The organism is Paenibacillus barcinonensis (assembly GCF_003217495.1).
GTDB classification, from domain to species: Bacteria; Bacillota; Bacilli; order Paenibacillales; family Paenibacillaceae; genus Paenibacillus; species Paenibacillus barcinonensis.
On record NZ_QJSW01000003.1, the window covers coordinates 346,029 to 403,699 of the forward strand.

The 57,671-nt window shown below is 50.3% G+C and carries 53 protein-coding genes (2 of these 53 cut by a window edge); 17 read left to right on the plus strand and 36 right to left on the minus strand.

From position 1 onward, the window contains the following. On the plus strand, positions 1-134 hold the 3' portion of the coding sequence (locus DFQ00_RS07265; protein ID WP_110895802.1) for a hypothetical protein. 115 nt of this gene lie to the left of the window's left edge; 134 of the gene's 249 nt are visible here — the last part of the coding sequence; the start codon falls outside the window, past its left edge; it ends in the stop codon at positions 132-134. Positions 135-851: 717 nt separating this feature from the next. Here DFQ00_RS07265 and DFQ00_RS07270 read toward each other — a convergent pair. The 4 genes from DFQ00_RS07270 to cidR all read right to left on the minus strand — a co-directional run bounded on the left by DFQ00_RS07270 (position 852) and on the right by cidR (position 4,286). Beyond that, complete coding sequence (locus tag DFQ00_RS07270; protein WP_110895803.1) at positions 852-1,523, minus strand: GNAT family N-acetyltransferase; 672 nt, start codon at positions 1,521-1,523, stop codon at positions 852-854. Positions 1,524-1,737: 214 nt separating this feature from the next. Then, complete coding sequence (locus DFQ00_RS07275) at positions 1,738-2,418, minus strand: GNAT family N-acetyltransferase (RefSeq protein WP_110895804.1); 681 nt, start codon at positions 2,416-2,418, stop codon at positions 1,738-1,740. A gap of 51 nt (positions 2,419-2,469) precedes the next feature. Beyond that, positions 2,470-3,327: a carbon-nitrogen hydrolase family protein gene (locus DFQ00_RS07280; protein ID WP_110895805.1), complete on the minus strand. Its 858-nt coding sequence runs from the start codon at positions 3,325-3,327 to the stop codon at positions 2,470-2,472. Between the two features lie 65 nt (positions 3,328-3,392). Next, on the minus strand, positions 3,393-4,286 hold the full coding sequence (gene cidR, locus DFQ00_RS07285; RefSeq protein WP_110895806.1) for a cidABC operon transcriptional activator CidR: 894 nt from the start codon (positions 4,284-4,286) through the stop codon (positions 3,393-3,395). A 204-nt stretch (positions 4,287-4,490) separates the two neighbouring features. On the opposite strand from cidR, the gene DFQ00_RS07290 reads away from it, so the two are divergent. The 5 genes from DFQ00_RS07290 to DFQ00_RS07310 all read left to right on the plus strand — a co-directional run bounded on the left by DFQ00_RS07290 (position 4,491) and on the right by DFQ00_RS07310 (position 7,918). Continuing rightward, a complete protein-coding gene (locus DFQ00_RS07290; RefSeq protein ID WP_110895807.1) occupies positions 4,491-4,862 on the plus strand; it encodes a CidA/LrgA family protein in 372 nt (123 codons plus the stop codon). Next, entirely contained in the window at positions 4,859-5,539 is a 681-nt protein-coding gene (locus tag DFQ00_RS07295; RefSeq protein WP_110895808.1) for a CidB/LrgB family autolysis modulator, read from the plus strand. Before DFQ00_RS07290 ends, DFQ00_RS07295 begins: the two co-directional genes overlap by 4 nt. A 126-nt stretch (positions 5,540-5,665) precedes the next feature. Beyond that, on the plus strand, positions 5,666-6,172 hold the full coding sequence (locus DFQ00_RS07300) for an AbrB/MazE/SpoVT family DNA-binding domain-containing protein (protein ID WP_110895809.1): 507 nt from the start codon (positions 5,666-5,668) through the stop codon (positions 6,170-6,172). A gap of 128 nt (positions 6,173-6,300) precedes the next feature. Further along, a complete protein-coding gene (locus DFQ00_RS07305; RefSeq protein WP_110895810.1) occupies positions 6,301-7,005 on the plus strand; it encodes a Crp/Fnr family transcriptional regulator in 705 nt (234 codons plus the stop codon). A gap of 76 nt (positions 7,006-7,081) precedes the next feature. After that, complete coding sequence (locus DFQ00_RS07310) at positions 7,082-7,918, plus strand: HEAT repeat domain-containing protein (RefSeq protein ID WP_174812181.1); 837 nt, start codon at positions 7,082-7,084, stop codon at positions 7,916-7,918. A 69-nt stretch (positions 7,919-7,987) separates the two neighbouring features. Here the strand turns inward: DFQ00_RS07310 and DFQ00_RS07315 are convergent, their stop codons facing one another. Next, complete coding sequence (locus tag DFQ00_RS07315) at positions 7,988-8,362, minus strand: DoxX family protein (protein WP_167433627.1); 375 nt, start codon at positions 8,360-8,362, stop codon at positions 7,988-7,990. Positions 8,363-8,824: 462 nt separating this feature from the next. Here DFQ00_RS07315 and DFQ00_RS07320 point away from each other — a divergent pair, with 462 nt between their 5' ends. Then, on the plus strand, positions 8,825-9,127 hold the full coding sequence (locus tag DFQ00_RS07320; protein ID WP_110895895.1) for a winged helix-turn-helix transcriptional regulator: 303 nt from the start codon (positions 8,825-8,827) through the stop codon (positions 9,125-9,127). Positions 9,128-9,370: 243 nt separating this feature from the next. Here the strand turns inward: DFQ00_RS07320 and DFQ00_RS07325 are convergent, their stop codons facing one another. The 6 genes from DFQ00_RS07325 to DFQ00_RS07350 form a co-directional block, all read right to left on the minus strand. Then, positions 9,371-10,375: a Gfo/Idh/MocA family protein gene (locus DFQ00_RS07325; RefSeq protein WP_110895812.1), complete on the minus strand. Its 1,005-nt coding sequence runs from the start codon at positions 10,373-10,375 to the stop codon at positions 9,371-9,373. A gap of 72 nt (positions 10,376-10,447) precedes the next feature. Next, positions 10,448-12,106, minus strand: a complete 1,659-nt coding sequence (locus DFQ00_RS07330) for a glycerol-3-phosphate dehydrogenase/oxidase (protein WP_110895813.1) — start codon at positions 12,104-12,106, stop codon at positions 10,448-10,450. A 435-nt stretch (positions 12,107-12,541) separates the two neighbouring features. After that, positions 12,542-14,029: a glycerol kinase GlpK gene (glpK, locus tag DFQ00_RS07335; RefSeq protein WP_110895814.1), complete on the minus strand. Its 1,488-nt coding sequence runs from the start codon at positions 14,027-14,029 to the stop codon at positions 12,542-12,544. A 26-nt stretch (positions 14,030-14,055) separates the two neighbouring features. Further along, the gene (locus DFQ00_RS07340) at positions 14,056-14,625 is read right to left on the minus strand and encodes a glycerol-3-phosphate responsive antiterminator (RefSeq protein ID WP_110895896.1); all 570 of its coding nucleotides are present in this window, start codon (positions 14,623-14,625) and stop codon (positions 14,056-14,058) included. 297 nt (positions 14,626-14,922) lie between these two features. Next, positions 14,923-15,690 (minus strand): GTP cyclohydrolase II, encoded by a 768-nt coding sequence (locus DFQ00_RS07345; protein ID WP_110895815.1) that lies wholly within the window; start codon positions 15,688-15,690, stop codon positions 14,923-14,925. A gap of 1,109 nt (positions 15,691-16,799) precedes the next feature. Further along, on the minus strand, positions 16,800-17,255 hold the full coding sequence (locus tag DFQ00_RS07350) for a nuclear transport factor 2 family protein (protein ID WP_244213720.1): 456 nt from the start codon (positions 17,253-17,255) through the stop codon (positions 16,800-16,802). Between the two features lie 203 nt (positions 17,256-17,458). Between DFQ00_RS07350 and DFQ00_RS07355 the strand changes: the two genes are divergently transcribed. From DFQ00_RS07355 to DFQ00_RS07365, 3 genes are all read left to right on the plus strand, one after another. Next, on the plus strand, positions 17,459-17,770 hold the full coding sequence (locus tag DFQ00_RS07355) for an ArsR/SmtB family transcription factor (protein ID WP_110895816.1): 312 nt from the start codon (positions 17,459-17,461) through the stop codon (positions 17,768-17,770). Beyond that, positions 17,770-18,597 (plus strand): hypothetical protein, encoded by an 828-nt coding sequence (locus DFQ00_RS07360; protein WP_110895817.1) that lies wholly within the window; start codon positions 17,770-17,772, stop codon positions 18,595-18,597. The genes DFQ00_RS07355 and DFQ00_RS07360 overlap by 1 nt, the downstream gene beginning before the upstream one ends. A 116-nt stretch (positions 18,598-18,713) precedes the next feature. Next, positions 18,714-19,673, plus strand: coding sequence for an MraY family glycosyltransferase (locus tag DFQ00_RS07365; RefSeq protein WP_110895818.1), 960 nt, complete (start codon positions 18,714-18,716; stop codon positions 19,671-19,673). 152 nt (positions 19,674-19,825) lie between these two features. Here the strand turns inward: DFQ00_RS07365 and DFQ00_RS07370 are convergent, their stop codons facing one another. The 3 genes from DFQ00_RS07370 to DFQ00_RS07380 form a co-directional block, all read right to left on the minus strand. Further along, positions 19,826-20,644: a carbohydrate ABC transporter permease gene (locus DFQ00_RS07370; RefSeq protein ID WP_110895819.1), complete on the minus strand. Its 819-nt coding sequence runs from the start codon at positions 20,642-20,644 to the stop codon at positions 19,826-19,828. Continuing rightward, positions 20,644-21,537, minus strand: a complete 894-nt coding sequence (locus DFQ00_RS07375) for a carbohydrate ABC transporter permease (RefSeq protein ID WP_110895820.1) — start codon at positions 21,535-21,537, stop codon at positions 20,644-20,646. Before DFQ00_RS07375 ends, DFQ00_RS07370 begins: the two co-directional genes overlap by 1 nt. Positions 21,538-21,665: 128 nt before the next feature. Next, positions 21,666-23,009, minus strand: coding sequence for an ABC transporter substrate-binding protein (locus DFQ00_RS07380; RefSeq protein WP_110895821.1), 1,344 nt, complete (start codon positions 23,007-23,009; stop codon positions 21,666-21,668). A 503-nt stretch (positions 23,010-23,512) separates the two neighbouring features. Here DFQ00_RS07380 and DFQ00_RS07385 point away from each other — a divergent pair. After that, on the plus strand, positions 23,513-24,532 hold the full coding sequence (locus DFQ00_RS07385; RefSeq protein WP_110895822.1) for a LacI family DNA-binding transcriptional regulator: 1,020 nt from the start codon (positions 23,513-23,515) through the stop codon (positions 24,530-24,532). 204 nt (positions 24,533-24,736) lie between these two features. Here DFQ00_RS07385 and DFQ00_RS30105 read toward each other — a convergent pair whose 3' ends face one another. The 6 genes from DFQ00_RS30105 to DFQ00_RS30110 all read right to left on the minus strand — a co-directional run bounded on the left by DFQ00_RS30105 (position 24,737) and on the right by DFQ00_RS30110 (position 31,776). Next, the gene (locus DFQ00_RS30105) at positions 24,737-24,859 is read right to left on the minus strand and encodes a hypothetical protein (RefSeq protein ID WP_279630391.1); all 123 of its coding nucleotides are present in this window, start codon (positions 24,857-24,859) and stop codon (positions 24,737-24,739) included. A 424-nt stretch (positions 24,860-25,283) separates the two neighbouring features. Beyond that, positions 25,284-27,257: an amino acid ABC transporter ATP-binding/permease protein gene (locus DFQ00_RS07390; protein WP_110895823.1), complete on the minus strand. Its 1,974-nt coding sequence runs from the start codon at positions 27,255-27,257 to the stop codon at positions 25,284-25,286. A 1-nt stretch (position 27,258) separates the two neighbouring features. Further along, complete coding sequence (locus DFQ00_RS07395) at positions 27,259-29,220, minus strand: ABC transporter ATP-binding protein/permease (protein ID WP_110895824.1); 1,962 nt, start codon at positions 29,218-29,220, stop codon at positions 27,259-27,261. 1 nt (position 29,221) lies between these two features. Then, a complete protein-coding gene (cydB, locus tag DFQ00_RS07400; protein WP_244213721.1) occupies positions 29,222-30,277 on the minus strand; it encodes a cytochrome d ubiquinol oxidase subunit II in 1,056 nt (351 codons plus the stop codon). Then, entirely contained in the window at positions 30,222-31,637 is a 1,416-nt protein-coding gene (locus DFQ00_RS07405; RefSeq protein ID WP_110895826.1) for a cytochrome ubiquinol oxidase subunit I, read from the minus strand. The genes cydB and DFQ00_RS07405 overlap by 56 nt, the downstream gene beginning before the upstream one ends. 4 nt (positions 31,638-31,641) lie before the next feature. Continuing rightward, positions 31,642-31,776, minus strand: coding sequence for a hypothetical protein (locus DFQ00_RS30110; protein ID WP_279630392.1), 135 nt, complete (start codon positions 31,774-31,776; stop codon positions 31,642-31,644). Between the two features lie 281 nt (positions 31,777-32,057). Here DFQ00_RS30110 and DFQ00_RS07410 point away from each other — a divergent pair, with 281 nt between their 5' ends. The 4 genes from DFQ00_RS07410 to DFQ00_RS07425 are packed head-to-tail and all read left to right on the plus strand — an operon-like array spanning position 32,058 to position 36,619. Beyond that, positions 32,058-33,389 carry a hypothetical protein gene (locus DFQ00_RS07410; RefSeq protein WP_110895827.1) on the plus strand — a complete coding sequence of 444 codons (1,332 nt, stop codon included), beginning with the start codon at positions 32,058-32,060 and terminating at the stop codon, positions 33,387-33,389. Between the two features lie 2 nt (positions 33,390-33,391). Further along, a complete protein-coding gene (locus tag DFQ00_RS29785) occupies positions 33,392-34,525 on the plus strand; it encodes a glycosyltransferase (RefSeq protein WP_244213722.1) in 1,134 nt (377 codons plus the stop codon). Position 34,526: 1 nt separating this feature from the next. Then, positions 34,527-35,942: a glycosyltransferase family 4 protein gene (locus DFQ00_RS07420; RefSeq protein WP_110895828.1), complete on the plus strand. Its 1,416-nt coding sequence runs from the start codon at positions 34,527-34,529 to the stop codon at positions 35,940-35,942. Continuing rightward, positions 35,939-36,619 (plus strand): class I SAM-dependent methyltransferase, encoded by a 681-nt coding sequence (locus tag DFQ00_RS07425; protein WP_110895829.1) that lies wholly within the window; start codon positions 35,939-35,941, stop codon positions 36,617-36,619. The genes DFQ00_RS07420 and DFQ00_RS07425 overlap by 4 nt, the downstream gene beginning before the upstream one ends. 166 nt (positions 36,620-36,785) lie before the next feature. Here the strand turns inward: DFQ00_RS07425 and DFQ00_RS07430 are convergent, their stop codons facing one another. From DFQ00_RS07430 to DFQ00_RS07450, 5 genes are all read right to left on the minus strand, one after another. Next, on the minus strand, positions 36,786-38,864 hold the full coding sequence (locus DFQ00_RS07430; protein ID WP_167433628.1) for a tetratricopeptide repeat-containing glycosyltransferase family 2 protein: 2,079 nt from the start codon (positions 38,862-38,864) through the stop codon (positions 36,786-36,788). Between the two features lie 188 nt (positions 38,865-39,052). Then, on the minus strand, positions 39,053-41,194 hold the full coding sequence (locus tag DFQ00_RS07435; RefSeq protein ID WP_110895831.1) for a tetratricopeptide repeat-containing glycosyltransferase family 2 protein: 2,142 nt from the start codon (positions 41,192-41,194) through the stop codon (positions 39,053-39,055). Next, positions 41,121-43,460, minus strand: coding sequence for a glycosyltransferase (locus DFQ00_RS07440; RefSeq protein WP_110895832.1), 2,340 nt, complete (start codon positions 43,458-43,460; stop codon positions 41,121-41,123). Before DFQ00_RS07440 ends, DFQ00_RS07435 begins: the two co-directional genes overlap by 74 nt. A gap of 80 nt (positions 43,461-43,540) precedes the next feature. Then, complete coding sequence (locus DFQ00_RS29790) at positions 43,541-44,893, minus strand: DUF6385 domain-containing protein (RefSeq protein WP_244213723.1); 1,353 nt, start codon at positions 44,891-44,893, stop codon at positions 43,541-43,543. Positions 44,894-44,939: 46 nt separating this feature from the next. After that, positions 44,940-45,437, minus strand: a complete 498-nt coding sequence (locus DFQ00_RS07450; protein ID WP_110895833.1) for a DUF6385 domain-containing protein — start codon at positions 45,435-45,437, stop codon at positions 44,940-44,942. A gap of 210 nt (positions 45,438-45,647) precedes the next feature. Between DFQ00_RS07450 and DFQ00_RS07455 the strand changes: the two genes are divergently transcribed. Together DFQ00_RS07455 and DFQ00_RS07460 are read left to right on the plus strand one after the other, a co-directional pair. Beyond that, positions 45,648-46,181, plus strand: a complete 534-nt coding sequence (locus DFQ00_RS07455) for a hypothetical protein (RefSeq protein ID WP_110895834.1) — start codon at positions 45,648-45,650, stop codon at positions 46,179-46,181. A gap of 31 nt (positions 46,182-46,212) precedes the next feature. Further along, entirely contained in the window at positions 46,213-46,794 is a 582-nt protein-coding gene (locus DFQ00_RS07460) for a hypothetical protein (RefSeq protein WP_110895835.1), read from the plus strand. Positions 46,795-46,885: 91 nt separating this feature from the next. Here DFQ00_RS07460 and DFQ00_RS07465 read toward each other — a convergent pair whose 3' ends face one another. The 11 genes from DFQ00_RS07465 to DFQ00_RS07515 all read right to left on the minus strand — a co-directional run. Then, positions 46,886-47,116 carry a hypothetical protein gene (locus DFQ00_RS07465; protein WP_110895836.1) on the minus strand — a complete coding sequence of 77 codons (231 nt, stop codon included), beginning with the start codon at positions 47,114-47,116 and terminating at the stop codon, positions 46,886-46,888. A 223-nt stretch (positions 47,117-47,339) separates the two neighbouring features. Next, a complete protein-coding gene (locus DFQ00_RS07470; RefSeq protein ID WP_110895837.1) occupies positions 47,340-48,134 on the minus strand; it encodes an ABC transporter ATP-binding protein in 795 nt (264 codons plus the stop codon). Between the two features lies 1 nt (position 48,135). Then, complete coding sequence (locus DFQ00_RS07475; RefSeq protein WP_244213729.1) at positions 48,136-48,996, minus strand: ABC transporter permease; 861 nt, start codon at positions 48,994-48,996, stop codon at positions 48,136-48,138. A gap of 185 nt (positions 48,997-49,181) precedes the next feature. After that, positions 49,182-50,231 (minus strand): ABC transporter substrate-binding protein, encoded by a 1,050-nt coding sequence (locus DFQ00_RS07480; RefSeq protein ID WP_110895839.1) that lies wholly within the window; start codon positions 50,229-50,231, stop codon positions 49,182-49,184. Between the two features lie 357 nt (positions 50,232-50,588). Continuing rightward, complete coding sequence (locus tag DFQ00_RS07485) at positions 50,589-51,491, minus strand: Rpn family recombination-promoting nuclease/putative transposase (RefSeq protein ID WP_110895840.1); 903 nt, start codon at positions 51,489-51,491, stop codon at positions 50,589-50,591. 230 nt (positions 51,492-51,721) lie between these two features. Beyond that, positions 51,722-52,360 (minus strand): helix-turn-helix transcriptional regulator, encoded by a 639-nt coding sequence (locus tag DFQ00_RS07490; RefSeq protein WP_341866252.1) that lies wholly within the window; start codon positions 52,358-52,360, stop codon positions 51,722-51,724. A gap of 21 nt (positions 52,361-52,381) precedes the next feature. Then, entirely contained in the window at positions 52,382-53,269 is an 888-nt protein-coding gene (gene trhO / locus DFQ00_RS07495; RefSeq protein WP_110895900.1) for an oxygen-dependent tRNA uridine(34) hydroxylase TrhO, read from the minus strand. Between the two features lie 234 nt (positions 53,270-53,503). Then, positions 53,504-54,610, minus strand: a complete 1,107-nt coding sequence (locus DFQ00_RS07500) for a TolB-like translocation protein (protein WP_208643762.1) — start codon at positions 54,608-54,610, stop codon at positions 53,504-53,506. 66 nt (positions 54,611-54,676) lie between these two features. Beyond that, the gene (locus tag DFQ00_RS07505) at positions 54,677-56,194 is read right to left on the minus strand and encodes a sensor histidine kinase (protein ID WP_110895843.1); all 1,518 of its coding nucleotides are present in this window, start codon (positions 56,192-56,194) and stop codon (positions 54,677-54,679) included. Beyond that, positions 56,191-56,901: a response regulator transcription factor gene (locus tag DFQ00_RS07510; protein ID WP_110895844.1), complete on the minus strand. Its 711-nt coding sequence runs from the start codon at positions 56,899-56,901 to the stop codon at positions 56,191-56,193. The genes DFQ00_RS07505 and DFQ00_RS07510 overlap by 4 nt, the downstream gene beginning before the upstream one ends. Before the next feature lie 261 nt (positions 56,902-57,162). Continuing rightward, positions 57,163-57,671 carry the 3' portion of a helix-turn-helix transcriptional regulator gene (locus tag DFQ00_RS07515; protein WP_244213724.1) on the minus strand. It continues 388 nt past the right edge of the window, so only the last 509 of its 897 coding nucleotides appear in the window; the start codon falls outside the window, past its right edge; it ends in the stop codon at positions 57,163-57,165.

Here is a 57,671-nt window from a genome sequence, read left to right on the forward strand (position 1 = left end):
AAATGCAGGCTCTTGTCGTTGAGGCACGACAGGTACATACGAATTCCCTTCCCAATTCTAACGATCTCAGGAAACGCTATTTGGCTATGTTCGACGCCGCTAACATTCTAACGATCCCAGCAGAGCTTATTTAGGACAAAACTCTGTTTTTGCTGCGAAAATAAGCTTGTTTCAGTGAAATAACGTTTCTCAGGATCGTTAGCTTTTGAACGTACGGCCAAATAACTAATTAAGGCTTCCTGAGATCGTTAGCGCATTTCGCAGTCCTTCAATGACTAACCCACCTTCTTGTAAAGACGACGACTATGCTGTTGAACGCCAACTTAAATGACCAATTACCCCCTCGCTACGTTCCCGTTCCCGGCAAGCGTTTCCCTGTTCTGTTCGAACCACTAACATAATCTATCCCGGTATACCCCCTCCCCCATCGTCTCGCATCACATTAAAAAGCGAAAGGACCCCTATATAAACCATCTGCTCGGTCTATCAAAGGGTCCTGTGCTTAACAAGGCTGACTTATTTAGTGCTGGTGCTGATTGCTGATGCTCTATTGCGGTTACTGTGGTTACTGCAGCTCGCTTGATTTTAGCTATCCATCAATGAATGTCCGAGTTGAAATTAAAGCATCTGCCCGAAAAAATTCACTTTTACCTTCAATCTCAATTTCACTTTTACTTACACTTGCCTTCACACTATTTCCTTCTGCTTTCTCCCGAGCTCACATTTGCACTTCCTCTCGCTAATGCGCCTACCCCTGGTGTTGTGTTACTCTTCCCTTAAATGTTAATTCGAGAATAATGTTACTTCTAAAGCTAACTTGCAACGTCCTGCCTAAGAACCCAATCGTTCACTTACAGTGGACGCAAGGCCAAGGATTCACGAGCGTTCAACTGCTCTACCATGGCAAGCCATTCCTGCGGTTTATTCGGCAGCACAGCATAATAGCGATTCAGGAAATCAGCCACCAGACTTGCGGGCAGCTCCATCAGCGACTCGTCGCCTGGCATAAAGCACAGGTCCAAGCCTCCTACGGCTTCACCGTCACCTTGCCAGGATGGATGAACATATGGGAAATCCAGACGCTGATAACCCAGATGCGACAATACTTCGCGCCGCACGTAGGGGTCCATCGGTTTAATGCCGCCAAACGCATGATCCTGACTCAGATATGGATTGTAGATTTCAGCAAACATGCCGAACAGCTCTTTGCCGTTTGCGACAGCAAGCTGCTGCAGATCACGTTTGCGGTGATTCGCCAAAAAGGCACCGATGCCTAAGCCTTCACGTCCGATAATCGTAAAATCCGTCATCGCTACGTTCCAGTCCTCATAGTAACGATACTCTGTTGCACCAACAACTTGGCCTTCATGTACAGCAACAAATACCCGGATTCCCGGATCCTCCAACGGCTCAGCCCATAACGGGAAGTCCAGCACTTCCTCTGGAGGGAAAATCTCCTGCATCAGCTTGTGCATTTGAGCAAACAAAGGATTCTGAATAGATGTAATACGTGTAAATTCCATAGATAAAAGCCTCCTTATTTTTCGATATGTATTCGGTGCAGCAGTTTGGTTCAACAAGCAGCGATCTGGAGAACAATAATCGAGCCTGGTACAGCTGACTGTGGACAATCACATAGATATGCTGATTTATGAACACAGGTGCACTTAGACATACGGACACAGCGCCCATAGACATACGGACCCGCTGACACAGTGCATATGCACAAAACTCTATTTATCTGAACGGATTACGCCACTCCATCAGAGCCGCATAATTGCAGGATTCCTCGTCATCCAGATAATCCGCAGCTACACCAACAGGCATACGTCCACAGCGCAGCAGAAAAGAAATGACCGGGTCATGCCTCTCTCCAGCGGCAACCTGATCCAGATAATGCTGTGCTGACAATTGCTCAGCCACCAGATGATATCCTGGCATCCGCCCTGCCCCCAGCAGACGATCCAGTCCTTGCGCAATCACAAGGTGATACATCGCCTGCATCATGAGCTGAGCCAGCCCCCACTTGCGGTATTTTGGACGGACACAGAGATCAACAATATACAGCGTGTTGCCATCCGGCTGATGATTGCGGATATACCCGTCATCCGTTACCTCTGCCCACGTATGACTGGCTGAGCGTGCCGGGTCCCAATGCATCCGCAGTGAGGTCATTGATCCGGCCAGTTCCCCATCAACCTCAATGCAGATTGCCCCTTCGGGGTAATGCTGCACATGGCTGCCGAGCTGCTCCTGATTCCAGAGCAGCTCCTCCGGGTATGGCGGCGGGAAACTCTCCGCCTGAATGCGAATAAGCTCTTCAAAGTCGGGCGCTGCATAGTTGCGAATGACTGCTTTAGCCCTGCCCTTTTTGCCATCACCCGCAGGCGCAGTTATCAGTAATTCCTTCATATACATTCTGCCTGTGCCTCCTTCCCAAGCTCAGATGATGAAACACATGTTACTCTTCTACTCCCAATCCGTGTACAGATCTGTTCGGCGGTCACGCCAAGTCGTTACCGAACCACGTTCACGCACCTCGTACAATAGATCCAGATCAAGGTCAGCGGTAACGATCATATCGTTGTTGATCTCACCTTCTGCCAGAATGCCGCGCGGCGGGAATGGCACATCATTCGGCGTGATCATGGCGGCTTGTCCATAGTTGGCACGCATGAAATCCACAGTCGGCAGATGACCCACCGTTCCTGTTAATACAACGTATATCTGATTTTCCACCGCACGGGCATGGCTTGTATAGCGTACCCGATAGAAGCCGTGACGATCGTCCGTACAGGAAGGACAGAAAATAACGTCTGCACCCTTCGCTTTTGCCATACGCACGATCTCGGGGAATTCAATATCGTAACAGGTCAGCATCGCAATGCGGCCCTTGTCCGTGTCAAACACCTCGAGCCCGTCACCCGCAGCCATATTCCACTCCGTTACCTCGGTTGGTGTAATATGAATCTTCGCCTGGCGTGCAATCCGTCCATCCGGGTAAAACATATGTGCTGTATTGTACAGCTTTCCTTCCTTGCGAATGACATGTGTACCCCCGATGAGGTGCATGTTATACTTGGCCGCAAGTGAGACGAACAGCTGCTCATATTGCTCCGTAAATTCGGGCAAATCTTCAATGGTCAACGCATTCCCCTGTGCGTCTCCAATGGACATTAATTGGGTAGTGAAAAATTCAGGGAACAGCACAAATTCCGTTCCGAATTCGGAAGCTGTCCGTATGTAATGCTCTGCCTGAGCGGCAAATTCCTCAAATGAGCGAATCGTTTGCAATTGATATTGTACAGCAGATACCCGCAGTTTCATAAATCCTACACCTCCACCATTATTCGTGTTACTTTTCGTGCCTTCATTGTATCAATGATCTGGCATCATTTCATCTGTTCTCCCAGCTTCGACTGGGTAAATGCAATCCACTCTCGCGCCGCAAAAGAAAGATATCGGTCCTTCCGCCAGATCATGCCGAGCTGCCACGGAATAACCGGCTCCCCGACCGGGATAATCCGTACACGCATATGATCCACCTCACGACAGATCGTCTCTGGCAGCAGAGCTACCCCAAGATTGGCGGCAACCATTGCACTCAGCAGGTCCCATTGAGAGCTTTCATACACGACTCGCGGCTGAAAACCAGCCTGCTGACAGGCCACAATGATGCGATCATGGAGTGCAAAGTCCTCCCGGAACAAGACAAACGCATCCTGCTCCAACTCATGTAGCGCCACCGATGCTTTCCCAGCAAGCGGATGTGAAGGATGTACAAGCAGATTCAGCTTTTCATGCACAAATACAAAATGATCCAGCACCTCATCCACTGTAGGCAGCACCGCCACACCAATATCCAAGGCCCCGCTGATGACATCTGCCTCTACTTTTTTTGCCCCATCCTCGAACAATTGAATGCTCACCTGTGGATACGCTTTGTGGAATTCCCCGATAATCATCGGGAAAAAGCTCGATCCAACCATTGGGGGCAGACCGATACGCAGATGACCCTTCTTCAGATTCATCAGATCGTCCAGCTCGGAGGAGAGACTGCGGAACGATTTTTCAATCTCCAGTGCCTGTCGAAAAAAGACATGCCCCGCATCCGTTAACTGCACTTGTTTACCGTATCTATCCAACAATGTAACGCCCAGCTCTTCCTCCAGACTCTTCACGGTTTTGCTGATGGTCGGCTGGGTGATATATAACACCTCGGCGGCCTTTGTAAAGCTCTGCTGCCGGGCAACCTCAAGAAAATATTGCAGATGGCGAATATCCATGTCCTGACTCCACTCCTTCTTTTACCATCATAAGCTAACTTCCTCGTCATAGATAAATGGAATAGAAAACATTCTTAATATGCATTTTACTCATGAAAAGATGCGCTGTAAAATTTGTGATACGAAGAAACGTTTCCATTCATTTTCACAACAACTCAGATTAAATTCATGAAATCTTACACGGATATACAAGGAGGGATTCAGGTGAAAAAATGGGGCATCGGTATTGCGCAGGTTGCGCTGTTAATGGTTTTTTCACTGCTCATGGACCAGCTGGCCCATGCTCTCCATCTGCCTGTACCCGGTTCAATACTTGGAATGGTCATTCTATTTATTCTGCTGCAGACCGGTATTGTCAAACTGCGGTGGATTGAGGTCGGAGCGGCGTGGCTGCTCGGTGAGCTGCTATTATTTTTTATCCCGTCAGCCGTTGGCATCATGAACTACATGCCCATGCTGGAGCATGACGGATTGCAGATTTTATTCATCGTGCTGCTGAGCACGTTTCTGGTTATGGCCTGCACGGGCCTGGTTGCTACACGTATTGCCAAGCGAAAGGAGAGTCACACGGGATGATTGGATTTTTATGTTTGTTGTTAACGGTCGGAATCTATTGGGTTGCCAAACGAATGTATCGCAGCCTGCCCAAAGTATACCTGTCACCCCTGCTCATCACTCCCCTGCTGGTTGTGGGTGTACTGCTCGCCACCGGGACAGATTATGCGGCTTACAGCAGCGGGGGAAAATGGCTCAGCCTCTTGCTGCAGCCTGCTACAGTTGCATTTGCCGTACCTCTGTATACGTTTTTCCATGTGCTTAAAAAACACATATCCGAGATCGTCATCAGCGTAATGACTGGCTCGGTCGTTGCCGTGCTTTCCTCTGCCCTGCTTGCCAAATGGCTGCATCTGGACTCTGGCTTGATTCACAGTCTGATTCCACGCTCCATCACAACGCCGATTGCGATGAATGTATCCGCATCCATCGGAGGAATTCCCGCCGTTACAGCTGTGTTTGTGATCATGACAGGGCTGCTCGGCGCCATTATGGGGCCTTCTGTGGTCAAAATACTGCGTATTGATGGAGAGATTGCACGGGGGACACTGCTTGGGACTGGAGCTCACGGAACAGGAACCTCGAAAGCCTTTGAACTGAGTTCCTTGACAGGCAGCATTTCCAGTATCTCCATGGTATTGGCTGCGCTCTTCACATTGGCCGTTGCTCCCGCGCTTTCCAAACTTATTTTCCCGTAGGCACAAACTTATTTTCCCATAATAGTAGAAACAATCCCTATTTTTTGAAATATTATTGTTGTATTAAAGCCCTTTCTTCCTTACAATAAGGACAGGTTTTAATGTTAATATTGCGGGGGAGATGCGATGAAAAGAACCGGAATGAAGAGATCTCTGGACCGTCTCGGACGAATTGTGCTTCCCAAAGAAATGCGGGATACAATGGAAATCCATATCGGCGATCCGCTTGAATTTTTCATTGAAGGGAAAGAGTTGATTTTAAGAAAGTACAAATCAACATTGTGTATTTTTTGCGGTGACGTGGATACGGAAATGTATTTCAAAGAGCAATTCATCTGCCGGACTTGTGCAATTCAATTAAAACACCCAGATGACACTCCCGACTGGTTCGTACCTGAGAATAAACAGGCTTCTGCACCTAAAGAGCGTCCTGCCAAACCCGCGGCTCCTTCATGGGATCATGGAGATATAGCAACGAGTCAGGACTACCCCGACCTGAGGCCCAAAACAGCACGTATGCTGCAACAGATGAAGGAAATTATCGAACAGCAGCCTGGCCTCGCTCAACAGCAAATAGCGGAGAAACTTGGCATCAGCCAGGGACGCGTTTCTCAACTCAAAAAGCTACTATAGTCAGAATAACATATTATCACAAATAAACAGTGAAACTTCCGGGTAAAGGAAGGGGCGCTGCGAAAGAACCCTGGCATCATTGGGTTCTTCTTTTTTTATACTTTTAATTGTCCAGTGAAAGGAGTCCTATGAATAAAATCCTCTACCTGTCTCAATTCGACCTCATGTCCTCCTTATCCGAGGCAGATCTGATGGAGATGGACAGCATGACGTCCATTACAACACTTCCTAAACTTACAATGATTCAGCGACCTGACACGTTTAAGGAAGGTTTCTTTTTTATCAAAAAGGGAAAGGTTCGCTTGTACACATTAAATCCTGAAGGCAAGCAGTTCACCGTAGATATTCTGAGTGAGGGCAACGTTTTTGGAGAGTTGAACGGCATTTCTCTCGGTACACGTGCACTATATATTGAAACGATGGAGATCTGTGATGTCTGCTTGATGGACCGAGGGCGATTCGAGCAGTTTTTGATGGATCATCCGGCATTTATGATGAGAATGATGAATGTACTGAGTTCGCGGATCAAACAAATGAGTGATTTGACACAGACACTTGCACTGGGCAATTTACACGACAAAATCTTGCATAACCTGTGCCGGCTGGCTGAACAGATCGGCTACACAGAAGAGGATGGATATTGCCGTATTCAGTCTGATATTACACATCAGGAGATTGCGTGGATGGCTGGTGCCTCAAGAGAATCCGTGACGGCAGCGATGAAAGAGCTCTCGCAGGCAGGCCGCATACGCACCTCGTTTAAATCGGTTGCCCTTCATGCGAGTGAGCTTGAGTCATTCCGTCAAACCGCTTCTCCACAGGTAGAGATGTAAGACAGCTTACATCTCTGCACTCCTGTTCCCTTGTATGGTATACATAATAAATTCAGCCAAGCAAGGAGGCCCTACAATGAATAACCATTCAGATGTTACCGTCCCCGAAGACATCCTGCGTCGCAAAGGTGCGCGTACAGCCGCAGACATTCCAGCACACATCCACCGCCTGCTGCAATCCGGCACGATTGAATCCGTTAATCTAACCGAATGGCTGTCCGTCAATCATGTTCTTCTGCTGGAGCAAATTACCCGTGAACTTGAAGTGCCTGTCTCCACTCGGGATGTCACCGCAAGACTGGAACAGAAGGATGCGCAGCGGATCATGAAAATCATTCCCGAGATCGGCAGACAGTGGCTGGAGTATATGGAGAGAAGACCTGCGCTGGAGAATAAACAACTTCTCACCTTGCTTGCAAAGCACCGTTCAGACAGCGTTCGCTGCTGGGCAGCTTATATCATCGGGCTTAACCCTGAGCTGGATGTGACAGACAAGCTCGAACAGATTCGTCCTTTTGCAGCGGATCATCACTTTGGTGTAAGAGAGATTGCCTGGATGGCTGTACGGGAATCCATACGGGCAGATTTATCAGCAGCCCTTCAATGGCTGATCCCCTGGAGCACCGACCCCGACCCGATGATCAGGCGCTTTGCGATCGAATCGACCAGACCTCGCGGGGTGTGGGCGAAACACATTCAGCCGCTGAAGGAAGACCCGGCAATGGCTCTTCCCTTGCTATCCGCTGTGAAATCAGACCCGCACCCCTATGTACAGGATTCTGTAAGCAACTGGCTGAACGATGCTGGTAAAACAAACCCCGATTGGGTACGCCAGGTATGTGCCGACTGGATCAGGCAATCCGACAACAAGCATACTCAGCGAATCGTAAAACGTGGGCAGCGAAGCATCTGATCCCATCAAGCTTGAACATGAACCTGGCCTAGTCTGAATATAAAATGCATAGCTTTACTCCGGCCAGCATTAGGCTTGTACCATCTCCATGCTCTCCTCTTCCTCCAGTTGGCGCAGGCTTACCAGCAATACACCAATGGTAGCCACAAGTAATACCGCAGGGAACGGAACAGCCTCATATTGTGCATAGATCAGGTGGCTGCCTACAGCTCCAATCAGAATGAAGGTCAGTACACCTGAAGCCAAAATGCGAGTACGCGGAACAAGCAGCCCTGCCGCACTTAGCAGTTCCAATGCACCAAGCAAATACATCGTCCAGGTCGGATAAGAGAAGCTCTCAAACGTTTCGATCATCATCTCGGCTCCTGTCACTTTATTAACCCCTGTCATGACAAACACGCCCGCCAGCATCACTAAGAAAATATAGCCCAACACTTTTTTCATTTCCTTCATCCCCCTATATTTAGATGTTAATTTTGAAGTTATATATTTTGTGGCTGATACCCAAAAATACTGTAGTAATATATGTAAAAGTCCTTTAAAGGAACTGAGTATTAGAAAAAAATACGTGCTTCGTCTTCACATAACAATAGACAACAATCCATTACGTATTATTATTCATAAACTTACTTTTATGAAGTTAGTATATAATAATAATATAATTTCATCAAGTAATTTTTCCTGAAATGATGTATAATACATACAAAAGGTATGTTACAGTATATTTTGTAGTGACCTTTCATCGCACTTCTGAATCACCCTTTATCTTTATTTTTTTATGGAAAGCTTATATTTTGTAGAGCGGCAGAACGTTTTGTCCTTTTATATAGTGTTACCTGGCATATCTGTTATGAATCGAGGTGAAACACGTTGAAGCTGAGAAAAGTTAAATCCCCCAGTCCCTGCATGATTACACAGGCGATGGATATCATCGGGAAAAAGTGGGTGCTCCTGATCATGTACCAGCTGCTGTCTGGACCAAAACGGTTCACAGAGCTGGAGGCCGAGATGGCCATTAGCGGGCGTCTGTTATCCGAGCGTCTGAAAGAGATGGAAATGGAAGGCATTGTTACACGGCACATGTATCCCGAGATTCCTCCCCGTGTGGAATATGAGCTCACGCCTAAAGGCAGAGCCATTGAACCCGTCATCAATCAAATCTACAACTGGTCCTCGGATTGGTTAAAAGAACAGTCTCAATCGAAATAACGTGGTTACGAAGGAGAAGTCCCCCCTCCTAATGCAACGACGCCTTTGGACACAATTTGCGAACAGCATAAATACGCCTGCAACCAGAACCACAGAGATAAGGGTTCTGCTTGCAGGCGTATTGAAGTTTCAGCTTGCTGTGAAAGCTCTGTCGAAGCTTTTGTTGAAATTTTAAAGCATCAGTTGAAGCTTCGATCTGCACGTAAGCTCGCGCCTCTGAATGCTGTATGGCAGGTCATACTCCTAACGAGCAGCTTGCGTTGAAGGCCGGAGCTGTACAGGCAATCCTGACTCTACCGATGCTTGTGCTGCCGTTGTGATCTCTTGTGTGCGGCAGGCATCCGCGTAATCAGACAAAATGCGGGAACGGTCACCCGTGCGCAGAGCATGAATAAATGCCTCATTCTCCCGTTCATATGGGTTATGCCCCGCTGCAATCTCAAGTCCTGCCATCGGATGCGAAGCTGCACCCGGCACAAGCAAGCGCTCCGGGGTCCAATCCCATACACCTGTATCTGTGTAAAATTGAAGTCCCGCACCGCCTTCACCGTCAGGCAGCAGGCATGTATTCGCAATGCTTGCAATGGCACCGCTCTGCAGCTTCAGCGTTACATTGGCCACATCATCCACGGTTACATGCTCATGCTTCTCATGCATGCTGCGCTGCGCTGCAACAGCATAAACCTCTGTCACTTCGCCTGCACAGAAGCGAAGCAGATCGACGATATGTGTTGTCTGTTCCACAAACTGTCCTCCCGAGCCCTCCTGCCGACGCCACCAGTTCACCCCGGGCATTCCGCCCATCCAGCGTCCCAGCGCCATGCCAACCTTCTGCTCCTGCATCGCATGTTTCATGACCTGAGCAGCCTCCTGATAACGGAAATGATATCCGACGGAGGTTAACAGTGAAGACTGCTGTATCTGCTCCAGTATGCGAAGCGGTATGTCCATTCCGGTACTCAGCGGTTTCTCCACCAGAAAAGGTATTCCACGTTTAATCAGTTCATCTTCAATAGACCCGTGAGACATCGGAGGTACACAGATGTATACGGCATCCAGCTTCTCTCCGTCCAGCATATGCTCCAGCTGATCATATCCGACAGCATCATATACGGAAGCCATCGCTTCCGCCTTTTCAAGCGTTGTGCCGCATACACTTGCGACACGAACCCCCTCCATACGAGTAACAATATCTGCATGTACTTTACTGAACCAACCTGTGCCTATGATACCAATCTGTAGTGTCATGGATGTAATCCCCTCTCTGTGTTACACGCCTACATGTTCCATTCGACCCAGATTTACAAAATCCTGCCCGCCTTAGCTCTTTCCGGATGCTTCCAGCAACAGTTGATCCAGCTGCTGCATGTAAGTTGCCGTCTGCTGCTCGGACCAGCCAAGCTGCTCTGCCATATAAGCACTGACTGCTGATTTGTAACGACGAACCTCATCAATGCGGAAAAATAAATCTGCTGTTCTGCGCACCCAGAAGTCTGCTGGCGTTGCCGCCATCTCTTCCTCCATTGCATAACGAAGCATCAGCAGCAGGTCTTGCGGCATGCCATGAAGCTCAGCCTTGGTCCGTGGTTCAGGCATGCGCTCATACAGCGCATCCACATTAGAGCCGTAAGTGCGAGCAAGGCGCTCCGCCACCTGGCGATCCAATCCCAGCGCGACACCGTCCTTGATTTTGCGCTCGGTATACGATAGGTATCCGGCCGAGCCGCCAACGTCCCCACCTGAGATGGGCATCTTTTTAGTGACACACGGGCCAATGCTGTCCCCGTATTCCTGCTGCAGCTGACGTGCAACCAGGTCAACCACCATCTCGGCCATTTTGCGATACCCCGTCAGCTTACCGCCAGCAATCGTAATGAGACCTGAATCCGATACCCAGATTTCATCCTTACGCGAAATCTCGGAAGGGCCCTTGCCCTCTTCATGAATAAGCGGACGCACACCTGCCCAGCCGGATTCCACGTCCTGTGTACGGATCTGGACATCCGGGAACATGCCATTCACCGCATCAATGACATAATCACGATCCGCTTCAGAGATTAACGGATGCGCCGGATCTTCACGGTACACTGTATCTGTTGTCCCTACATAGGTTTTGCCATCTCTCGGCACAGCAAAGACCATACGTCCATCCGGAGTATCAAAATAAACGGCCTGCCGCAGCGGAAAGCGCGAACTATCAAATACCAGATGAATGCCTTTGGTCATCTGTAGCGTTTTACCTTGGCGCGAGCCATCCACTTCACGCAGGGTATCCACCCAAGGCCCCGAAGCATTAATCACTTTTCTTGCCCGAAGTGTGTAGCTGCTTCCATTCAGTTGATCGACTGCCTGAATACCTGTAGTGATCCCATCTTCCTTCAGGAAGCCGGATGCCTTCACATAGTTGACCGCCAGTGCTCCGCGCCGAACCGCTTCCTTCATGACCTCAATGGTAAGTCTCGCATCATCTGTTCGGTACTCCACATAACGCCCGCCTCCCAGCAGCCCCTGTTTCCGCAGCAAAGGCTCAGCAGCCGCAGCCGCACTGGCGTTTAACATCTGTCTCCGTTCACTGCGCTTCACTCCAGCAAGAGTGTCATACACCATCAAACCGATGGATGTGCTGAAACGACCAAATGTCCCGTCCGTGTAGATAGGCAGCAGCATCGGCTCAGGTGTCGTGACGTGTGGGCCATTTTCATAGACCACCTCCCGCTCCCGTCCTACCTCGGCGACCATCTTTACTTCAAACTGCTTCAAGTACCGCAAGCCGCCGTGAACCAGCTTGGTCGATCGGCTCGAGGTGCCTGCGGCAAAATCCTGCATTTCTACCAGTGCCGTCTTCAGTCCACGAGACACAGCGTCCAGTGCAATGCCTGCTCCCGTAATGCCGCCTCCGATAATCAAAACGTCAAATTGTGCATTCGACATCTGCTCCATCACTGCTGTTCGCTGTGCTGCCGAGAATGTGATCGTCATATCAAGCCCCTCCATTTTTTACCTTATTCCCTCTAAAAAACAACAAAAAAAAGGACCACGTCATTCGTTCAGCAATTGCTGAACGCACGTGGTCCCTCCCGATCTCCAGACATCATTTTTTAACTTGTAACATAATCCTATCACAGATTTTCGGCGGCGTGAAGGCCTGATTTGACACATTATTCAAAAAAATTTCAAAATGTTTTTGTAGCACTAGGATGTATTTTCAAAGCATCCCACTAAACTTTCATTTTTCCTTATTGTGGGTAAATCCTTATTACGTTTCAGGAATATAATCCCTGTAAATCATGCATGTTTTTCCACCAATAAATATCATTAATAACATATCCTTAACGAAAAAGTATAAATGACCATTTGTTTGCAGGCGATAAAATATTGTCCGCCGTCTCCTCGTTTCCATCTGTGTATTCGACTTTATTTGAAGGCCATCGCAGCCTTCACTGCGCGCTGCCAGCCTGAATACAATTGCTCTCGTTCATGATCCGCCATCGCCGCTTCAAATACACGCTCCGTATGATCATGGTTGTTCAACTCAGCTGCCCCGGACCAGAATCCGACGGCCAGCCCTGCCAGATACGCCGCCCCAAGTGCTGTCGTTTCGTTCACCGATGGACGCTCCACCGGGATGCCAAGAATGTCGCTTTGGAACTGCATAAGAAAATCGTTTGCTGCCGCACCACCGTCTACCCGTAAAGTCTGAACCGGATAGCCCGAATCCGTCACCATCGCTCCCAGTACATCCTTGGTCTGATAAGCCAGCGCCTCCAGTGCTGCTCGGATAAAATGCTCCTTTGTAGTGCCGCGGGTAAGACCAAACACCGCTCCCTTCACATCGCTGTCCCAATACGGACTTCCGAGCCCGACAAAGGCAGGCACCATATAAACTCCATCCGTCGAGGGCACACGCTTGGCATAATCCTCGCTATCTTTCGATGAACGAAGCATGCGAAGACCGTCCCGCAGCCACTGCAATGCCGAGCCCGCCACAAAGATGCTGCCCTCCAGTGCATAGTGGACCTTTCCGTCAACACCCCAAGCAATCGTTGTAATCAGTCCATGGTCGGATTGCACTGGCACCTCTCCCGTGTTCATGAGCATGAAGCATCCGGTGCCATATGTATTTTTCATACTGCCCTTGGTATAGCAGCGTTGACCGAAGAGCGCGGCCTGCTGATCCCCTGCGGCTCCCGCAATCGGAACCCGGTGACCGAAGAAGTGGTAATCTGTCGTATATGCGTAAACCTCGGAGGAGCCACGCACCTCTGGCAGCATCACCTTAGGAATATCCAAAATATTCAGCAATTCATCATCCCATTGCAGATCGTAAATGTTGTACATCAGGGTACGCGAGGCGTTGGATACGTCTGTAACATGCGTGCCGCCACTCAGCTTCCAGATCAGCCAGCTGTCAATTGTACCAAATAACAGTTCTCCCCTTTTGGCTCGATCACGAGCACCAGGGACATGATCCAGAATCCATTTTACTTTGGTGCCGGAAAAGTATGGATCAATCAGCAGACCTGTTTTCTGATGAAACAGGTTATCCAGCCCTTGCGTTTTCAACGCATCACAGATAGGGGCCGTCTGTCTGGACTGCCAAACCACCGCGTTATAAATCGGTCTGCCGGTTTGTTTATCCCAGACGACTGCGGTTTCCCGTTGATTCGTGATGCCGATGCCTGCGATCTGCGCTGGCTTGATGCCGCTCTCGGCCAGGCATGATGCCATGACCGCAAGAATAGAGCTCCAGATTTCGTTGGCGTTCTGCTCCACCCAGCCCGGCTTGGGAAAATACTGCGGGAACTCTTGCTGTGCAATATGTACAATCTCGCCGTTATGGTTAAAGAGAATGGCCCGAGAGCTTGTTGTGCCCTGATCGAGGGCCAGAATAAATTTTTCCATACGGATTATACCTCCTGTAGATACAATTAGGATGTAAGCGATTTCTTAAAATGCTTGATCACATCATCATTGGATGTAGTTACTGCTGCTGCTCCAACCCCAAGCGCAAGCTCGACCTCTTCAGGTGTACGAATCAAGCCGCCTGCAATAATCGGAATACCCGTTCGCTCAGACACCTCCGTGATAATATGCGGAATGACTCCGGGTAATACCTCGATGAAGTCAGGCTGCGTTTTGGCAAGCAGCTGGTAGCTTTTTTCAAGCGCATGCGTGTCCAGCAGAAATACCCGTTGAATGGCCGTAATGCCTTTTTGCTTTGCTTTCTGGATGATGCTGGCCCGTGTAGAGATCAATCCTGCAGGACGAATGTGCTGACACAGATATTCTGCTGCATACTCATCATTCTTCAGTCCCTGCACCAGATCAGCATGCAACAAAATGTTTTTCCCATGCCGCCGCGCACGCTCCATCATGCTCTGAAGCTGTGCTATGTGAGTCTCTAACATGACCCCGTAAGTATAAGGGCCCTCGATGATCGCTTCAAACTGCTTCATGCTCTTCGCAGCTGGCAAAATACGCTGTCCCTCAAATACCACCATCGTTCCTCCTGCATTTTTCAGATGCTTATATTGTATAATCCGTCACACATCAACGGCAAGCCATTTGGAACACAAATCGGCAAGTCAGCACATACACGGATGAACCGAGTCACCAATACCCGAGCTCTATCTGCATGAAACGAGTGGTGCGGACCTTCCATCAGGCATCAGGCCACATCTGATCCACACAAAAAGGCCGCTACCCGCGTCTTTTCATATGAAAAGTGCAGTAGCAGCCCGCTTATGTGAGGCCTGAGGCCCCTTATTTCGCTTCATTAAGGTTCGTTGACTACATCACGCCTGCGCATGTGGAAGGCGCGTCTCTGCTTCCGCCAACCCCTCGCTATCTGCCAGATGGCCGGAACGACTCACTTTGGTTTGCAAATATTTCTCATTGTACGCAGAGCGATCCCCCCACAGTGGAACACGTCCACCGACATTCAGTCCCGCTTCCTGCAAAGCAGCCAGTTTACGGGGGTTGTTTGTGATCAGTGTCACCGGAGCCGAGCGAAGCGCACGCAGGACAGCAATTGCATCGTCATAATTACGGGCATCATCTGTGAAGCCAAGCTGCAGGTTCGCATCTACCGTATCCAGACCTTCCTCTTGCAAAATGTAAGCCATCGCTTTGCTGAACAAGCCAATGCCACGTCCTTCATGATTCGCAAGATAGAACAGTGCACCTGCACCGTGCGCCGCAATCATCTTCATAGACTGCTCCAGCTGGAAGCCGCAATCACAGCGCTTGCTGCCAAAAATATCACCCGTGTGACAGATGCTGTGCATCCGAATGAGCGCATCCTGCGCTTCAGCGAAATTACCATACACGAGCACACTCGATTGCTGGCGCTCTGCCAGCTCGGCATCTGCCAGAGAAGCGATCAGCTCGCCGCTCTCCATCGCTTTATCCGATTTCAGCCAGCTGTACCACTGGAATGTGCGCGTCTCTCCATCCAGGTTAACCGGAAGTTTAATCGGTCCCACCAGATATATAAATTCTTTTCCACTCGGAAAAGTCTGAATTTTAGGGGCAAGCAATTGAATAATATGTGAATTGATCATCGTTCGTTCCTCCTGTTAAGCAAGTTCGTCTCATAATATAATACATTCGCAGCCAATTTTATTTTGGATCACTGTTACAGCACACTCAGCTACAGCCCTTCTCAAAGCAAACCTTGTATGCCACCTTTTGCACAGCATGTGGACATATCTATATTTTTCTCACCATCATTAGTTACTTAATGTAAGTTAGTTTAGAATAAAAATTATAATGTGTCAAGTAACTTTTATTTTTTTAGTAACTAATAAAATTATGTTACGCAATGGACACAATTTCGTGTTTCATTACAGGAATATTGGGTATAAGTTTAGACGCTATTCATACACTATTTGTGTAGTCCAGACAGGGATTTATGCAATGCACATGATCCGCCGGAGAAGAATCCGCTAGTCAGCCATTATGACGGTCTATGTTACGCTGACCAGCGGATGTATGCATTTGGAACGACCTGCTGGATGCTGGATGCCAGGCGAGTCTGCTAACGATCACCAGAAACCTTATTTAACGGTTTTGACACGACTATAAAATCTAACGATCACCAGAGGTCTTATCGGTGACTTATCAGCCTAAATGCATCACAAGAGCAGGTTTTTCAGGTGAATAACGTCTCTGGAGATCGTTAAAATCCGGGAGCCTGCTTTTTTCACTGAATAAGGTCACTGGGGATCGTTAGAGTTTGGATCACATCTGGCGCTGGCGCAATCTCTGCACGACTCTGCAATTCGCCAACTTATGCGGCTTTGCCCGTTGAGGTTACACCTCCGCAGGTAGTTCAGGTCGGCGAGCATCGGTGGTGAATAACGCAATTGCGTGCGGCAGCAATCTCTGCGGGACGGTAATGCACAGTATAAGAGGAACACAGAGCGGCGGTAGTCCCTGCACGACCGGAGAGCACTTGGCAAAACAATCTCCGGCACAAAAGTAACTGCCAGCATAACAGCAACGCACAGCACGGCGGTAATTACCCGTGCTGCGGTCAGTTCCTTGGCGCAGTGCGGGTTCGGCACGACGCTGCATGTCGCTCTATAATGAAGGCCCTTCCCATCGCTGAGATGGGAAGGGCCTTTTTCATTGAGGATTTTTTTCACACAACCCGTTTAATGTGTCTCTATCACTCGTTTTTATATTTGCTAAATGCGTTCTCGTCTGCCTGTACGTTCTCCAGATACACGATCTGTCCTGCCTCATTCACACGCGCAATATCAATACCCGTCCTCGCATATACCGTGCCATCCGCCGCTTGTCCGCATACCGCCCAGTTCGTCTGATAGCTGCCGTCCGGCTGGAGCACCCAGGCATCCCACATATGCTTGATATCCTGGTTGTATTCATAGAAAGCTTTCATAAATCCCTCGAATCCTGTACGGCTGCTGCCGTTTAATACAATCTCGGCATCCGGCGTAAACAGGGACAACAAGTCCTGCATTGCACGCTTGTCGGTGCGTGAAGCATCGAATAAACGGAAATAGTTGTTTAACATCGTAATTGGCGCTGCTTCTAACGTTGTATCGGTGGTGCTCCGAACGTTGATGCTATGGCGTGGTCCTGCTGTTGCTGTATTTGTCATGGTACTGCCTCCTGTCAATTTCATGCTGTCTGTCTTGTAATGGCACATCTCATCTTGTAAAAGCGGATTGTATTTAAGTTTGAATATTTTCGAACTAAATATCATGAAGAGAACTGTATCACATCTGCACAGCAAATCGCAATACACATTTCGATTTTTTTCGAACATTGAAAGATGCTGCTTAATATGCTACCGTCTTTATTATGAGAACTTTAACAATACCTACTACTTCGGAGATGAGTCTGACCAAGGTCTGCAATGCACTGGGTGACCCGATACGTATGAAGATTGTACATTGTCTGGCGAGCTCGGGTGAGAAGAACTGCTCGGCCTTTGAAGTCGATCACATCTCCAAATCAACGCTGTCCCATCACATCAAACTGCTGCGTGAAGCTGGCCTTATCCAGCCGCGCATCGAAGGTAAGCATCATTTTTATTCACTCAGAAAGGATGAACTCAACCTACGTTTCCCAGGTCTGGTCAAGATGATTCTGCAAACAGGAGGTTTGCACTAATGGACAAAAAAGCAGTCCACATTCTAATGAGCACCTTCTGGGGAAGTGGCGGCTGGAAATCAGCATATAGCCCCTTCTGTGGCGAGGAATTTGAATATGCCAAAAGGAAGGGCGTTATGTTCGACCCGATCAGCATCACTCATGACGAGATTGTACAGCGCCTGCACAGCATGCATCAGCAGCCTGCGCTCAAGCAACAAGCGGTTACCGCGTTTCTCTATAGTCTGTCCACCAAAAAAGTCCATCTTCGCAGCGCATTGAGCAGCTGGGCTTTGACTAGAAATATGCCATTACATACCTTCGGTGAACGTCCAGCCTTGCATGCCAACACAAGCGCCTGCGGAGACTGCAACTTTCTCCGTCTACAATCAGATGAGAATTATGTGAATACAGACTTGAATGTGCTCAATTTTGAACGCTTTAAATGGGGCGGCGTACGTCACGGCTGGCTGCTCTACTGCCTGATGGATCTCGAATTACTGCTTCAGGAGCGTGGCGATAACACTTCTCCCTTCGAAGTGACTGCGGAAGACCAAGCAATACTTGCAAAGCTGCTGGGAGCCTCACAGAGCGGAGATCCGAATGACAGCGCCCGTTCTCTGGAGAAAAAGTGGAAGGAAGTCCTGCCCTCCAGCAAGCAGGAGCGCGATGCCCTGCTGGAAATCTGGGCTGCCGCCGGCATTCTGGTTCCCGGAGATACGCCGAGGAAGCGCAAAGGCGGTTCGAACGACTTTGTTTTTGCGGCAACCTGGCAAGGGGATGATGGCTATCATACCGAGAATGTGCTTGAATATTTTGGCCCCTATCTGCCTCAAACGAATCACTAAATTTCGACTGGAGCCTAAACCTCGGCGTTTTGGTTACAATACTGACATCGACAGCATTCGGGGTAAACTCGTATAATAAGAGGAAATGGGATGATGGGAGTGAACCAAGCGAGTTTATGATATACATACTGGCTTTCATATTGTCTTTTGCTGTCGTGGTTCTGCTGATTCCGCCACTGGGCCGACTGGCGCACAAACTGGATTTTGTGGACAAGCCCCGGGAAGATGTGGAGCGTAAGCTGCACAGGCAACCGATACCACTGACGGCGAGCTACGCGATATTTACCGGATTTTTCCTGACATACATTGCTCTGACGAAAGAACTCACGTGGGAAACTGCTGCACTGGTTGCAGGTGGTATGCTTCTCCTGACGATTGGCACGATTGATGACTGGTACAAAACCAAAGGCAAGGATTTTCCCGCTCTGCCTAAAATGATTATTCAGGTCTCGGCTGCGGTGCTCGTATTTGCTTCCGGCATTGCGTTTACCGGATTCGTGAACCCATTCAATGCAGAATATGTGCTGCTTCCGATCTGGCTGCAATTCATTCTGACGATTCTGTGGATTTTCGGTGTAACAACCGTCATTAACTTCTCCGATGGCATGGATGGACTGGCAGGCGGCCTATCCGCAATCTCGGCCATTACGCTGTTTATTGTAGCGATCACGAAGGGACAGAGTGATTCCGCACTTATGTCCATCACGCTGGTTGGGGTAACGCTCGGCTATCTGAAATACAACAAGGCTCCAGCCAAAGTGTTTATGGGGGATGCAGGCGCTACGTTCCTTGGCTTTATTCTGGCCGTTATTGCACTTGATGGTGCATTCAAACAAGCGACGATGCTCTCTATCTTCATCCCGATTCTGGCGCTGGGCGTACCGATCTTCGATAATATTTTCGTAGTGATCAAACGTTTCCTGCAAGGCAAAGCGATTTACCAAGCCGATGCAAGCCAGGCTCACTATCGTCTGCTACGTGCCGGTCTAAACCACAAGCAGGTCGTAGCCGTGCTCTATCTGGTCAGCACTTGTCTGTGTCTGTCCTCGATTATTTTATTGTTAGTGGATATGTAAAAAATTAGCTTGTTCTAACAAGCCGTAAATATTAGCTATGTATGAATCGAATAGTAATACCAAAAGCCACCCTTCAAGTCTGATGAGGGTGGCTTTCTTATTACAATGCTTTTGAATCGGAATCCGTATTCTTTCTCACTATTAGCGAAAACCTATGATTTCACTGCACCTGCCATTGCCCCGCCAACAATAAACCGTTGCAGCGCAACGTATAGCACCACTAGCGGCAGTGTGACAATAAGGATACCACACGCCAGCAGCGGCCAGTTATTCATGTACTGCCCATAGAACGTGAACAGTCCCTTGGTCACCGGCTGGTAATTCGGATCAGACAGATAAATGGTTGGCCCGATAATATCATTCCATACCCCAATCGCTGTTAGAATGATGCCTGTCGCCAGAATGGGCTTCATCAGCGGAACAAGGATCGTGAACAAATACCGGGTGTATCCGCATCCGTCCATGGCTGCCGCCTCATCCAGCTCGCGTGAGACCGACTTGATATAACCGACAAACATCAGAAATGCAATGCCCGTGCCCGTCGTTTTCAGCAAAATGTAGCCCGTCTGGGTATTATACAGACCCAGTTGATTAATCAAAGAGAACTGCGGAATCAGCGGATTCGGCAAATACATCGAGATCAGAAAGAAAATATAGATCAGCGTACTGAACTTCACATATCTGCGCGCAAGTGGAAATGCAGCAAACACGGATAAAATCAACGTCAGCAATGTAGACATGCCTGTATAAAGCACACTATTCCACATGTATTGCGAGAAGCTGCCCTTGGTCCACGCTTCAGCAAAGTTCTCCAGCCGAATGCCCTCCGTAAGTGCTACGGGATTCAGCAAATACTCTGTTTGTGTTTTCATCGACACATTAAACAGGTAGAACAGAGGGAAGACGTATAACGCAAGCATCAGCAGCACAATGATGTAGCTGATCGTTCTGGACGTACTACTCTGCTTCATTATACCTCCACCTCCCTTCTACGAAGATAGAATAAAGCAACCATAGAGATGGTAAACACAAACAGGAATTGAATCATGGCTACCGCAGAAGCCAGACCGTAATCGGCTGTGCCGCTGCCAAACGCCGTTGCATACACGTCAAACGCCAGCGTTGTTGTATTAAACTTACCGCCTGTGAGCACGTAGATAATGTCAAAGGTCTGCAACGCACCAATGATGGACAACAGCATATTCACAGTAAAAGAAGGCGCAATCATCGGGAATGTAATGTTCGTAAACGCCTTCCACCCCGATGCACCGTCCATATAGGCCGCCTCGTACAGATCATTCGGAATTGTTTGCAGTCCCGCAAGAAAGATCGTCATGGAGTAGCCCATGTACATCCAGATCTGTACGAAAATAATCAGCTCAAAGGCAATGTTGTAATCTCCGAAGAAATTGGAGCTGGTGCCAAAGAAGTTCAGAATCGACTGCGCTGGCCCGCCGAGCGGATTCGCTACAAGCTGCCAGATCAGTCCAGACACCGTCACACCCAGCACAACGGGCAAAAAGAATACCGCACGATACAGCTTGTCGCCCCGAAGCTTTTTGTTAATCAGAATCGCCATAAACAGACCTATTGCATTCTGGATGATGACTACAGCAAACGCAAAATACAAGGATCGTCCTATCGCATCCAGACGGTCTCCCGCATTAGAGGCGCCAAAGAAGGTTTTATAATTTTCCAAGCCGATAAAGCTCCACGTCTGCCCCCGCACACCCGTCGCATCCGTAAATGAAAACAGCACCGTGACGAGAGACGGACCAAAGCCAAACACGACATAAAGCAGCAGCGGAATGCTCAGATACAGATAAGGAATCAGCCGTGCCTTCCCTTTTCCAAACGGGTACATCTTCCTCACACCTTTCATCGGGTAAAACTAACCAAGGAGGTTACAAAAAGAGAAAACAAAAACGGAATAACAGCTTGGGTTAGTTTGGCCTGAAGGCTCTAACCCCAAGCGCTATTCCGATGAGTGTGTTATTTCGAAGCAGCTGCATCCCAGTCTGCCTGAGATTTGCTTGCAAGCTCCTCAGGTGTAGCAATGGGTCCAGCTGGTTTGAGCATCTCTGCGTGTACACTGGATTCGGCAATGTACTGGCCTACGTTCTGACGATTGATAAACAACTGATCCCAGGAAAGCTTAAAGTTCTCCAGGTAGGGTTGGATTTCTTTAATAAATTCGCTCGTAATCTGCACATCTGGCTGTGTTGGAAGGAATCCCGCTGCGTTAACGAAATCAGTATAATTCTCTTTCTCCGACAGCATTTCAAGCCACTTTATGGCATATTCCTTGTTCGGCGATTTGTCTACGACCATCCAGGTCATATCGTATTTACCAGCCAAGTCCTTGTTCTTCGCCGCATCATCGCTACCCGGAATCGGGAAATAACCAAACTTGAGGTCCGGGTTAGCCGCCTGAATCGTCGTTGCATCCCACGTGCCGTCAGCGATCATCGCCACCTTGCCTGTCGCAAACAGACTTGGCAGTGTACCATAGTCGATACCCATAAAACCAGGCATGGCGCTGTTCATCAACGTTTGAGCCTTCTGCAATACTTCGATCTGCACCGGATCAGTCAGCTTGGTTTGACCCGTCCACAGACCTTTGATGTAGCTCAGTTGATCGTCATGAATGGAGGCTTGAAGCCCCTGCACTGCAAGACCAATCGGCCACACATCTTTGCCTGCAAAGCCCAGCGCTTCTACGCCGTTATCTTTGAACACCTTGATAACGTTTTGAAGCTCATCCCAGGTTGTCGGTACTGCCAGATTGTATTTGGCAAAAAGGTCCTTATTGTAGAAGAGTCCGGTAAAGGCCACTTTACCCATGTTGACACCGTACACCTTGTCGTTGTACGTCATCGCATTTTGCACATCAACCTCATTATAATTTTGGATCAAATTCTGACCCGACAGATCACTAATCAATCCTGCATCAATCCACTGCTTCCACATCGGATCAGCCGCACCCTTGGACCAGTCTTGCGGAGCACCCACAAAGCTGGACTTCAGCGGAATAATATCCACATCACCTGTGCTGCCGGCATTCATCCGCGTCTGCATCAGCTGATCATACGTAGCATCAGCCGGAACCGTCGTATACTCCACCTTCACATCGGGATATTTCTCTTCGAATTTGGCATTAAACTGTTTGATGTAATTGTTGATATTTTCTTGCTGCCAGTGAATGATCTTTAACGTCACCTTTTTGCCGCTATCTGTAGACGCCTTCCCATCCGAATCCGTAGAATTGCTGTTACATGCTGCAAGCACAAACAATAAAACGGTTACAAGTGTGAGCCATAACAATTTTCTTTTCATATCACTTTCCCCCAGCCATTCAAGAGTGATTTACGCATTCGTAAACTCAGTAATATTGAAATTTACGAAATCAGTTTCGTTAAATACACCCTCATTATGACTTCGCCAGATAAATTTGTAAATACTTTATTTACTTTTTTTCAATATATTAGTCGTAAACCTTGTTATATCAGAGGTTTTAAGACTTGAACGTGAGAGTTCACGAAACCCATTCTACGAAACACACAAATACTCATACAAAATCAGTGTGCATTCACCTCTCTTTCTCCTCTGAAAAAAGGGTTGGATATCTGAACAGAAGCTATAAATCCACTAAAATACCACTATACTTTCGCAGTTTTCAGATTTGTACGTATAAAATATATACGCACATAGCACATTCCCCCTCCATGAACCCTTTACTTTATTGACTCTCTGGTGGTTGTGACATAGAATGTTGGCAAGAATGCATAAAGAGACACAGCCACAATCTACGAAACTAGTTTAGAATTTGAGGGATGCATATGAATATCAAAACGATAGCTCGTTTAGCCGGCGTGTCTGTTGCAACGGTGTCCAAAATTATTAACAACTACCCCGATATTGGCGATGAGACGCGCCAGCGTGTGCTCAAAATTATGGAGGAAACTGGCTACCGCCCCTCCTCTTCCGCCAAAACACTTGCCACCAAGAAATCTCATCTGGTGGGTGTTGTGTTTGCCGGAAAACTGAATGTGGATTTCAGTCACCCGTTCTTTGTAGAGGTCATCAATGCCTTCAAAAAACAGATCGGGCTGTTAGGATACGATCTGCTCTTCTTTTCCAATGAGAAGTTTCTCGAGCAGGGGGAGGACTATCTGGCGAGGTCCAAATATTTTCAAGTGGATGGCTGCATTATTATTGCCGGGGATGAGGTAGAGAGCAGTGTATCTGACCTTGATGCCAGCCCTATTCCATGTATCGGGATTGATATCGAGCTGACCGGACAGAACTCCTGTTACATCATGTCTGATAACGAAAAAATATCGACCAAAGTGGTGGAGCAGTTCTATATGAACGGATATCGCGATCTCGGATTTATCGGACTCCAGCGCGCCTCCATTGTGATGCAGCAGCGGGAAAACGCATTTAAACAAGCACTAAAGCAGTTTAGTCTCGAAGAACGGCCCGAATGGCTTGTGTACAGTAAGGACTACGCTGCTACGGATGGTTACGAGGCTGCCAAACAGCTGTTAACGGCCGATGTATTGCCTCGTGCTGTTTTCGCCGCAACGGACTTGCTCGCATTCGGAGCTATACGTGCCTTTAAAGAGGCTGGGCTACGTGTGCCCGAGGACATCGCCGTAGCTGGATGCGACGACATTGAAGCCTGCCGTTACAGTGATCCGCCGCTAACCACCGTAAAACAGGACACAGACAAAATCGGGCGCCTGGCTGCCATGATCCTGTTTGATCTGATGAACAAACAGATGGACAATCGCTGCATCAAAGTGGAGCCAGAGCTTGTAATTCGACGTTCCTGCGGCACCTTGCCCACAGGTTAACAAATGTTCGTAAGCAGGAGCAGCTTGAGACTGTCTTGCGGAATAAATCGATGGTTATCCAGCTTAGCGAACACTGGTGCTTGAATGCCAGAGCACGAGCAACGTTCTAGTCGAATTGCTCACATGTAAGGTTGAGTAAATTAGGCATTACCTCTGATGGACGTTGGGAACGTTGACTTGCCATTGCCATTGTCATTGTCATTGTCAAAAGGATGCCAGAGTGTCTGGTGAGATTGGTGGTGGATACGGCGTACGTTGATAGTACATTTGATGCTGGCTTGCCTCTGTATTGGTCAGTCCCTGACCCTTGCCTATCCAGCAATACATTCGCGCTTGCATCCCACTCTTTGGTACTTGGCCGATGTCCCCATTGATGCTCGATGTTCACTGTTGGTTGTCAGTCGATACGGCGGGGACACTGTGCTTTAACGATCTCCAGAAGCCCTATTTGCCGGATTTGAGCTGTTTAGTATTTCTAACGATCCCCAGGAGCGCTATTCCATCCGAAATGAGGCATTTCAGGCTATTTTCGAGCGAAAACGAGTAAATAGCGTTTCTCAGGATCGTTAGAATTTGAAAAGGGCTGGAATGTGCCGAATAGCGTCATCTGAGATCGTTAGCCGAAATTGAGCCAAGTACACCCCAAAGTAGTGTGCCTGGCTCAGTCATTCCAGCTGTTTGATGTATTGGCGCTTCATTGGCGCATACCAAAAAGACGAAGCAGGGCTGTGCCTGCTTCGTCTTTTGCCTATTACTTGGAAGCCGCAGGTGGCAGCGGTGTCTCATGCTGGCGATCCAACCAACCTGGCCGGTCCAGCTCAATGAGCTGGCGGTATCGCTCTTCCCGAGACAGCAGCTGTTCGTGAGAACCCTGCATGACAATCTTTCCATTTTCCACAAATACAATCTCGTCCATCTTCTCTGCACCAATCAGGTGATGGGTAACCCAGATTAACGTTTTGCCTTGCAGGCTATCCAGCATGGTGCGCATCAGTTCGCGTTCGGTCACAGGGTCAAGCCCCACGGTCGGTTCATCAAAAATAACAACAGGTGTCTTCCGAAGCAGCACACGTGCCAGCGCGATCCGCTGACGCTCTCCGCCGGAGAAGCGCAGTCCTGTCTCCAGCATCGGGGTATGGTATCCCTGCGGCAACGATTCGATCAAACTAGCCAGGCCTACCTGTGCAGCTGCCTGTCGAATCTCCTCATCTGTTGCATCCGGACGGCCGATCCGCAGATTGTTCGCAACAGTAGTGTCGAAGAGATGCGGACTCTGATTCAGCACCGCTACAACCTCGGTTACGCTCTCGCCCAGCATCTCTACAGGCAGATCATTAATCAATACCCGGCCGGAGGAAGGAGACAACGCACCCTGAATCAGCTTCAACAGCGTTGATTTGCCACCACCACTGCGACCAAGGATTGCCAGCCGTTTGCCCTGTGGCAGACACAGGGAGATGTCCTGAAGCGCGTATTCCCCTTCGGAGTCATACCGATAACTCACCTGCTCCAGCGCAATATCCGCACGAAGCTTGGGCGGAATTCGCAGACGAATTCGTCCATCTGCCTCAGGAATGCTGTCCTTCTCATACTCCCCAATCGAAATGGACTGCCGCTCGCTATCCCTTTCACGATCCTTGCTTCGATCTTGGCTTCTATTGTTGTCTATACGTTTGCTTCTATGGTCTCTCTCTTTACGACTAAACGCATCCGTTCCTGGTTGTGTTCCCTCTTGTCCTTCCAACCTGTTTAACCGCTCCAATGATTCACGGTAATCCGGCACATGCCCAAGCGCGTCGCCTACAGGCAGCAGAGATTCCGTTAACGGAAACAACACCAGCACGAAGGCAGCAATCATAACCGCAGGCAGTTGGGCAACAGATGCCGCTTGCCCTGCCCACAAGGTCACCGAAACCACCATCAGCCCAATGACACATTGTGCAATGAAATCGCGCCACCGGCTCCAGCGCCGCAATCTGCGGCGAAGCTGATCCGCTCGCTCCTCATCCTCTTCCTGCCATTGTACAAATGCCGCCGCTCTACCACTGGCGATCCAGTCCCCAAGCCCAAGCACACCGTCAGTGAGACGTGTGTAAAGCTTGCTGTTTTCTCTTTTGAGCTGCACACGCCATCTCCAGGTTAATCTCAGGGATATTGCAGGCAGTATCACTGCAATAAATAACATATACAGCGCCATCCATACGGCAAACATCGGATCAACACTGCCAAAAGCAAGCACAGCCACACCATAGATTATAAGTGCCGTCACCGCCGGAAATACAGTCCGCAGATAAATATCCTGCAAACGCTCCACGTCATCGGCAAGTGCCCCAAGCACATCACCGGTCTGCATGCGCGAGCGCAAGAACAGGGCCTGCGGCTCCAAAATGCGGTACAGCTTCACCCGCTGATCTGCAAGCACACGCAGGACAGCATCATGCCCCGCGAGTCGTTCGACATAGCGGAACACTGCCCGAAAGATCCCGAAGGCACGTACACCTACAATCGGGACGTACACCATCAGTATGTTTTCGGGACGCAGCGCAGACTTCGAAATCAGATATCCAGAGGTGAACAGCAGCATCACCGCACAGAGCGCTGCACATGTGCCTAGTGCAATTGCACCAAGAAATCTCCAGCGGTACTGTGCTGCGTATGGAGCGATCCAGCTGCTTTTTGGTTGCTCATTCTGTTCTGTTCCCACCCTTGAATATCCGGATTTCATCTCATATCGCCTCCATCTGCGCCTGAATCATGTGATAATATACTCCTCGTCTTGCCAGCAGTTCCTGATGTGTTCCCATCTCCGCTACTGTGCCGCCCTCCATAACGATAATGCGATCCATATGTGGCATCCAGTGCAGACGATGTGTAGCCAGAAAGACAAGCTTGCCTTCAAACAGCGGCAGCATCGTCTGCTTCAGCTCATATTCGGTCTCCACATCCAGATGTGCTGTAGGCTCATCAAGCAGGAGAACACTGCGTTCACTCAGCAAAGCTCTTGCCAGTGCAACACGCTGCTCCTGACCGCCGCTGAGCTGTCTGCCTCCTGCACCAATCTCTTCATGCAAACCGTCCGGCAGCGATGACAACAGCTTTGTCAGCCCCGCCGCCTGAGCAGCCTGAGCGACCTCGGCATCGGATGCCTCCGGCACGTAAAAACGAATGTTATCGGCAATCGAGCCGCTGAAAATATAAGGATGCTGCGGAATTGCCGCCGTCTGGCTTCGCCAAGCTCTGAGCAGCTCCGGGGTAAGAGACTGACCATTAATCAGCACTTGCCCGGCTGTTGGAAGCTGGAAACCTGCAAGTACATCAATCAGCGTTGATTTTCCGGCTCCGCTGGCGCCAATAATCCCGATTTTGCCAAGCCCCGTCAGCTGAAATGTCACATCCCGAAGAGAATAAGGTCCTTCCGCTTCATGCTGAACCTGAATATCTGTCAGCGCAAATCGGCTACAATCTCCCCACGAAAACATGGGATCTGCTAAATCGACAGAATTCAAGGCATTCGGAGATTCAGCATTCGCACCACGATTGGAATAGGCGTCAGACAACCTCATCTCATGCTTATCCCGATTAAAAACAACGCGCAATCGCAAAGCAGCAGGAGTCGGTGTCGCTGGCGTGTCTGGTATGCTTGATGTATTTAGTCTATTGGAGATGTCTGATTTAGTATGACCTTCGAGCCCGTTTCCATGATTCACTACACCTGCATAGGCCTCCATCTCACGCTGCTCTGCAGCCTTGCCCCGTGCTATCACTTCATTGATCGCTTCCCCGGCTTCCTTGCCATCCAGTGTTGCATGATAATCCGCACCCAGCATACGCACAGGCAGGAAATATTCCGGCGCCAGAATCAACACCGTCAGGGCTGGACCAAGCAGCATATTTCCTTCCGTCAGACGAAGCCCTAGCCCGACAGCCACCGAGGCAACGGACAGCATGGTGAAAAAATCGAGCGCAAATGAGGATAAAAACGCCATGCGAAGAGTGGACATCGTTGCTTTGCGATACCGCTGGCTCACACGCATAATGGAGCCTTCGTGCGTTTTGCTTTGTCCCAGCGTCTTGAGTGTTTCCAGTCCACGCAGCGTATCTACAAAATGGTTCGCCAGCGCTTTGTAGGATTTGAACTGTCCGTCTATTTTGCGCTGGGTCGCGAGACCAATCAGAATCATAAACACAATCAGAATCGGCAGTGTCAGCATCAAAATCACACCAGACAGTGTATCCAGCTTGAACACGTATAGCAGAAGGATCACAGGTGTAAATCCCGTGCCAAGCATACGTGGTATAAACAGCTCCAGATACGTTTTGTACTGAGCAATCCCCTCACGCGCCAGCGTCACCAGATGTCCTGTACCCTCCGTTTTGGCATAACGCGGACCAAGCCGAAACCACTGCTCCGTCATCTGTCTGCGCAGGTCCGTTCCCGTTCTCTCCGCATAACGTGTAGTGACAAGCTGTAGCCAGAAGGAGAGGGCATAGCGGGCGGCAAAAGCAGCCAGAAACAGCATCAGGACAGTAACCTGCGACGAGACAGCAGCACCTTCAAACAATGCCGTAATGGCCTGTGCCAGCCATTTGGCCTGCATTATAATGGTCATCGCCTGCAGCAGCACCAGCACAGAGGCCAGCGCAAGTACCGGCCGGATGCCCGGCAGCTTCATCAGCCCGCGTCCCATGTCAGTACTCCAGGTGGTGCTGCTCGGTCAGACGTTTGCGGAAAATATAATAGCTCCAGATCTGATACCCAAGCACAAATGGCAGCAAAGTGCAGGCAACAATGGTCATTACTTTCAACGAATAAGAACCGGATGCCGCGTTATATACCGTCAGGTCAAATGCCGAACCAAGCGAGCTTACGATGACTCTCGGGAACAATCCGATAAATACCGATGCAAAGGCAATCGCAATCACTGCCCCTGTCATCCCGAAAGCCCAGCCTTCACGTTTCTGACGAATGAAGTACGCAGCAAGAGCAAACGCAACCGCGCCAAGCACCACCATGATCCAGAGCGCCCAGCCGCGAACGGTGAACACATCGGTCATTGCATAGGTCAATACCGCGTATAGAACCAGAACTACAGCCAGCGGCATCATCAACTTCTGCGCGAGATGCAGCGCCCGTTCTCTAAGCTCGCCCACCGTACGAAGGGAAGCAAATAACAGCCCGTGAACCAGGCACAGCAACGTTACACTCAAGCCGCCTACGACGCTGTATGGATTTACAATGTCCAGGAATCCGGCATGCATCTGCATCTGCCCGTCAATCGGCAGACCTTTCATCATGGTTGCAAACACAACTCCAAGCAGGAATGGCAGCAGCGCACTGGCTACCAGAATGATGATGTCCCATGTTTTGCGCCAGCGCTGCTGCTTCATTTTACTGCGGAACTCGAAGGCAACCCCGCGGCCGATGAGCAATAGCAGTACAACGACAAGCGGCAGATAGAATCCGCTGAACAGCGTTGCATACCAGTGCGGGAAAGCCGCAAACATTGCACCGCCCGCAGTCAGTAGCCAAACCTCATTTCCATCCCAGAACGGACCAATAGAGTTGATCAGCGTACGGCGTTCACGATCTGTTTTGGCAATCAGTCCGGTAGACATGCCCACCCCGAAGTCGAAACCTTCAAGAAAGAAAAATCCGATGAACAACACGGCAATCAGTACAAACCACAGCTCACTTAGTAACAACGGAATACCCCCCATCCATGCCAAACGGATCGGCCGACTCATCATGATCTTCCGACTTATCAACGGCATACGGTCCTGCTTTGATTTTGCGTACAAACAGATACACCATCACGGCCCCAAGAACGGTATATGCGGCTGTGAAAGCAATCGTGGAGAATAAAATCATACCTGCGGATACGTTAGGTGATACACCCGCATCGGTCGTCATATATCCAAATACTGTCCATGGTTGTCTGCCGACCTCGGTCATGATCCAGCCTGCTGTATTGGCTATAAACGGCAATGAAATGGCAAAGACCATCAAACGCATAAACCAGGGTTTTGCGACCTCCAGCTTTTTGCGCCAAGCCAGATACGTTCCATACATCGCCAGCAGAATCATCAATCCGCCCGCAGCGATCATGACACGGAAGCTCCAGAACGTCGTGCGTACAGGCGGGATGTAGTCTCCTGGTCCATACGTTTGCTGATACTCGGCGTTCAGCTCCTTCATGCCTTTAACGCTACCTGAGAATTTGCTGTAGGACAGGTAACTGAGCAGTCCAGGGATTTTGATCTCCCCTGAATTCTCCTGATTCTTCGTATCAATGGAGGCAATCACCGTCCATGGTGCAGGGTCCTCCGTTGTCGTCCATGTGCCTTCACTTGCAGCCATCTTCATCGGCTGTGTTTCCACCAGATACTGTGCCTGGAAGTGCCCTGAGAAAGCCACACCCAGAGAGGAAACGAGACCGATAATAATCGCAATGTTGAAGGATCTGCGGAACACTTCCACATCTTGTTTTTTCATCAGCTTGTAGGCACTGATGCCCGTTACGACAAAGGCTCCTGTCATTAGAGCGCCAAAGATGGTGTGCGGAAATTCAACGAGAAGCTGACCATTCGTAATTAATGCAAAGAAATCATTCATCTCAGCCCGGCCATTATTCAGCGCGAAGCCAACTGGATGCTGCATAAACGAGTTGGCCGCGAGAATCCACAGCGCCGACAGGAATGTACCTGTGAATACAAGCCAAATACAAGCCAAATGGACTTTTTTGGACAAACGATCCCAGCCGAATATCCATAAACCAATAAATGTAGACTCCATAAAAAAGGCAAGCAGTGCTTCAATCGCCAGTGGCGCGCCGAAGACGTCACCGACAAATCGGGAATACTCCGACCAGTTCATGCCGAACTGGAATTCTTGCAAAATACCGGTAACGACGCCGACGGCAAAGTTGATCAGGAACAGCTTGCCCCAGAATTTGGCCATCGTTTTGTAGATTTCCTTCCCCTTGGCAACATACAACGTCTCCATAATCGCAACCAGCAGCACAAGGCCAATGGACAGCGGTACGAAGAAAAAGTGGAAAATCGTTGTAAGTGCGTATTGGATACGCGATAACATAATCGGATCCATACCTTTACCCCTTCTTTCTGTTCGCTTTAGCAAGATACGTAAGTGGCGTTGAAGCGTTCATCTTCGCTGTCTGTTCTCCAAATACGTTGATGAACGTATTGTGCCAGATTACGCATAACTCACATGTGAGAATTATCACAATACCCACCTCCTCTGCAAAAAAAAGTGACCTCGGTCACACAATAGATAAAATTAAGCCTATTAATCGGCCCCATCTGCTGCAGCTTCGTTTGCCCGGCGCACGCATCAATAGCTCCTTTACTGCCGCCTTACGGGCTGTACGTCGCATGTATTATTGGAAGATGTTCATGTTTGGGGCAGAACCCCCATATGTTAGTGTCAGGCGGTTCACGCACATGCGGTTTGCTAAAGCGCTTTACATAGAAAGTCAGCCTTTTACTAAAGCGAGGTGAATGAAGGTTGGAACGTACAGAACCGTTAACAAATACAGATTCCTCGTCAACACCCGGCTGTGCTGCTGCAGAGAAACAGGCTGAGCAGGAGTTGGCAGCAGACACAGTCCCTTCGGTTCAATATGTGCTTTTTCCGCGCAAGGGGGGCTGGTCATCATTTCCCTACCCTGACATTGTTGCCTTATTTGCAGCCGAGCGAGGAACGCTCGCCTACGTCAGTAGCCGCAGCGCTGAGCAAGAGCAACTCCCGGCGTCCATTGAGGTCATCCCCTTGTCAGAAGCCGAGAAGCGTTTGCAGGAGCCAAGGACAGTCGCAGTTGTCACCCATCCTTATTGGCTGATGGCTGTTGCTGCCATGCGGCCAGAAGTATGTATTGCGCTCTTGCCAGAGCCTGTTGGAGATGAAGCTGCATCTCCCCTCTGGGAAAGCAGTATTTCGAGACTGGTTGGTACTGCCGATCTGGTAGGCACCTCCTCGGAAACCCGGTACATGAAGCTGCTTTTTCAAGGTACTCGCGCGATCTGGCTTGGCGGTGAGGACCCTTCGCCCGCCGGTTACATCAATCATGACGGCCGGAGCATTCCGCTGCGGGATTATGAGCTATTTTTCTTACATGCACTGCGGCAGGTTCTGACCGGGATACCCGACAGCATCACATCACTTCAATGCCGGGTGCGAGCCGACTACTACAGAGAGCTTCGAGCCAAGGCTGGCGCTCATGAGACGATCTCCTTTCTCCTGTCGGCTTATGAATATTTACTGGAGGACAATCATGCGGCCGATTCACTAAAAGAAGCCTTCTCTCATGCAGTGATGCATGGTCGGCAGGACTGTATTCAGTCCCACTACCGTTTCCTCTCGGCGATCCATGCCAGATCAGGTCAGACCGAGCAGGCTTTACAGGTGTATGGCATAAGTGCAGGAAACGAGCAGGAACGACATCATTATGAGCAGTTGTGCCGCTGGCTTGAAGCGGGCGAAGAGCAGCTGGTTCAAGCCGAGCTACTCCGTATCAACGATGATTACGGCAGTGCCATGCGTATTCTGGATGAGCTTGGCGGGGAAACGTCACGGCACTGGAAGTTCCGCATTTATCAGGAAACAGAGCGTGTGGAGGAAGCCTTGGCATTGATTCATGCCAGTGACATTCAGGACGGGGCCAGTCTTCGGCAATACCGGCAATTATCGGGGGCAGCACTGGCTCTTCGGGGGGAACGCCACGGTGCGGTGAGGCTGTTTCTGGAAATAGCTGTAGAGCATGAAGATGCTTTAGCCGGAATCCTGGAACTGGAGTTGCTGGATCAAGCCGTGCAGCAGCTCCTTGGGGAGGTGCCTTAATGATGGACCCGAAGAAGCGCAGAACCCTTGGGAGCAGACCGATTTTAAAGGATACACTCCAACAGAAATCACCTGCAGCACAGCAAGGTCTGGAGGTAAGTGGCGATCATACAATGGAGCTGGGTATGAATCCGATGGAGGGGCTGAAAACCTCTGCAATGAATGAGCTGGCTCTCGGCGCAAACAATGAACCCTTTAACGCTGCGACAAATGAACCGGATGCTTGTTCGATAAATACATCTTATATCCAGCCGCCAGTTGGAGTTGAGGCTTCCAATTCCGAAGTCGAGGACTCGACCAGTCAGGTCACTCACCAGATTCATCGCGTCGTAAACTCGCGGATCGAAGAAGAGCCGCATTCTCTGTCATTGCAGGACAGGGAGGTGAATGCTTTTACACAATCCAATGCTGTTCGAAGGGTACGCAAAATTCAAAACAACAAGCTGACAGCTATGCTTCAGGTGCGCAACGAACAAGGTCGGTATCTGGAGGAAGTGCTGCATGACCTGAGTGAATTCGTGGATGAAATTGTCATCGTCGATGATGCCAGCACAGATGGAACGCCCGATATATGCAGCGCCTTTCCCAAGGTGGTCCGACTGGAGGTGCTGGAGAAGCCGCTCTTTGCGGAAGAATGGCGTCTGCGCAATGCGCTGTGGCAAGCAGCTGTCAGCACAGCCCCGGACTGGCTGCTCTCGGTTGACGCCGATGAGCTGTACAGCAGCGAAGCCAAGAAGGCTATACGCAAGCTTATTAATCAGGACTACGCAGACTGGTTTGCCTTCCGCTTCTACGATATGTGGGGCGGCCGAACCCACTATCGCGAGGATGAGCTCTGGTCCATGCACAAGCGGCATACAGCTACTCTTGTCCGTTACATGCCTGGCTATCCTTACTTCTATCCGCAGCAGAACCATCATGTTCCCAGACTCCCGTTATCCTGCACGGTACTCCCGGGTGTTCATACCGAATTGAAGGTACAGCATCTCGGCTGGGCTGGCAGTCTGGAGGACAGGGTACGCAAATATTTGCGTTACAAACGTATTGACCCACACGGGGAGTGGGGAAATCTGGCGCAGTATGAATCCATTCTGGACCCTGAACCAAGGCTTCTCCCCTGGAAGGAGGAACCGTAATATGGGCATAGTCAGCATACTCACACACAGCTTCACCGATGGGTATAACCGGGAGTTCAGCCGAGTCTTCGGCGGCGGGCTGGAACGGTACATTCTTGATCTATGCCGCGTCATCCGTGGACTCGGTCATATTCCCGAGGTGCATCAATTGTCCTATTTCGAAGCGTTCCAGACGAGAACTGAGCAGATTGATGTCTATGGCTACGAATATGACATGAATAATGTGCCTGAGGCCTTTGAGCGGATGGCCGCTGCAGCTCGCGGTCCGATCATCTATGCAAGCTGCCTTTGGCAGCCCATTCACTACAAGCCAGGCAGCCTTGGAATATGTCACGGCATTAACTGGGATCGTCCGGGGCTGCCGCTGGATACGAAACGTCAGGTTGCCGATCATATTCAGCTGGCGCTGGATGGTCTGGTGCGTATCGTTTCAGTAGATTCCCATTTTCAAACCTTCTGTCGTGCCGCCTGTACTTATACGGATTCAGAACAAATCGTGCTGATCCCCAATGCGGTTGATACCTCGTACTTTATCCCGGCTCCGCCCAGAAGGACACTTGCACAGCAGCATGAACAAGAATGGCTGGCGGCTTGGAAGCAAGACACCGCGCTGCAAACCGAATATGCAGACATGATCATTGCAGCGTCTGGAGATACAGTGGCTGCCCGATATCCTGAGACGGAGAACGATAATGAACAGGAGAAGGGGCTCGTTAATGACCATCATGCAAATCGGATTAACGCTTCCGATGTTCTCCCTACTGGCAAAGAAGAATTTGCCGGATTATCTGTCCACCCGGAGCTTGAATGTACAGATGATGAGCCCGCTGCTTCTCGCCCCATCCGCATTTTGTATCCACGTCGCATCAGCAGCGAGCGCGGTATTATTCCGATGATGCTGGCGGCAGATAAGCTGCTGGGGGCTTTTCCGAATGTGGAGATTGAATTCGCCGGAGAGCTGGTGGAGGGCAGCACGGTGGGCAGAGCCTTCCGCTACTGGCAGCGCACACATCCGCATACAGCGCGAATCCGTCAGCATACGTATGATTTCAGAGATATTCGTGACGCGTATCATCAGGCGGATATTGCTGTCATTCCTACATTATTCTCGGAGGGCACCTCCTACGCTTGTCTGGAAGCCATGAGCTGCGGGCTCCCGGTTATCGCCTCCAACGTAGGCGGGCTCAATGATCTGATTCAGGACGGATTCAACGGATTGCTTGTACCCCCAGGCGAGCAGGCACTGACTGCTGCACTCGTTCGACTCGTTCAGGATCGCGCTGAACGAGAACGGCTTGGCATATATGCGCGTGAAACGGCGCTCTCCTATGATCTGTCCATATGGCAGAGCCGCTGGAGCAGGGTGCTGAATGCTTTTTTAACGGAAACCGGAATCAAGGAGGGGATTCGGACATGATGGATACACCGCTCACGATGGAAATGATGGAATCCAGGTATATTCGGCAAAGTGACCCGAAGACGGATACGCTGATATTCCCGCTTCATCCCGCATGGTGGAGCCGCCCTTACGAATATGAATGGGCGCGGCAATTTGCACGGACAAACGATGTGGTGCTGGATGCAGCCTGCGGCATATCTCACCCGTTCAAATTCTGGCTTACCGATCATTGCCGCGAGGTTCACGCATGTGACTGGGATGAGCGCATTATGTCAGAAGAAGCGATTCGACTGGATATTAAGGCTGATTTTGGTGAGCAGGCGGCCCGAAGCCTACCGGATTCCTATCTCTCCAGGCTCCACCGCGCTCAGGCCAATCTGGCTCAGCTCCCCTATGCAGCCGGGCAGTTCGACCGTGTATTCTGCATCTCTGTGCTGGAGCATCTGGATACCGGTACGATGCTGCGGGCTTTCCGCGAGTTCGCGCGGGTGCTCAAGCCGGACGGACAATTAATTGCGACCTTTGATGTGCCCGAGATGCGCCCCGATCTGCTGGAGACCATTATGGCTGTCACCGGGCTGACCATTGAGGATAAGCTGAATGTGGAGGAACCGGAAGATGCCATCTCCTCTGATATGTACGGTGCCCCTATCCGCTGCTTCCGGGCTGTGATCTGCAAAACGGGCAAGATATAACTGCCGGGTTGCACATGAAAAAGAGAGGTGGGGGGAAACAGTGAATTTTATTAACTATCTGTTTAAATGGGCAAGGGGGAGATCAGAAGCGAGGAAATGACTGCCGGGATGTCCCGGCATTTTTTCTTGATGGAGCACAAGTGTCCGGCGGGATGAACACGCCGGACTACAGGTATGCCAGCAGCAGGATACATTGCTGCTGATAGGTTGGGACATGGGCAGCGCCGGGAGCCGTCAGGCGCAGCAGCATGTGAACGCCCGGTGGGAGGGACCTCGCCGGGCGGCCTTGGGCGGCAGCAGGCCGTGCTGTGATTCGGGCCGCGTACTCGGCCCAGTCACGGGCCAGGCTTTGCCGCCCGGCGAGCAGCGCGAGCGTGCCCGCCAGGAGCGCGTGCGTTGCGAGCGCAGGGGCGGGCCCTTCGCCCGCGCGGGTCTGCTGTGCGTTGCCCGGCGGGACGCCGCATAGCGCCTGCAGCCCGTTGCGGGCGCCTGCGGGTGCGCGCAGCAGCCCGCAACGGGCCGCAGGCGGAAGCGCCGCGAGCAGCGCCAGCGCGGCGCCCGGCGGCTGGGCCTGCAGCAGGCGCAGCCATGCAGGCCAGGCGCCCACGGCGGCGAGCGCCTGCGCAGGCGCAAGCAGCGCGGGCGCACCGGGCGCTGCGGGCTGCTCGCTGACGCGTGGCGCGGCGCCGGGCGACTGCCCTCGCGGAGGCGTCGGGGCCGCTGGGCCGCGCACAGCGCAGCCAGCGGTGTCCACACGCCGCAGCAGCGCATCCGCCGCCCATGCCACTGCGGGCACCGCCGCCTTGGGCGCCGCTGGCCCCTGGCGCTGGGCCACCGGGCGCCCCGCCATGTGCTGCCGCTTGTGGCCCAGCGCCCACAACGCCAGCGCAGCCTCTGGCCCGTGCTGCGCGTGCGCGGCCCAAGGCCGCATGGCCGCGCGGGCGGCTGCATCCTCGCCCAGCTGCGCCAGCGCAAGCCCGCTGGCAAGCGGCTGTGCCCGCAGCGCCGGAGCCAGCGCAGCCGCATGGCGCAGCAGCCACTCTGGCCGATGCGCAGCCAGCGCGGCCGCAACCAACGCTTGCCATGCCGCTGGCGGCAAGCACACCCCCTCGGCTGCGCGAGCAATGGCCTGCGGCCGTCCCGTGGCTGCGCCGAGCAGCAGCAGCCGCTGCCATGCAGCCACGTTGTCCGGCTGCACGCTCAGCGCCGCTGTATAGGCCGCCTCCGCTTCCTCCCAGCGACCGGCCTGTTCATGGGCCATGCCCTCCAGCGTCAACGTGCGGTACGTTCCTGCACCCGACACCGAGGTATATCGGCCAGCTGTCGATGCGGCCGATCTCGCTTGCTTTAACCAGTCCAGAGCATTGTCTGCCCGCGCGTGATCCAGTTCCAGCACAGCACCCAGCTCAAGCAGATCAGGGAAATCTTCATACAAGGGCGCCCATGTCTCCACGATAGCCAGCGCTCTACCATACTGCCCCAGCTCTCTCCAGGCGTACGCCGTTTTCAACACCACATCAGAGTGATATCCACTCTCCGGCAGGAGCTGTGCCAGCAGCGGCAGCAACAGCCGAATCGCCTCACCATACTGGGCCTGCTGAAACCATTCGGCAGCCAGTGCATAAAGCAGCTCCTCCCGATCCGGTGTCTGCTGTAGAGCACGTCGGACCAACTGCATATTGCGTTTGTTTTTACCCTTGGCTGCGATGACATCATCGAGATACCCGTAGTGAACCACCTCTATATCCGACTGACCAATCCCGCTTGGCATAAAAGCATGAATGGAAGATGCCACTTCCTCATGTATCCTGCCGCGAAAAGCAATCCGGGGATCGTTACGGAACAGACGACATACCACATCGGTCACCCGCTCTTCGCCTGTACCGAGCAGACTCGTTACCTTAATCCAGTAACCCCATACCTCCTGACTCGCGGCCTCCAGCCATTCCGATAGTTCCAATTTCGTTCGGTCCGTGCATATCCACTCTTCATCTGCATCAAGTACCAAAATCCACGAATAACTCGCAGCAGCAAGTGAAAGATTGCGAGCCTTGCTGAAATCTCCACTCCATTCCATATCCATCATTTCTGCATGATGCCGCCTGGCAATCTCATGCGAAGCATCTGTCGAGCCCGTATCCACAATAATAATCTCATCGACCCAATCGCTTACCGAGCGCAGACAACGATCCAGACATTCACCTTCATCCCTCACTATCATGCACAGACTGATGCCTCTCTTCACCTGCACCCTGCCCTCCTTCCGGCCAAAATCCCCCTGCTGCATTCAGATTGGCACTGGATTCAGCACAGTTCTGTTCAACACTCTCTTGTCACGTCCCGTAGCGTACACACATTGTCATCCTTCTCTATCATCCATCAAAACAGCTCCGTCCTACTCCTCCCCCGGCTCAAGTCATCCACCATTCCCTATTAGCCCTCGAATCCGTCTGCTCCCGGCAGCTCAAGACGGATATGCTGAACAACAGGCCAGCACGGATGACGTCTCCTTTTCCCCGCACCCGCCTGTGGCTTATCAGACATGAGCTGCGCCAGATGATAATCCGCAGCACTGACCAGCCCTTTCACGATACAACTCGTTCCAAGCAAGGCATCGGCTGCTCCCGGAAAAGGCAAGCGTCCCCCATCATCCTGCACCCCTGCCTTCTCGCACACCTCTCCCATGCCTTGACGTTCTACCCCACCACACGCAGCCCCTTCCTTAGCCACAGCTTCTCCCGATCCAGCCCCGGTTGTACAACCGGCTTCCTCCAGCACCTGCCGCCCCCGCTGAATCAGTCCGTGCAGCTCCTGCCATCTCCCTGATCTTGCGCACCCTTCCAGCAAAAGTCCAAACGCATGCCAGCCCTCGTACACCCCGGCATAATCTGCCTCAGACATGTTATGTTCGAGTGCATTCTCTTTAGAGCTCTCGTTTCCTCTGCCTGCTGTGTTCCACCAGCCCGCCAGGCCGGGCTCCGCTTCAGATAACCCGTCTTTGCCCTCGCCTGTCTGTGCTCCTTTTCTCAACCATAGCGTAAAGGAATCCGACGCCCCATGCTCCTGCCCTTTCTTATTTTCCTGCCCTCCCCTACCTTGCTTATCCTCTGAAGCCATACTACCTTCTTTGTCTTCGAGCCACTTCATCCGTTCCAGCCAGCGGGCAGCCAAAGAGGCAAACACCCCTTTTTTTCGTTTCACGGTTTCGAGCTTCAACCGCGCTTTTCTCCAGTCTCCTCGCTGCACATGCAGAAAAGATTCGGCTACAGACCGCCTCTCCCTCGGCTCTCCGGAGGATACAGGCATCATCTCCTCAAGCAGCTCAAGAGCCGCATCGTAACAACCGCTTTGCTCCAGAATACCCAGAACCTTTGTCAAAGCCTCCTCCGAACGCAACGCAAAACGTGATTCAATCAGCGCGGGAATCTGCGGCTCCTGTCCTGATACCCGCATGATTCGAAATATGCGGTACAGCGGTGGCAGCAGACTGGCCTTGGCACGCACTGCTTCCACATAAGCATCCACCGCCCCCTCCAGATCGGCCTTTCCTTCCAGTAAACGCCCCAACGTGTACCACGTCTGATAAGTGCCGATGCCTTCTTCCGTGTGAAAAATCGCTGGAGGCGGCCCCTGCCGGACAGCTTCGCGAAGCGAAATCTCAGCCAGATCTGAATCCCCCAGAGCATCTGCACAGACCGCACGATGATGCATCAGGTCTGTGTATTCTGGAAACAGCTGCAAAGCCGCATTCACCCGCTCCATCGCCTCCGACCAGCGCTGCAGATGCTCCAGACAGCGAACCTCATATTTGAACAGCAGATGCGCATAGCTGGTTACTGCCGGATCAATCATCTCCCGAGCTGTACCAAACGATTCGAGCGCCTGCTCCGCTTGACCTAGACGCAAATACTCTACGCCAAGATTATAGTGATGGAACGGCTGATCGGGCTCCTCCGTCACCGCCTGCTGTAACAGACGCACATTGCGGTTCACCTTGTCTTTGCGCTCCACAATCACCGTCTGATACCCGTAATGGTGAATCACCATGTCCGTAACATGAAACGCAGCCTCAGGATTCCGCTCACAGATCGCCGCCGCAATCTGCTCATGAATTCGGCCCGTGAAGCGATGCTCAGGGGCGTTGCGAAACAGACGCAGCACCGGATTAACCGTCGCCCCCTGCTGACCCGAACCCGTATAATTGTGGATGTTTAAAAACAATCCGTCGCATCCGCTGACTGCCGTCCAGCTTCTGATCTGCTCCCGTGCTGCTGGTTCCAGCGCCTCGTCCGCATCCAGAAACAAAATCCAGTCGCCAGTGGCCCGCTCCAGACCAGCATTCCGTGCTGCGGCAAAATCATCGCACCACACAAACTCAACCACCATCGCGCCATACTTACGCGCTATTGCCACGCTGCGGTCCGACGAGCCAGTGTCTACTACAATGATCTCGTCAACCGCTCCGCGCACACTCTCAAGACAGCGCGGCAGCAACTCCTCCTCATCCTTCACGATCATACACAGCGATATCCGCTGCACCTTCTGATGCTGTGTCCGATGTTGCTCTGCCTGCATGGTGGTTCCTCCTTTCCCTGGCACGATATACGGTCCGCCAAGGCATACCCTCCGCTGTTCGTAGCTGCTGGATCAGGTTCCGCTGCCGGTCCGCCAGCACCGCAGCTTCCGGGATACGCTCCCGTTCCTGACCGATTAACTCAAGAGCAAGCTTCAAATAACAAACAGCCGCTCCAGCCCGAGCTTGGGTGAAGGCCGAATCACGCTCCAGTGCCTGTTCGAACAGCGATAACGCCTGTTCAACGTACCCCTTGGCATACAGCGTTTCCCCCAGCCAGAACAGCCCCTCTGCATCCAGCTCCCCTTCCGTCATACACTGAATCAGCATTTCGGCAGCCAGCATCGTATATCCGTGCCGAACCAGCAAACCAGCATACTGTCGAAGCGTTCTCATCTCCGTTCGCTTCCTCGGGGATATCATACATACCAACCGTTCATGCAGCTGCCGGGCAATCACCAGCTGACCGTTCTGTACGGCACGAATGACCATCTGGTTCGCTGCAACCTCCGTAGCTTCACTCCAATGCAGCAGCTGCTCATCCGCTGTTCCCGATACAGGATTACGGGCTGATGGATCAGGCCTGTACTCAAATAACAAACGGTCTGCTACCCTCCACATATCCCTTTCAAGTGAAGGGGCTGTAACGAGAAATGACGCAGATAACCGATTTCCGCTTGCCCAACAGGCCAGCGCCCAGTCACTTCTCTGTTCCGGATGAATCTGTTCAGTATTCTGCTGATCTTGCGTCCCCCATCTCTCTTCAGCGAGATGCCACGCATCTGTAATACGATCCGCGCACAGCATCCATTGAACGAGATCACCCGTAGAAATACCATTGTTACATGCCTTGTCATACGCAAGCAGCAGTGCCTGCTTGTATGCTCCGCAAGCAGCGAGGGCATAGACCATCGGAAGAAAACTTGTTTCGCTATCTGGAAGACTCGTAGAGCTGTGTATATTTCCAGATGGGGTAGGCTGTTGTCTCTGGCTCAGTCGGTTGAACAGGTCCAGCAGTTTTTCTGCAATCTGCTCATCTGAATAGCCCTGCTGCTGTAACGCTTCCGCCAGCCCCGTCCATGCCGCTTCATAATTGAACAGATGCTCCAATGCCAAGGTGTATAGACGAATTGACTCTTCCCCAAATCCCCGCTTTTCGGCAAGCTTTGCCATAGAGGTATAGGCCCGGTAACTGCCAGATCCCGCTTCGCTAACGTAAACTGGCTCTAACTCACCGTTGTGATTTTTCATCAGCTCAAATGGCTTGACACTACAGGTGCTCGCCCGTGCATAGGATTGATACGCTCGTTCCTCCAGACCTTGTCGCTCCAGAAGCTCACCATATAGCAAATGCAGATCAGGGTATTCTGGATAACGCTGACATTCGATGGATAGCAGTGTATGTGCTTCTTCGTAACGCTCCAGCGAACCAAGCACTTTAGCCATATCCTTCACAAGTGTTGGGCGATACGGTGCCTGCACTGAAGCAAGCCTTAGTGATTCATTGAACGCATCTACTGCCTGTTCGAGCTCACCCAGCTGGCAGCGGGCTACACCCAGATTGTACAGGTGAAACGGCTGCGCCGGTTGTTCCGCCAGTTCCTTCTGAATAAGGCGCAAGTTTCTCTTTGGTTTGTCACCAGAAGCAATCACTGATGCCAGATAACCATCATGTCCAAGACGCAGAGGTGCAAGTGGCTCTGAATCAAAGAATGTCTCTTCTTCACTTCCATGAGATGCATCCGAAACTTCAGATGAATCTCTTGTATGGATCTTAGGCGTGGCAGCACAGCGCTGCTCATGATCATCTGCACGAATCAACTGTTCATGGATACGTCCCGTGTATAGATAACCCTGATGTGCACGGAAAAGCCTTACCGGATAGGACATGACCTTGTCCCCTGGCCCTTCACCGAACTGATTTTCTATCGTTATACGCAATCTGGTAATGCTCTTATGGACGTTAGGCAACATTTCAATTAACTCCTCCAAACCTCCGATCACGTACTCGTCAGCATCCAGACAGAGTATCCATTCCGTCGTTGCCAAGGGAAGGCTGATATTTCTGGCTTGGGCAAAATGATCCTCCCATCGAGCGTGTAACACCGCTGCACCGTAAGCTCGGGCGAGATCTGGCGTCCGATCCGTTGAGCCCGTGTCCGTAATGAAGCATTCCAGATCTGTATGCCTCAGGCTGTTCAGACAGCGCGGGAGATATTTCTCTTCATTTTGCACAATCATATGAATGCCAAGTAACCGATTCTGCACCCACAGTCACCTCCAATACAAAAAAAGGTACATGAGTCCCGTCAAGCGGGCTCCATGTACCTATATGACAGCAAAGCTGGTTATGTGCCTTGTCCATTGAAGAACACGTCAATTGTGCTAGGTGCTCCGATCAGGCTTGAACGATAAGAGAGACGGGTATATTTCAAAAACCGCTGCGGCACCAGAACGTCTACAGAACCGGACAGAATACCCGTTACTGTAGCCACATCCGTATACCAGTTCGTTCCGTTAGCACTGATCTCTACCTGAGCATCTACTCTGTTTACACCTGGTCCCCTGTTATATACAAAGAAGGAGTAAGTACCGAATACGCTGGTTGTCACAGCAGGGAGCGGTGTGAACGTGTTAGCTGTCGGCGTAGAAACAATTTGATTTTCCTGAAAGCTTTTCTGCGAGATGGATGTTACGCTGCTGAGTGTTCCGGCTGTAATGGTTGCACCGAGCACACTTGTAATGGTTCCGTTCAGTAGGTTTGTTAGTGTGCCTGCTGTGATGGTCGCTCCAAGCACATTCGTGATTGTACCATTTAACAGGTTCGTCAGTGTTCCGGCTGTAATCGTGGCGCCAAGTACGCTGGTGATTGTTCCGTTCAGCAGGTTTGTTAATGTCCCCGCTGTGATCGTCGCTCCAAGCACATTCGTGATTGTACCATTTAACAGGTTTGTCAGTGTTCCGGCTGTAATCGTGGCGCCAAGTACGCTGGTGATCGTTCCGTTCAGCAGGTTTGTTAATGTCCCCGCTGTGATCGTCGCTCCAAGCACATTCGTGATTGTACCATCTAACAGGTTTGTCAACGTTCCGGCTGTCACTGTAGCACCTAGCACACTTGTGATTGTTCCGGCTGTAATCGTGGCGCCAAGTACGCTGGTGATCGTTCCGTTCAGTAGGTTTGTTAATGTCCCCGCTGTGATGGTCGCTCCAAGCACATTCGTGATTGTACCATCTAACAGGTTTGTCAACGTTCCGGCTGTCACTGTAGCACCTAGCACACTTGTAATTGTTCCGGCTGTAATCGTGGCGCCAAGTACGCTGGTGATCGTTCCGTTCAGCAGGTTTGTTAATGTCCCCGCTGTGATCGTCGCTCCAAGCACATTCGTGATTGTACCGTCTAACAGGTTTGTCAACGTTCCGGCTGTCACTGTAGCACCTAGCACACTTGTAATTGTTCCGGCTGTAATCGTGGCGCCAAGTACGCTGGTGATCGTTCCGTTCAGAATGTTGGTAATTGTGCCCGCATTAATGGTGACGGTAGTCAGACCGGATATGTTGCTGATCGTCCCGTCCAGAATAACACCTACGATGTTGCCGCTTGAATCCGTTCTGACGGGTTGGGCCGTGCCCGTACTATCCTGACCAAAAATGAGTGTTCTCAAGTTATCCGGATTTGTATTAAACGTTGTAAAGTTAGGCATGAGCCTCGTCCTCCTCCCTGGACAATCTGTGTAAAATAAAACTACCTTACGGCATACGCTGGGCCTGAAAGTAAACATCGAGCCGGGTGGGCTCGCCGGGTTTAACAGGCAGAATCACCAGCCGGGTATAATGCAGAAACCGTACTGGGACAAGCGCCTTCGTTTGACCTCCCTCGACCACTTCCTGGCTGTCCACTGCGTAATCCACAGCATTCGGGCTGATCTGAATCTGCACAAGCGCTGGATGTTTACCCCGATTCACCACACCATAGCTGTACATGCTTAGCCTTGAGGTATCCTGCGGCGGAAGTGCAACCTCGCCTCGGCCCGTCTCCGCTCCAGGGTAGGTATGCTCTGTAAAACAGTGAGTAGCACCAGGGAGTTTCGTGCGTGAGAAAGCACCCTGCTTGAACCGGGGACGGGTGATCCGGGAGCAGGGGGGCTTCAGCAGTTTGGCGCGGCGAGAACAACGGGATGGGCGGCGGCTGACATATTTGGTTGTGTGCTTTGTTTTCTTCTTGCTTTGCTTTGCTGTTCGACTCATCTCGATTTCCCCTTAAACAATGTGCTTAGGCATCGTATGCCTGATCCAGAGCTACGGGCACGGCAAATGCCGTTATTTGGAAATATACAATGAATTCCCAAACGCTAACTCTTTCTTTAACATACAATGCAGTAATAGGGACATGCGAAACAAGCCAAGGTTAAGTTTATGTATATTGGGTTTCATTCTGTCCAGAGGAGGTGCTTCGCAATGACTAATACCAATGTATTCAACCAATCCAACGGACCTTTATTCACACAACTGACGAATACGTTCACGACCCCGGGGATCGAAGCTCCACCCGACACGGGAGCCGCAGCGGCTGGCAGTTTTTTTGCCCTTACCACGAATAATGTCTCCATTCCCTCCAGCCAAAACCTGCTGCTGCAGATTGTGAATACTGCAGGCAGTGGCAGAACGATACGTCTATCCAGTCTGATGGGGGGCACCACAGCAGCCGCTACACTTGTCATCTACTCCGGGGGAACCGTGACCGTTGGCACAACGCCTGTACCTAGCAATACTTTGCTTGGCAGTTCCAATACCAGCATCGTATCAACAAGACAAAATACGGGCACTCTCGGCGGTACCTTTACAAGTCTCATCAGCATTCCGCTCACTGCAGGGCTATATTCATTGGATTTAAACGGCTCCATCGTTGTCCCCCCAGGCCAGTCCTTGTCCATCAGCTTGGGAACAGGAAGTCAGGTCGGCTCTATTAATCTGCTCTGGTGGGAATTTTAAGGCGAATCCGTTGAAAAAGGGGGTACATATCGTGCCAAACAATAATGTATTTAACCCATTGAATCAACCCGTCTATACGTCGAGCACCAACTCGTATACTTCTCCCGGTATTGTTGCCCCGCCTGAAAACAATGCCGGCAGCACAGGTAATCTGTACAATGCAGGCTCCACCAACTCTACTACGTTGGGGTTACTTGGGGGGAGTGTGACAGCCACACTGCAGCTCGCTAATCCAGCAGGTAGCGGAAAGACACTTTATGTTTCCCGATTGTCTGGTGGAATTACGGTGTCGCTTAGCCTGTTGTCTTCATTCAGCGGCACCATGACCCTGAGTGCCAACGGTACTCTTTCCTCCCCCAGCACACTCACTGCGATCAACAGCAACTTCTCCAGCAGCAACACAAGTATCGCTGTGGTTCGCTTCTCAACATCTGCTCCTTCCGGTGCTGCAACGCTGATTGCTATGCCGCTTCAGGTTGGTCCTTTTCAATCGAATGAGTCGGGCAGATATGTGATCTCTCCAGGTCAGGCGATTAATCTGTCCGTTACCGGATCACTCTCTGTTGCCGGACTGTTAGCCTCCACAACGTACTTCACCTGGTGGGAGAATTAACCGACATCTCGCCATGATCAAGCGGGTTGGCGTTGTACTCAAACCAAAAGCCACCTTCGGATGAACACCGAAAGTGGCTTTATAAATTGTCTTAGGTATACATCAGACCCAGGATTCGTTTATTTTGTTTAACTGTAATGACTGGATGGATAAGTACTACCTGAAAACGACCAATTTCTCTCAGATACGGAGCGTCCTTTAATTCAGTACGCATAAAATTCATCTGCGCCTCAACCGCTTCCCCGCTGCCACCCCACAGCTCAACAGACAATGCAGCAAGTCCAACAGGCAATCGAAAATACAGCAACTGCTTCGCTTCCATCACCTGATACGTTTCTTCCAGCTGCTTCTTGGCCTCCTGATATTGCCCCGTCTCGGCGTAGCAACCGAATGCAATCCGTCCTGCTCTCTATCGTTCACCTCTTCACCATACCATAGAAAAATCCCTTTGCGAAAATGCAAAGGGACTTGAATTGAGAACAATATTTCGTACATATATTCATACGTAAAGGTTAAGTTGGATTGGAGGTGTTCTAGCCTGGCTTCTATCCCAATACGACACGGTCGTCTGCCATCTTCTTGCCGCTAATCCGCTCAAACTCTCCAAGCAGCTCAGGCACGGTGAGTGTACGCTTGCGCTCTTCACTGACATCAAGAATGATTCGCCCCTTATCCATCATGATCAGACGGTTTCCAAGACGGATGGCCTGCTCCATATTGTGCGTCACCATAAGCGTGGTCAGTCTCATCTCGCGTACAAGCGTCTCCGTAAGCTCTGTAATCAGCTCTGCACGAGCTGGATCAAGTGCTGCGGTATGCTCATCCAGCAGCAGAATTTGTGGCTGTGTGAAGGTTGCCATCAGCAGGCTGAGCGCTTGTCGTTCCCCGCCGGACAGGAGACCTACCTTGGCATTCGGACGTTTCTCCAGACCAATACCCAGCTTCTCCAGCTGCGTGTTGAAAATTTCCCGTCTGGCACGTGTTACCCCGAATCCGAGCCCACGTCCCTTGCCACGTTTGTACGCCATCGCCATGTTCTCTTCGATGGACATATGCGGTGCGGTTCCGGCCATCGGGTCCTGAAAGACCCGGCCAATCCAGCCGCTGCGGTTATGCTCTGGCAGATTTTTGATCGAGCGGTCATTGATTAGTACATCGCCCATATCCGGCTTCATCACACCTGAGATAATGTTCATCAGAGTCGATTTACCAGCTCCATTACTGCCAATGACCGTTACGAAATCACCTGGGTTCATCGTCAGATTCACACCAACCAGCGCCGTTTTCTCGTCGGTCGTGCCTGGATTAAACAGTTTCGTAACTTGAGTAATCTCCAGCATACTACATGCCCCCCTTCGCCTGTTGACCGCCTGAACGCATCAGCTCTTCGGTTCGTTTGCGAGCGAGACTGCGCTGCTTCATGGAACGCTGCATCGTTGGGAAGACAAGAGCAATAATAACGATTACGGCGGTGATCAGCTTCAGATCGGAGGTATTGAACCAATCCACCTGCAGTGCAAGTGCCACCACAATCCGGTAAATGATCGAACCAACGACAGCCGCCAGCGTCGCCCAGAATACCGTTCTGGCACCGAGGATTGCTTCGCCAATAATAACGGAGGCCAGACCAATGACGATCATACCGATGCCCATCGTAATATCAGCGAACCCGGATTGCTGGGCAATAAACGCCCCCGACAAGGCCACCAGACCATTGGACAGGCTGACACCAATAATGGTGGTCACATCCGTATTCGCGCCAAAGCTGCGAATCATACGTTTGTTATCCCCTGTAGCGCGGAGCGCGAGTCCGATATCCGTTTTCATAAACAGATCAAGCATGATTTTAAATACCAGCACAATGATAATAATCAGCACCATAACGTGTTCGCCTGAGAATGGCGTTTCCATGCCCATAATTGATTTATTCGGTGCACCGAGAATACGCATATTGATTGAATATAGCGCGATCATCATTAAAATCCCGGACAACAGCCCGTTAATTTTGCCTTTGGTATGCAGCAGACCCGTTAGAGCTCCAGCCACCATACCGCCAGCCATTGCCGCTAAACAGGCCAGCCAAGGAGAGTAATCATTGGAGATCATGACCGCCGCAATAGCGCCTCCTGTGGTAAAACTTCCGTCTACGGTAAGATCGGGAAAATCAAGAATGCGGAATGTAATATACACACCCAGTGCCATCAGTGCATATAACAGCCCCAGCTCGATTGCCCCTTCAATGGAATTCCAACTTATACTCACACTGCTTCCTCCCTGTCTATCTCTACCCGAAAAGGATGAGGCGAACACGCCTGCATGTCCGCCTCGCATCCTTCTGTCGGATTATTGCCATCCCATCGGATGTCCGAAATAAGCTATTTCAATGTTTATTTAATAATGTTGTTTGCTTGATCTTTCACTTCGGCCTTCATCTCATCCGTTACCGTAATGCCTTGAGCTTCAGCAGCCTTCAAGTTCAGGATCAGATCCAGCTTGTCCGGCACGGTAACCTTCATGTCGCCCGGCTTTGTACCATTTTTCAGGATGTCCGCAGCCATCTCACCGACTTGATACCCGTGGTCATAATATTTGAAGCCAACCGTTGCAAAAGCACCCTTCTCTACCGTATCCCGGTCACTGGAGAAGAACGGAATTTTGTTGCTGTTCGCCGTCTGGATGATGGTATCCACTGCACTGACAACGGAGTTATCCAGTGTGATGTAGAACGCATCAACCTTGCCTACCAACGAGTCTGTCGCTTGTTTAACTTCCGATGTATTGGTTACTGGCGCTTTGACCAGCTTGATATTGTGTGTTGCCAAAGCCTTCTCTGCATTGTTAGCCATAACAACTGCATTCGGCTCCCCTTCATTGATAATCAGTCCCACTGTCTTCACATTTGGCATATTTTTGGCGATAAAATCAGCCAATTGCACGATAGCCTCCGGATTCGTATCCGATGCACCCGTAACATTGCCACCCGGCTTGTCCATGTCACTCACCAGCTTGGCTCCGAGAGGGTCTGTTACAGCTGCAAACAGAAGCGGCTTGTCTTTGACTTGCTGAGCAAGAGCGAGTGCAGATGGAGTTGCAATGCCGAGTACGAGGTCGTTCTTGGAATCACCTGCAATCTTCTGTGCAATGGACAGGTTGTTCGTGGAATCTCCCTGTGCATTGTTGTAGTCGATCTTGAGATTTTTATTCTCTTCAATGCCCGCATCCTTCAAGGCCGCAATGAAGCCTTCACGTGTCGCATCCAGCGATGGGTGTTCAACAATCTGGGAGATGGCAATCTGATACGATTTCTCCGCACTTCCCCCGCCTGTTGTACTGTCTGATCCTTTAGATTCCGAGCCTGAACCGCTGTTATTTCCGCAACCTGCTGCTACGATCATCGAAGCAGCCATCATCAGTGACATCCAAAATTTCTTTTTCATCTGTAAAGAACCCCTCTCCATCTTTTAAAATGTGCCTTCTCCTTGCGTTCGGTTACTTGTCTCCTCAGGTACGATAGAGCGGGACAAAACGAACGCTTCAACGCATTGTTGCTTTGATCGACAAAAGCAGACAAATCTAGACTTTTGGCATGCGACTGAAGTCCATGCCGTGTTGCTGTTCTATTGTTTTCCTAATATTAAAGTGCATCTTGGCTTCCGTCAATGGTTGAAACGCTTCCAACTTCAATCGGAAGGAATAATATGATAGATTACTTTACATAGCATTAAAAAAGACAACTCGTAAAATATACGAATTGCCTTTCTATTGAATCATGTAGGTGAACTAACCTACTGAGTTTATTTATTTTGTTGGATGTTTTTTAGTTCAGAAGAGCTTAGACCTGTCGCTTTGATAATAATCTCCTCATCAAGGCCCAGAGCCAGCATATTTTGTGCAATTTTGCGTTTGCTCTCAGCTTCACCTTCTTTCATTCCTTCTTTCATTCCCTCTTTAAGCCCTTCCTCAAGGCCCTTTTTCAGCCCCTCTTCTCGAGCTCCCTCAATCATCGAGGCCTCATCTCGTAGAAACTTTTGTCGTGCCTCGTATTCTTGACGCGCCTGTTCATCCTGACTTAGAAACTCGAGCACACTCATGGCTTTTTTCAAAGCAGGTTCCAATTCATTCATCATAAACGCCTCCCAGCTAGATTTGGTGATCCCCTTCAAAAATAATAACCAGCGCACTAATCCGTCATCCATCTTGATGTTGTTATCGTTTAATTTAGGAATTTCCATAAAATGAATTTCTAAATCATCTGTTAGCGGTATATGGGTATGATCTTCTTTTAGATGAAAAATGTTGTGATACTGATCGTTAGGAAGCATACTGAAATTTATAATATTGATGGTTACACATTTCTTAAGTTCATTATAACGCTGTCCTTCAAGTAATTGTCCAGAGAATTGTTTGCCCCAATAAAACAATGTTCTTTTCTCTAAATCATACTGGTTAAACAACTGCATTTCCACATTAATGAGTTTACCCTTATCTGTTTTTGCGTGAATATCCAGTATGGACTGTTTCTCTCTCGGAGTATTCTTGTCCGTGTATGGGTTCAGTAAAACGATCTCTGTTAAAAGAGATTCTCCTGCATTCTTGAAGGTTTGATTAAGAAAAGCTAAAAGTACATCCTTGTTATCTTCACTTCCGAAGATTCGCTTGAACACATAATCATTTTTGGGATCAAGAAGTTCGCTCATTATTGTTCTCTCCTATGCGCAAATTTAACAATATATATCTGCTCGGTGTGGGACAGATATAAAGATGCGATGCACTGGATGTTAAATTAATTATAACAGGTTTAGTCCAAATAACATACGTAAATACGCTTCTAAATTCGCAAAAAAGTCATTATAAACACAAAAAAAGACAGCCTCCACCAATAGAGACCATCTCTTTATCCCATATATCAAACGTCCACACGTCTCATTCAGTTCCCTGATACCTCACGAATCTGATACTTGCACTTCTTGCCGCCATCGGCGTAACATTCGGTGCGCTCTACATCGGCCTGTAGTAGCGAGCGAAACAGCTCCAGCTCGCAGCGACAAGCCTGTTTGTATACACTCGCAACTTGTACGATTGGGCAGTTCAGCTCCGTGATAACATACGTGCCATCCTCTTCTCTGGATGCCCCCGCCATATAACCGTTGGCATTCTGGATACGTGCCAATTCCTCGACACGTCCGGCAAGATCATGGCCTTCCATCTGCGGCAAGCCACTGCGAAGCAGCTTGTCACGGCGGCCCTCGAAGAGTGCATCCACCACGGTACTGCCTGCCGTATCAGACAATTCATCAAGCAGTTCCAGTGTAAGGGATGAGTATGACTTCGGGAAATAGCTGTCCCCACGATCCGTCAGATGATATACCGAGGATGGGCGTCCAGCGGTTGCGCGAGCCTCGCGTACCTCGATCCATCCATCCTGCTCCAGTGCTGTCAGATGACGACGAATCGCCATACCAGTCAGCCCCAGCTCCCCCGTGATCTCGCGGGCGGTCATCGTTCCTTGCTGCTTCAGCATGAACAGAATCCGTTCACGCGTTGTACGTTCTTCTTCACGCTTCACGTTCAGCACCTGCTCTCCTGCTTATGCGTGTACGGGCGCTGCCTCCCGGCAAGCATCCGAGCAAAAGCGGTTATGCGTCTCTTCGCAATCCTCACAGCATACATGCTGCAGGTTGCAGGTCGGACAGTTAATATATCGGTCATGTGTCGTGCCACAGTGATAACAGCTGGCAATGACAATATCCTCATCCGTGCGGTTAATTGGCACTGAGATCCGCTCATCAAACACATAACATTTGCCGTCAAACAAATGTCCCTGCACCTCCGGGTCTTTCCCGTAAGTTACAATGCCACCTTCCAGCTGAGCAACATCCTGAAATCCTTCCTTGATCATAAACCCGGTCAGCTTCTCGCAGCGAATACCACCAGTGCAATACGTAATAATCTTTTTGTCCTTCATGTCGCCCAGATTTTCCCGAATCCATTCCGGGAATTCACGGAATGATTCCACATCGGGACGAATGGCTCCACGGAAATGACCAATCTCATACTCGTAGTCGTTACGACCATCAATGACGATGACATCCTCCCGCTGCAGATGCTCATGGAATTCCTTCGGCGAAAGGCGTTTACCGCTGATCTCATTCGGATCAAGCTCTTCATCTACGCGGAATGTCACCAGCTCTGCCTTATGACGCACAAAGATTTTTTTGAACGCATGCTCCTGCACATCGTCAATCTTGAACACCATATCCTTGAAAAGCGGGTTGGCAAGCATATCCTTCATATATTGCTCTGTCTGTTCAGGCGTTCCCGATACCGTACCGTTGATACCCTCGGAAGCAATGAGAATACGGCCTTTCACTCCCAGGTCTTTACAGTATTGCAGATGCTCCTGCGTAAACGTCTCGGGGTCTTCAATCTTCACGAACTTATAATATAAAAGCACGCGGTACGCGCTGTTACACATGTACATCACCTGTTCCTCTTCCATGTTGTTGGCCGGTTCCTCCGGCGAGCCACCTACGTTGCACCCTGACTTGCAAAAAAAGAAAAGAAACAGCCGCCCGAAACATCGTCCCGAACTGCTGTCTACCATTCGATTATATATTCCTGCATACTAGTTTATCGGAAGCGCAAGGACTTAGTCAATATAAATGTATAGAAAGGCATGAAAGATATGGAACGCACTTCTGTTCAGCCCCTATTCTGAAATCGTAATGATGGAGGTTACAAAGTGGTACGTTTCATTTTCCATCACCGATTGTGACAGTAAAATTTTGTTTCCCTGCGGGCTCCAGGCTAATGCATCAGCCACATTGTCCATATCTGCGGAGATCTGGAATTGCTCTGCGGATTCTGTATTGGAAACAAATAATCCCTTTTCATTATCCTTATCGGAATTAATCGTATACGCAATCTTGGAGTCGTCACCCGACCAGCTTGTGCCAAAAATCTGTGTGCCTCTGGCAAGTGTGGCCTTTTCATTACCTTCCAGGTCGGTGAGCACCAGCGCCCGTTTGGTATCCGCTGTTCTTTTTACAATCGCAAGCCTTGTTCCGTCGTTCGAAGGAATAACCCATTCCACGCTTTTGAGCACCTGTCTCACTTCACCGGTCTTTGCATCATAAGCATTCAGCTGGCCGTCTTCTCCGGTAATGTAATAGATCACGTTGTTCGACACCTTGATGCTGCTCACATTAAAGCTACCCGTCTCTACCAGCACCTTTGTGCTGCCATCCAGTGCAGCCGAGATCAGATCCCCTTTCATATTGGCAAAAACAACATGTTCATTATCCAGCCAGGCACCTTCCTGAATAAATCCATCCTGTTTGCCAGCCGCAACGGCTTCTCCGCTCTGCAGGTTCAGAATGAAGGGCCAGCCTGTCGTTTCCTCTGTCTCCCAATAGAAGAGATGCTGTCCATCCGGTGACACCTGCGGCGCTCCCAAATTGACTTCACTTTCCTTGAGCAAGGTGTCCGTACCTTTCGTCAGATCAACCATGTACAGGTTATGAGGGTACCGTTCCTCCCCCTCTACACGGACAGATTTCATGGATGTGTTTTCTTTATCTGTGATGATCTCGCTCTCGCTCAACCAGGCTACTCCGCGCATATTAGGCAATTTATCTATTTTCTCAAGCTTAAAATTCTGGTATACGGACGTATTGGTGTTATCTTTCACGGTAATATCTGTACCTGTTTTCGCTCCTTGTGTATTTCCAGATGGCTCTATCGTATTTCCACACGCAACAGTTGTTAACAGGGCGACTGCCCCCAGTGCTCCAAACGCCGCTTTCATGCAATTCATCATCTCATGGTCCCCCTCGGTCTCTGATGTATATAGACCAATCATAAGGCTGGCATACTTCCAAAGTTATTCAGACTTGTTTCCAACTTGTAAACTTGTATCTATATCTGGTTCTGACAGCGGGAACACGAGTTGGAATGTTACACCATCTTGATGCTCTTGATCGCTCGGCAGCAAGGTAATGGTTCCGCCCTGCTTCTCCACAAACTGCTTGACGAGGGATAGACCGAGTCCCGTTCCGCCTGTTTTTCGAGCCCTGTCCTTGTTAACGGTGTAAAAAGGTTCAAAAATCTTCTCCTGTGCCTCTTCGGGAATTGGCGTACCTGAGTTATAGATGTGAATGACCACTTGCCGCTCCTTCATCCGCAGTTCATTCTCAACCCTGATCATACCTCCATGAACGTTATACTTGATCGCATTATCCAATAGATTGATGAAAATATGCATCAGACTCTCCCGGTCACTGTGAATGACAGCAGGCTCAAGTCTCAATTCCATGTTTAGCGCAAACTTCTCCACCTTGCCTCGCATTCGTCCACAAGCATCCTCCAGCAATGCAGCAATCTCCACATCCTCCGCCTGATTCTCAAAATCATATTTTTCAAGCGCAGACAGATGCAGTACCTTCTCCACCATTTCATATAAGCGTTCGGTTTCTTTACCGATATTATTCGTGGCATCGTCCAGCAGTTGCGGATCATCCTTGTACATACTCAGCAGCTCCACGTATGCCTTAATGGATGTCAGTGGTGTCTTGAACTCATGGCTGATATTGCCGATATATTGTTTCTGCTGCTGCTCCAATGCCTGCAGCTTCTCAATCGCCAGCTGAAGCTTCTGCTGCTCGGCATGCATCGCCGTAATATTCTGCTGAATAGATGTGCTCATATAATAGATGCCTTGCCCCAGATCACCCAGCTCATCCTTACGCTTGACCGGAGATTCGGTGATGTAGTTCCCTGCTTGAATCGAGGCCGCTGATTTTTTCAATCGGGTAATCGCTACAGCAAAGCGGTTGAAGAATAGATAGCCGAGAATGAAGCTGAGCGCAACTACCGTGATGCCTGCCCATATAAACAGCTGAAGAATCCGCGCATAAAAGTCATGATAACTCTGCACGGAATATTGAATCCAGATCACACCAATCTGTCCCTCGGGACCATCCAGCGGCGCAGCATAAAGCAGGGTATCCCCCTGCTCATGGTAGGCTATTTTATTTTGTAATGCATAATTCAGTGTCTCCTGTATAAGTTCGCTCTCACCTGGAGCAAAAGACGCTCCCACCTGTTTGCCACTCATGTCATACAGCGCAATGGGCAAACCTGTCGAGTCGGCAAGTGCCTTTGTCAATCTGCGCCCATTCTGCTGCAGGAACAATTCCGGCTCCAGACGCACCGCCTCTGTATAGTATGCTTGGCGAACATTCAAATTGACCAGCCGCGTCTGCTGCGCCAGAATCCCTTCAACCTGTGATTGCTGATTAAGCTCAATCCCTCGCAGCACAAGAGAACTCAGCACAACCACGGTGAGAATAAGCAGTGCCGCCAGAAATACACTGAATTTCAGCTTGATGCTTACTCTCATGACATCCCGCCTGCTTCAGGGGCAGCCGCCTTGTATCCAATGCCATACACCGTTTGCAGCATTTGCTGGTCGGTGTCCCCGATTTTTTTGCGCAAACGCTGGATATGAATGTCTACCGTCCTTGTGCCGCCCGCATACTCCATGCCCCACACCCGGTCAAGCAGATCATCCCGTGTATATACCCGTTCTGGATTGGACATCAGAATGGTCAGCAGATCGAACTCCTTTGGCGTTAGGTCCAGCTTCTCTTCACCCACTGTCACTGTGCGGTGAGCAACATGTATACGCAGTGCTCCATTCACAATGGCCTGACTTTTGGCATCGTCCTGCGGCTGACTCGTTTTCTCCACTCGACGCATCAGTGCCTTCACGCGGGCCAGCAGCTCGCGAATTTCAAACGGTTTGGTCATATAATCATCTGCACCCATTTCAAGGCCGACAATTTTATCAACAAGCTCATTTTTGACGGTCAGCAAAATAATGCCGATATCCTCGCGATCCTCCAGCCTGCGGCAAACGCCATATCCATCCAGCTTCGGCATCATCACATCCAGAATCATGACCTGCGGATGAAATGAGGCTACCTTGACTAGAGCTTCTTCGCCGTCATTCGCCGTCTCTACTTCATAACCTTCACGCCGAAGGGCATAGGCAATAGCACTGACAATGCTGGATTCGTCATCAACAACAAGCACTTTTCTATTCATCGGATTCATCCTTTTTATCTCTGTCATAAGTTATGGGTTTATGTTAACAAGATCGCGAATATTACGCCATGAAAGTTTATTGGTTTACAGCAGTAGGCAAGTATGATCTAACCTGCACGCTGCCCTTTTTCTTTTTATACCCCAAAGACAGCAAAAAGAGCCATTCCACAGATGGATTGGCCCATGTATTCTGATCCTCAATCAATGAAACTACAGCAGCAGCTTCCGAATTTCCTCTTCGGAAAGCTGTCGCCTGATTTCTTATTCCTCAAACGATAGATTTAACGGCTCGTCCGACATCTCATATTCCGTCTCCATATGGGTCACAGATGTGTTCAGATCCACTTCCTCGAAGCGGAAGCTGTCCACCCATACTTTTCCTTTACCATTCAGGATCACCCCGAACGAAATGACTGCGCTCTCTGTCGGCACATCCAGCACAATGCTGTACTGATTCCATGGCTGTGTACCCGTAATCGGCCTGTTGTGCATATTATCAAACTGCAGCACATCGTGGACATGGTTATCCACACGCATCCATAGTCCGCAGAAGGAATCCACACGGTCGGTTTTGACAAAACCAGTCAGCTTCATCCGTTTACCAACGTATTTATCTGCCCTGAACTGCTGCATCATCGTAGCAAACTCGTTCGGCTCCATCGGTGTAACGGCCTTGAGATAGCCCGAGGCTTTCCCTTGATGTACCTCCGCAGGGTCAATGCCCATCTCATAGTTTTGCGGGTGACTTCCAGTTAACATCCAGCCTTTGA

What these genes read in the sequence shown, in the direction of transcription:
- DFQ00_RS07395 (WP_110895824.1), bottom strand. Translation starts at nt 29,220, where the DNA reads ATGGGACGCGGGCTGATGAAGCTGCCGGGCATCCGGCCGGTACTTGCG.
- DFQ00_RS07360 (WP_110895817.1), top strand. Translation starts at nt 17,770, where the DNA reads ATGGACAAAAAAGCAGTCCACATTCTAATGAGCACCTTCTGGGGAAGT.
- DFQ00_RS07380 (WP_110895821.1), bottom strand. Translation starts at nt 23,009, where the DNA reads ATGAAAAGAAAATTGTTATGGCTCACACTTGTAACCGTTTTATTGTTT.
- DFQ00_RS07450 (WP_110895833.1), bottom strand. Translation starts at nt 45,437, where the DNA reads ATGAGTCGAACAGCAAAGCAAAGCAAGAAGAAAACAAAGCACACAACC.
- DFQ00_RS07385 (WP_110895822.1), top strand. Translation starts at nt 23,513, where the DNA reads ATGAATATCAAAACGATAGCTCGTTTAGCCGGCGTGTCTGTTGCAACG.
- DFQ00_RS07345 (WP_110895815.1), bottom strand. Translation starts at nt 15,690, where the DNA reads ATGATCAATTCACATATTATTCAATTGCTTGCCCCTAAAATTCAGACT.
- cidR (WP_110895806.1), bottom strand. Translation starts at nt 4,286, where the DNA reads ATGGATATTCGCCATCTGCAATATTTTCTTGAGGTTGCCCGGCAGCAG.
- DFQ00_RS07500 (WP_208643762.1), bottom strand. Translation starts at nt 54,610, where the DNA reads ATGAATTGCATGAAAGCGGCGTTTGGAGCACTGGGGGCAGTCGCCCTG.
- DFQ00_RS07510 (WP_110895844.1), bottom strand. Translation starts at nt 56,901, where the DNA reads ATGAATAGAAAAGTGCTTGTTGTTGATGACGAATCCAGCATTGTCAGT.
- DFQ00_RS29785 (WP_244213722.1), top strand. Translation starts at nt 33,392, where the DNA reads ATGGACCCGAAGAAGCGCAGAACCCTTGGGAGCAGACCGATTTTAAAG.
- DFQ00_RS07280 (WP_110895805.1), bottom strand. Translation starts at nt 3,327, where the DNA reads ATGAAACTGCGGGTATCTGCTGTACAATATCAATTGCAAACGATTCGC.
- DFQ00_RS07420 (WP_110895828.1), top strand. Translation starts at nt 34,527, where the DNA reads ATGGGCATAGTCAGCATACTCACACACAGCTTCACCGATGGGTATAAC.
- DFQ00_RS07365 (WP_110895818.1), top strand. Translation starts at nt 18,714, where the DNA reads ATGATATACATACTGGCTTTCATATTGTCTTTTGCTGTCGTGGTTCTG.
- DFQ00_RS07305 (WP_110895810.1), top strand. Translation starts at nt 6,301, where the DNA reads ATGAATAAAATCCTCTACCTGTCTCAATTCGACCTCATGTCCTCCTTA.
- DFQ00_RS07435 (WP_110895831.1), bottom strand. Translation starts at nt 41,194, where the DNA reads ATGCAGGCAGAGCAACATCGGACACAGCATCAGAAGGTGCAGCGGATA.
- DFQ00_RS07375 (WP_110895820.1), bottom strand. Translation starts at nt 21,537, where the DNA reads ATGTACCCGTTTGGAAAAGGGAAGGCACGGCTGATTCCTTATCTGTAT.
- DFQ00_RS07425 (WP_110895829.1), top strand. Translation starts at nt 35,939, where the DNA reads ATGATGGATACACCGCTCACGATGGAAATGATGGAATCCAGGTATATT.
- DFQ00_RS07275 (WP_110895804.1), bottom strand. Translation starts at nt 2,418, where the DNA reads ATGTATATGAAGGAATTACTGATAACTGCGCCTGCGGGTGATGGCAAA.
- DFQ00_RS07355 (WP_110895816.1), top strand. Translation starts at nt 17,459, where the DNA reads ATGAGAACTTTAACAATACCTACTACTTCGGAGATGAGTCTGACCAAG.
- DFQ00_RS07310 (WP_174812181.1), top strand. Translation starts at nt 7,082, where the DNA reads ATGAATAACCATTCAGATGTTACCGTCCCCGAAGACATCCTGCGTCGC.
- cydB (WP_244213721.1), bottom strand. Translation starts at nt 30,277, where the DNA reads ATGAGTCGGCCGATCCGTTTGGCATGGATGGGGGGTATTCCGTTGTTA.
- DFQ00_RS07300 (WP_110895809.1), top strand. Translation starts at nt 5,666, where the DNA reads ATGAAAAGAACCGGAATGAAGAGATCTCTGGACCGTCTCGGACGAATT.
- DFQ00_RS07350 (WP_244213720.1), bottom strand. Translation starts at nt 17,255, where the DNA reads ATGACAAATACAGCAACAGCAGGACCACGCCATAGCATCAACGTTCGG.
- DFQ00_RS07455 (WP_110895834.1), top strand. Translation starts at nt 45,648, where the DNA reads ATGACTAATACCAATGTATTCAACCAATCCAACGGACCTTTATTCACA.
- trhO (WP_110895900.1), bottom strand. Translation starts at nt 53,269, where the DNA reads ATGTGTAACAGCGCGTACCGCGTGCTTTTATATTATAAGTTCGTGAAG.
- DFQ00_RS07295 (WP_110895808.1), top strand. Translation starts at nt 4,859, where the DNA reads ATGATTGGATTTTTATGTTTGTTGTTAACGGTCGGAATCTATTGGGTT.
- DFQ00_RS07390 (WP_110895823.1), bottom strand. Translation starts at nt 27,257, where the DNA reads ATGAAATCCGGATATTCAAGGGTGGGAACAGAACAGAATGAGCAACCA.
- DFQ00_RS29790 (WP_244213723.1), bottom strand. Translation starts at nt 44,893, where the DNA reads ATGCCTAACTTTACAACGTTTAATACAAATCCGGATAACTTGAGAACA.
- glpK (WP_110895814.1), bottom strand. Translation starts at nt 14,029, where the DNA reads ATGGAAAAATTTATTCTGGCCCTCGATCAGGGCACAACAAGCTCTCGG.
- DFQ00_RS07325 (WP_110895812.1), bottom strand. Translation starts at nt 10,375, where the DNA reads ATGACACTACAGATTGGTATCATAGGCACAGGTTGGTTCAGTAAAGTA.
- DFQ00_RS07405 (WP_110895826.1), bottom strand. Translation starts at nt 31,637, where the DNA reads ATGGATCCGATTATGTTATCGCGTATCCAATACGCACTTACAACGATT.
- DFQ00_RS07315 (WP_167433627.1), bottom strand. Translation starts at nt 8,362, where the DNA reads ATGAAAAAAGTGTTGGGCTATATTTTCTTAGTGATGCTGGCGGGCGTG.
- DFQ00_RS07475 (WP_244213729.1), bottom strand. Translation starts at nt 48,996, where the DNA reads ATGGCACTGGGTGTGTATATTACATTCCGCATTCTTGATTTTCCCGAT.
- DFQ00_RS07330 (WP_110895813.1), bottom strand. Translation starts at nt 12,106, where the DNA reads ATGACGATCACATTCTCGGCAGCACAGCGAACAGCAGTGATGGAGCAG.
- DFQ00_RS07480 (WP_110895839.1), bottom strand. Translation starts at nt 50,231, where the DNA reads ATGAAAAAGAAATTTTGGATGTCACTGATGATGGCTGCTTCGATGATC.
- DFQ00_RS30105 (WP_279630391.1), bottom strand. Translation starts at nt 24,859, where the DNA reads ATGTATTGCTGGATAGGCAAGGGTCAGGGACTGACCAATACAGAGGCA.
- DFQ00_RS07370 (WP_110895819.1), bottom strand. Translation starts at nt 20,644, where the DNA reads ATGAAGCAGAGTAGTACGTCCAGAACGATCAGCTACATCATTGTGCTG.
- DFQ00_RS07505 (WP_110895843.1), bottom strand. Translation starts at nt 56,194, where the DNA reads ATGAGAGTAAGCATCAAGCTGAAATTCAGTGTATTTCTGGCGGCACTG.
- DFQ00_RS07320 (WP_110895895.1), top strand. Translation starts at nt 8,825, where the DNA reads ATGATTACACAGGCGATGGATATCATCGGGAAAAAGTGGGTGCTCCTG.
- DFQ00_RS07270 (WP_110895803.1), bottom strand. Translation starts at nt 1,523, where the DNA reads ATGGAATTTACACGTATTACATCTATTCAGAATCCTTTGTTTGCTCAA.
- DFQ00_RS07470 (WP_110895837.1), bottom strand. Translation starts at nt 48,134, where the DNA reads ATGCTGGAGATTACTCAAGTTACGAAACTGTTTAATCCAGGCACGACC.
- DFQ00_RS07485 (WP_110895840.1), bottom strand. Translation starts at nt 51,491, where the DNA reads ATGAGCGAACTTCTTGATCCCAAAAATGATTATGTGTTCAAGCGAATC.
- DFQ00_RS07465 (WP_110895836.1), bottom strand. Translation starts at nt 47,116, where the DNA reads ATGGAAGCGAAGCAGTTGCTGTATTTTCGATTGCCTGTTGGACTTGCT.